46 protein-coding genes and 1 tRNA gene (2 of these 47 only partly in view) are annotated in these 57,671 nt (G+C 53.8%); 25 read left to right on the top strand and 22 right to left on the bottom strand.

Features of this window, described 5'->3' with window-relative positions; translation table 11 throughout:
- Positions 1-606, top strand: the 3' portion of a protein-coding gene (gene setB / locus O1723_RS07080; protein ID WP_023337548.1) for a sugar efflux transporter SetB. 576 nt of this gene lie to the left of the window's left edge; only the last 606 of its 1,182 coding nucleotides appear in the window; the start codon falls outside the window, past its left edge; it ends in the stop codon at positions 604-606.
- Here setB and O1723_RS07075 read toward each other — a convergent pair.
- Positions 603-857 carry a YkgJ family cysteine cluster protein gene (locus O1723_RS07075; RefSeq protein ID WP_023330932.1) on the bottom strand — a complete coding sequence of 85 codons (255 nt, stop codon included), beginning with the start codon at positions 855-857 and terminating at the stop codon, positions 603-605. The genes setB and O1723_RS07075 overlap by 4 nt on opposite strands.
- Before the next feature lie 161 nt (positions 858-1,018).
- Here O1723_RS07075 and yeiP point away from each other — a divergent pair, with 161 nt between their 5' ends.
- The gene (gene yeiP / locus O1723_RS07070) at positions 1,019-1,591 is read left to right on the top strand and encodes an elongation factor P-like protein YeiP (protein WP_014884579.1); all 573 of its coding nucleotides are present in this window, start codon (positions 1,019-1,021) and stop codon (positions 1,589-1,591) included.
- 117 nt (positions 1,592-1,708) lie between these two features.
- On the opposite strand, the gene uxuA is transcribed toward yeiP, so the two are convergent.
- On the bottom strand, positions 1,709-2,899 hold the full coding sequence (uxuA, locus tag O1723_RS07065; RefSeq protein WP_014884580.1) for a mannonate dehydratase: 1,191 nt from the start codon (positions 2,897-2,899) through the stop codon (positions 1,709-1,711).
- A 205-nt stretch (positions 2,900-3,104) separates the two neighbouring features.
- On the opposite strand from uxuA, the gene O1723_RS07060 reads away from it, so the two are divergent.
- From O1723_RS07060 to yejF, 9 genes are all read left to right on the top strand, one after another.
- A complete protein-coding gene (locus tag O1723_RS07060) occupies positions 3,105-4,571 on the top strand; it encodes a mannitol dehydrogenase family protein (RefSeq protein WP_032665798.1) in 1,467 nt (488 codons plus the stop codon).
- A 123-nt stretch (positions 4,572-4,694) separates the two neighbouring features.
- A complete protein-coding gene (locus tag O1723_RS07055) occupies positions 4,695-5,681 on the top strand; it encodes a CobW family GTP-binding protein (RefSeq protein ID WP_023337550.1) in 987 nt (328 codons plus the stop codon).
- 33 nt (positions 5,682-5,714) lie between these two features.
- Positions 5,715-6,428, top strand: coding sequence for a phosphatase PAP2 family protein (locus O1723_RS07050; protein WP_014884583.1), 714 nt, complete (start codon positions 5,715-5,717; stop codon positions 6,426-6,428).
- Positions 6,429-6,843: 415 nt separating this feature from the next.
- Positions 6,844-7,413 carry a bifunctional murein DD-endopeptidase/murein LD-carboxypeptidase gene (mepS, locus tag O1723_RS07045; RefSeq protein WP_014884584.1) on the top strand — a complete coding sequence of 190 codons (570 nt, stop codon included), beginning with the start codon at positions 6,844-6,846 and terminating at the stop codon, positions 7,411-7,413.
- 127 nt (positions 7,414-7,540) lie between these two features.
- The gene (locus O1723_RS07040; protein ID WP_248190848.1) at positions 7,541-9,097 is read left to right on the top strand and encodes a cyclic di-GMP phosphodiesterase; all 1,557 of its coding nucleotides are present in this window, start codon (positions 7,541-7,543) and stop codon (positions 9,095-9,097) included.
- A gap of 74 nt (positions 9,098-9,171) precedes the next feature.
- Entirely contained in the window at positions 9,172-10,977 is a 1,806-nt protein-coding gene (locus O1723_RS07035; protein WP_023337554.1) for an extracellular solute-binding protein, read from the top strand.
- Positions 10,978-10,986: 9 nt separating this feature from the next.
- The gene (locus O1723_RS07030) at positions 10,987-12,081 is read left to right on the top strand and encodes a microcin C ABC transporter permease YejB (RefSeq protein WP_014884587.1); all 1,095 of its coding nucleotides are present in this window, start codon (positions 10,987-10,989) and stop codon (positions 12,079-12,081) included.
- Positions 12,081-13,106, top strand: coding sequence for an ABC transporter permease (locus O1723_RS07025; protein WP_014884588.1), 1,026 nt, complete (start codon positions 12,081-12,083; stop codon positions 13,104-13,106). The genes O1723_RS07030 and O1723_RS07025 overlap by 1 nt, the downstream gene beginning before the upstream one ends.
- A gap of 1 nt (position 13,107) precedes the next feature.
- Complete coding sequence (gene yejF, locus O1723_RS07020) at positions 13,108-14,697, top strand: microcin C ABC transporter ATP-binding protein YejF (RefSeq protein ID WP_014884589.1); 1,590 nt, start codon at positions 13,108-13,110, stop codon at positions 14,695-14,697.
- Between the two features lie 3 nt (positions 14,698-14,700).
- Here the strand turns inward: yejF and O1723_RS07015 are convergent, their stop codons facing one another.
- The 3 genes from O1723_RS07015 to rsuA all read right to left on the bottom strand — a co-directional run bounded on the left by O1723_RS07015 (position 14,701) and on the right by rsuA (position 17,244).
- Entirely contained in the window at positions 14,701-15,045 is a 345-nt protein-coding gene (locus O1723_RS07015; RefSeq protein ID WP_014884590.1) for a YejG family protein, read from the bottom strand.
- Positions 15,046-15,324: 279 nt separating this feature from the next.
- A complete protein-coding gene (locus O1723_RS07010; protein WP_014884591.1) occupies positions 15,325-16,521 on the bottom strand; it encodes a Bcr/CflA family multidrug efflux MFS transporter in 1,197 nt (398 codons plus the stop codon).
- A gap of 15 nt (positions 16,522-16,536) precedes the next feature.
- Positions 16,537-17,244, bottom strand: coding sequence for a 16S rRNA pseudouridine(516) synthase RsuA (gene rsuA, locus O1723_RS07005; protein WP_014884592.1), 708 nt, complete (start codon positions 17,242-17,244; stop codon positions 16,537-16,539).
- Positions 17,245-17,395: 151 nt separating this feature from the next.
- Between rsuA and radD the strand changes: the two genes are divergently transcribed.
- Positions 17,396-19,156 (top strand): DNA repair helicase RadD, encoded by a 1,761-nt coding sequence (radD, locus tag O1723_RS07000; protein ID WP_014884593.1) that lies wholly within the window; start codon positions 17,396-17,398, stop codon positions 19,154-19,156.
- 125 nt (positions 19,157-19,281) lie between these two features.
- Positions 19,282-19,566 carry a 50S ribosomal protein L25 gene (gene rplY, locus O1723_RS06995; RefSeq protein ID WP_014884594.1) on the top strand — a complete coding sequence of 95 codons (285 nt, stop codon included), beginning with the start codon at positions 19,282-19,284 and terminating at the stop codon, positions 19,564-19,566.
- A gap of 50 nt (positions 19,567-19,616) precedes the next feature.
- Here rplY and yejK read toward each other — a convergent pair whose 3' ends face one another.
- Positions 19,617-20,624, bottom strand: coding sequence for a nucleoid-associated protein YejK (gene yejK, locus O1723_RS06990; protein ID WP_014884595.1), 1,008 nt, complete (start codon positions 20,622-20,624; stop codon positions 19,617-19,619).
- A gap of 134 nt (positions 20,625-20,758) precedes the next feature.
- Between yejK and O1723_RS06985 the strand changes: the two genes are divergently transcribed.
- The 3 genes from O1723_RS06985 (at position 20,759) to O1723_RS06975 (ending at position 22,914) form a co-directional block, all read left to right on the top strand.
- On the top strand, positions 20,759-20,986 hold the full coding sequence (locus O1723_RS06985) for a YejL family protein (protein WP_014884596.1): 228 nt from the start codon (positions 20,759-20,761) through the stop codon (positions 20,984-20,986).
- Between the two features lie 19 nt (positions 20,987-21,005).
- Positions 21,006-22,766, top strand: a complete 1,761-nt coding sequence (yejM, locus tag O1723_RS06980; protein ID WP_014884597.1) for an LPS biosynthesis-modulating metalloenzyme YejM — start codon at positions 21,006-21,008, stop codon at positions 22,764-22,766.
- 71 nt (positions 22,767-22,837) lie between these two features.
- Positions 22,838-22,914 (top strand) — tRNA-Pro (locus O1723_RS06975).
- Positions 22,915-23,347: 433 nt separating this feature from the next.
- Here the strand turns inward: O1723_RS06975 and O1723_RS06970 are convergent.
- The 5 genes from O1723_RS06970 to O1723_RS06950 form a co-directional block, all read right to left on the bottom strand.
- Complete coding sequence (locus O1723_RS06970) at positions 23,348-24,274, bottom strand: RNA-guided endonuclease InsQ/TnpB family protein (protein WP_023337454.1); 927 nt, start codon at positions 24,272-24,274, stop codon at positions 23,348-23,350.
- Between the two features lie 143 nt (positions 24,275-24,417).
- Positions 24,418-25,530, bottom strand: a complete 1,113-nt coding sequence (locus tag O1723_RS06965; RefSeq protein WP_063161425.1) for a FliC/FljB family flagellin — start codon at positions 25,528-25,530, stop codon at positions 24,418-24,420.
- Positions 25,531-25,888: 358 nt separating this feature from the next.
- Positions 25,889-27,009, bottom strand: a protein-coding gene (locus O1723_RS06960) for an IS3-like element ISKpn34 family transposase (protein ID WP_100245182.1) whose coding sequence is annotated in 2 segments (ribosomal slippage) — positions 25,889-26,751 and positions 26,751-27,009 — 1,122 coding nt in all. Because the reading frame shifts where the segments join, the coding sequence is not laid out codon by codon here.
- A gap of 247 nt (positions 27,010-27,256) precedes the next feature.
- The gene (locus O1723_RS06955; protein ID WP_248190592.1) at positions 27,257-28,213 is read right to left on the bottom strand and encodes a DUF2971 domain-containing protein; all 957 of its coding nucleotides are present in this window, start codon (positions 28,211-28,213) and stop codon (positions 27,257-27,259) included.
- Between the two features lie 356 nt (positions 28,214-28,569).
- The gene (locus O1723_RS06950) at positions 28,570-28,830 is read right to left on the bottom strand and encodes a DUF2534 family protein (RefSeq protein WP_008500962.1); all 261 of its coding nucleotides are present in this window, start codon (positions 28,828-28,830) and stop codon (positions 28,570-28,572) included.
- 208 nt (positions 28,831-29,038) lie between these two features.
- Here O1723_RS06950 and eco point away from each other — a divergent pair, with 208 nt between their 5' ends.
- The gene (gene eco / locus O1723_RS06945; protein WP_014884598.1) at positions 29,039-29,539 is read left to right on the top strand and encodes a serine protease inhibitor ecotin; all 501 of its coding nucleotides are present in this window, start codon (positions 29,039-29,041) and stop codon (positions 29,537-29,539) included.
- Between the two features lie 80 nt (positions 29,540-29,619).
- Here the strand turns inward: eco and mqo are convergent, their stop codons facing one another.
- Entirely contained in the window at positions 29,620-31,269 is a 1,650-nt protein-coding gene (mqo, locus tag O1723_RS06940) for a malate dehydrogenase (quinone) (RefSeq protein ID WP_014884599.1), read from the bottom strand.
- 187 nt (positions 31,270-31,456) lie between these two features.
- On the opposite strand from mqo, the gene O1723_RS06935 reads away from it, so the two are divergent.
- Positions 31,457-32,746: a SulP family inorganic anion transporter gene (locus O1723_RS06935; protein ID WP_023337555.1), complete on the top strand. Its 1,290-nt coding sequence runs from the start codon at positions 31,457-31,459 to the stop codon at positions 32,744-32,746.
- On the opposite strand, the gene mgtE is transcribed toward O1723_RS06935, so the two are convergent.
- The 6 genes from mgtE to O1723_RS06905 form a co-directional block, all read right to left on the bottom strand.
- A complete protein-coding gene (gene mgtE / locus O1723_RS06930; RefSeq protein WP_014884601.1) occupies positions 32,709-34,145 on the bottom strand; it encodes a magnesium transporter in 1,437 nt (478 codons plus the stop codon). The two genes, O1723_RS06935 and mgtE, sit on opposite strands and share 38 nt — an antisense overlap.
- Before the next feature lie 148 nt (positions 34,146-34,293).
- Positions 34,294-35,937 carry a multidrug ABC transporter permease/ATP-binding protein gene (locus tag O1723_RS06925; RefSeq protein WP_014884602.1) on the bottom strand — a complete coding sequence of 548 codons (1,644 nt, stop codon included), beginning with the start codon at positions 35,935-35,937 and terminating at the stop codon, positions 34,294-34,296.
- 69 nt (positions 35,938-36,006) lie between these two features.
- Entirely contained in the window at positions 36,007-36,663 is a 657-nt protein-coding gene (gene alkB, locus O1723_RS06920) for a DNA oxidative demethylase AlkB (protein ID WP_014884603.1), read from the bottom strand.
- Positions 36,663-37,721, bottom strand: coding sequence for a bifunctional DNA-binding transcriptional regulator/O6-methylguanine-DNA methyltransferase Ada (ada, locus tag O1723_RS06915; RefSeq protein ID WP_023330946.1), 1,059 nt, complete (start codon positions 37,719-37,721; stop codon positions 36,663-36,665). The genes alkB and ada overlap by 1 nt, the downstream gene beginning before the upstream one ends.
- A gap of 72 nt (positions 37,722-37,793) precedes the next feature.
- A complete protein-coding gene (gene apbE, locus O1723_RS06910) occupies positions 37,794-38,813 on the bottom strand; it encodes an FAD:protein FMN transferase ApbE (RefSeq protein ID WP_416241521.1) in 1,020 nt (339 codons plus the stop codon).
- A 151-nt stretch (positions 38,814-38,964) separates the two neighbouring features.
- Positions 38,965-40,080: a porin OmpC gene (locus tag O1723_RS06905; protein WP_014884606.1), complete on the bottom strand. Its 1,116-nt coding sequence runs from the start codon at positions 40,078-40,080 to the stop codon at positions 38,965-38,967.
- A 743-nt stretch (positions 40,081-40,823) separates the two neighbouring features.
- On the opposite strand from O1723_RS06905, the gene rcsD reads away from it, so the two are divergent.
- Both rcsD and rcsB read left to right on the top strand, forming a co-directional pair.
- Positions 40,824-43,496 carry a phosphotransferase RcsD gene (gene rcsD / locus O1723_RS06900; RefSeq protein WP_014884607.1) on the top strand — a complete coding sequence of 891 codons (2,673 nt, stop codon included), beginning with the start codon at positions 40,824-40,826 and terminating at the stop codon, positions 43,494-43,496.
- A gap of 16 nt (positions 43,497-43,512) precedes the next feature.
- Positions 43,513-44,163 (top strand): response regulator transcription factor RcsB, encoded by a 651-nt coding sequence (gene rcsB / locus O1723_RS06895; protein WP_003859405.1) that lies wholly within the window; start codon positions 43,513-43,515, stop codon positions 44,161-44,163.
- A gap of 79 nt (positions 44,164-44,242) precedes the next feature.
- On the opposite strand, the gene rcsC is transcribed toward rcsB, so the two are convergent.
- On the bottom strand, positions 44,243-47,089 hold the full coding sequence (gene rcsC / locus O1723_RS06890) for a two-component system sensor histidine kinase RcsC (RefSeq protein WP_023330948.1): 2,847 nt from the start codon (positions 47,087-47,089) through the stop codon (positions 44,243-44,245).
- Between the two features lie 134 nt (positions 47,090-47,223).
- Positions 47,224-49,860: a DNA topoisomerase (ATP-hydrolyzing) subunit A gene (gene gyrA, locus O1723_RS06885; RefSeq protein ID WP_038421081.1), complete on the bottom strand. Its 2,637-nt coding sequence runs from the start codon at positions 49,858-49,860 to the stop codon at positions 47,224-47,226.
- A gap of 146 nt (positions 49,861-50,006) precedes the next feature.
- Here gyrA and ubiG point away from each other — a divergent pair, with 146 nt between their 5' ends.
- The 4 genes from ubiG (at position 50,007) to yfaE (ending at position 54,853) form a co-directional block, all read left to right on the top strand.
- Entirely contained in the window at positions 50,007-50,735 is a 729-nt protein-coding gene (gene ubiG / locus O1723_RS06880; protein ID WP_014884609.1) for a bifunctional 2-polyprenyl-6-hydroxyphenol methylase/3-demethylubiquinol 3-O-methyltransferase UbiG, read from the top strand.
- A gap of 347 nt (positions 50,736-51,082) precedes the next feature.
- Positions 51,083-53,368 (top strand): class 1a ribonucleoside-diphosphate reductase subunit alpha, encoded by a 2,286-nt coding sequence (gene nrdA, locus O1723_RS06875; protein ID WP_014884610.1) that lies wholly within the window; start codon positions 51,083-51,085, stop codon positions 53,366-53,368.
- 100 nt (positions 53,369-53,468) lie between these two features.
- Entirely contained in the window at positions 53,469-54,599 is a 1,131-nt protein-coding gene (gene nrdB, locus O1723_RS06870; RefSeq protein WP_014884611.1) for a class Ia ribonucleoside-diphosphate reductase subunit beta, read from the top strand.
- Positions 54,599-54,853 (top strand): class I ribonucleotide reductase maintenance protein YfaE, encoded by a 255-nt coding sequence (gene yfaE, locus O1723_RS06865; RefSeq protein WP_008500234.1) that lies wholly within the window; start codon positions 54,599-54,601, stop codon positions 54,851-54,853. The genes nrdB and yfaE overlap by 1 nt, the downstream gene beginning before the upstream one ends.
- 81 nt (positions 54,854-54,934) lie before the next feature.
- On the opposite strand, the gene glpQ is transcribed toward yfaE, so the two are convergent.
- A complete protein-coding gene (glpQ, locus tag O1723_RS06860) occupies positions 54,935-55,990 on the bottom strand; it encodes a glycerophosphodiester phosphodiesterase (protein ID WP_023337558.1) in 1,056 nt (351 codons plus the stop codon).
- An 11-nt stretch (positions 55,991-56,001) separates the two neighbouring features.
- Positions 56,002-57,354 carry a glycerol-3-phosphate transporter gene (gene glpT, locus O1723_RS06855; protein WP_014884613.1) on the bottom strand — a complete coding sequence of 451 codons (1,353 nt, stop codon included), beginning with the start codon at positions 57,352-57,354 and terminating at the stop codon, positions 56,002-56,004.
- A gap of 252 nt (positions 57,355-57,606) precedes the next feature.
- Here glpT and glpA point away from each other — a divergent pair, with 252 nt between their 5' ends.
- A protein-coding gene (glpA, locus tag O1723_RS06850) for an anaerobic glycerol-3-phosphate dehydrogenase subunit A (RefSeq protein WP_014884614.1) crosses the window boundary here: on the top strand, positions 57,607-57,671 show its beginning. It continues 1,564 nt past the right edge of the window; the window shows 65 of its 1,629 coding nt (coding positions 1-65); the start codon lies at positions 57,607-57,609; its stop codon lies off the right edge, out of view.

Here is a 57,671-nt window from a genome sequence, read left to right as displayed (position 1 = left end):
TTCCTGCCGTCAATGCGCAAAGAGCCCAAAGTGGCGACAGGCGTCCTGGAGGCCCCGCGCCGTAATCGTCGCGATGCCCTGCTGCTGTTTATTATCTGCACGCTGATGTGGGGCACCAACAGCCTGTATATCATTAACATGCCGCTGTTTATTATTGATGAACTGCATCTGCCGGAGAAACTGGCCGGCATAATGATGGGCACCGCTGCTGGTCTGGAGATCCCAACCATGCTGATAGCGGGCTATTACGCGAAGCGTTTCGGAAAACGTTTTTTGATGCGCATCGCGGCCGTCGCCGGGCTGCTGTTCTACATTGGTATGCTGACGGTCCATACACCGGAGTTGCTGCTGGCTTTACAGCTGCTGAACGCCATCTATATCGGGATTCTGGCGGGGATTGGCATGCTCTACTTCCAGGATCTGATGCCGGGCCAGGCAGGCTCAGCGACCACCCTTTATACTAATACCACGCGCGTGGGCTGGATTATTGCAGGCTCCATGGCCGGGGTCGTTGCTGAGATCTGGAACTACCACACGGTGTTCTGGATTGCGCTGGTGATGTGTACGCTGACCATTGGCTGTCTGGCGAGAATCAAAGACGTTTAAGGCGCGGTGAGCGCTTCCAGCTCAAGCAGATAGAGCATCGCCTGCGCGCGCGAACTGCCGCACATCTCGACCCCAGGCTGTAGCCCGGAGCAGACCTTCGGGCGCAGGGGCGAACCAAAGATCATACACAGGTTGGATTCAGAGAGCTGAACACAGCGGGTATTGGCGGGCTTGCCCTCCGGCATTCCGGGTATCGGGCTTGAAATGGACGGAGCGGTACAGCACGCGCCGCAATCTGGACGACAATCCATACATGCTCTCTCAGTGACGAAGCCCGTGCAGTCGGGCATCGGGCGCACAGTAACACCTTTTGTGCGTTGATAGCAAAAGCCACGAATTCCGCTTGCCTGAAAGGCCGCGCACGAGTAATTTGGCGCGATATTTTTTACCTCCCGTAAACAGGATTATTGCAATGCCAAGAGCGAACGAAATTAAGAAAGGTATGGTACTGAATTACAACGGCAAACTGCTGATTGTGAAAGACATCGACATTCAGGCTCCCAGCGCCCGTGGTGCTGCCACGCTGTACAAAATGCGTTTTGCCGATGTGCGTACCGGCCTGAAAGTGGAAGAGCGCTTTAAAGGTGACGATATTGTCGATACCGTGACCCTGACCCGTCGCTATGTTGATTTCTCTTACGTCGACGGCAACGAGTACGTGTTCATGGATAAAGAAGATTACACCCCGTATATCTTCACCAAAGATCAGATTGAAGAAGAGCTGCTGTTCATCCCTGAAGGCGGTATGCCTGACATGCAGGTTCTGACCTGGGATGGCGTGCTGCTGGCGCTGGAACTGCCTCAGACCGTCGATCTGGAAATCGTTGAGACGGCACCTGGCATCAAGGGCGCATCCGCAAGTGCCCGCAACAAACCTGCCACTCTGACCACCGGTCTGGTTGTGCAGGTGCCGGAATACCTCTCCGCAGGCGAGAAAATCCGCATCCATATCGAAGAAAAACGCTATATGGGTCGCGCTGACTGATCGCGGCGTTTGTCGGGTGGCGGCTTCGCCTTACCCGACCTACAAAAACACAAAAACCGGCTCTCAGGCCGGTTTTTGTGTAGGCCCGGTAAGCGTAGCGCCACCGGGCAACAGAACTTAAAGAAGCTCCGGGTATTTCGTCATCTTCAGCGCCAGCTCAACGCCGCGCACTTCCGCCATCCCTTTCAGTCGGCCTATCGCCGAATAGCCTGGGTTGGTTTTCTTGCGCAGATCGTCCAGCATCTGGTGCCCGTGGTCCGGGCGGAACGGAATAGGACGGACATCGCCAGCCTGCTTACGACGCGCCTCTTCTGCCAGGATGGCATCGACCACCGCGACCATATTGACGTCTCCGCCCAGGTGCGCGGCCTCGTGGAAGGTCTTAGGATTATCCTCCCGGCAGGTTGCGCGCAAATGCGTGAAGTGAATGCGATCGCCAAAGGCTTCAATCATCTGCACCAGGTCGTTATCCGCGCGAACACCGTAGGAACCCGTACACATGGTAAAGCCGTTATAGATGCTGTTGACCGTCTCTTTCAGCCACTGCATATCTTCGATAGTGGAAACGATGCGCGGCAGACCGAGGATAGGACGCGGTGGATCGTCCGGATGCACGGCCAGACGCACGCCGACTTCTTCCGCAACCGGTACGATAGCGCGCAGGAAATAAGCCATGTTTTCACGCAGCTGGTTCTTATCAATATCGCCGTATTCCGCCAGACGCGCGCGGAACTGGTCCAGCGTGTATCCCTCTTCTGCGCCCGGCAGGCCCGCAATGATGTTGCGGGTCAGCTTTTCAATATCCGCTGCACTCGCGTCATTAAACCATTGAAGCGCCTGCTGCTGCTCTTCAGCGGTGTAATCCGCGTCGGCGCCAGGGCGTTTCAGGATGTGCAGCTCAAATGCAGCAAAGGCAATCTGGTCGAAACGCAGCGCTTTTGAGCCGTCCGGCATCGGGTATTCCAGATCGGTCCGCGTCCAGTCCAGAATAGGCATGAAGTTATAGCAAACCGTATCAATGCCGCAGGCCGCCAGGTTGCGAATGCTCTGCTGGTAGTTCGCAATCCAGGTCTGGTAATCCCCGGAATGGGTTTTGATATCTTCGTGGACCGGAATGCTCTCCACGACAGACCAGGTTAATCCCTTCTCCGCCAGCAGCGCCTGGCGCTGTTGAATTTCCTCAACCGGCCAGACCTGGCCGTTAGGAATGTGATGCAGCGCCGTCACGACACCCGTTGCGCCAGCCTGACGCACATCATCAAGAGAAACCGGATCGTTCGGCCCGTACCAACGCCAGGTTTGTTCCATTGCCTCACCCTCTAAAGTTGTTATACCAATATGTGTTACTGCAATGACGACTACCATACATGTTTAGCGTACAGGGTCAACATACCGCCACACGTTGATTGATCTAACTCACAGAACGGGGATATTTACGGCTCACCAATTTTATTTGCTGTCATATAACTTTACACTGGCATTGTTAATTAATGGTTAATCAGGTGTGTATTTCATGAAGACAATTGCCTCCACCTCGCTTCCTGCCCATGTTCAGCAACCTCGCTACGATCGCAAGCAATTACGCTCCCGGATCGTCCATTTTGGCTTTGGCGCATTTCACCGCGCGCACCAGGCGCTGTTAACAAACCGGGTGCTGAATGAAAAAGGCGGCGACTGGGGGATTTGTGAGATTAGCCTCTTTAGCGGCGATGTGCTGATGGGCCAGCTGCGCGGGCAGGATCATCTGTTTACCGTGCTGGAGAAAGGTGCTGAAGGAAATCAGCCAATCATTGTCGGCGCCGTTCATGAATGCCTGAATGCAAAGCTTGACTCGCTGTCCGCCATTATTGAGAAATTTTGTGAGCCCCAGGTGGCGATTGTATCGCTCACCATCACTGAGAAAGGCTACTGCATCGATCCCGCGACCGGTAAGCTGGATCGACAAAACGCGCGGATACAGCACGACCTGGACAACCCCGCCGAACCGCATTCTGCGCCTGGGATCCTGGTCGAGGCGCTACATCGCCGCCGCGAGCGAGGTTTGCCAGCGTTTACCGTGCTTTCCTGTGACAATATTCCTGACAATGGCCACGTGGTGAAAAATGCCGTGCTTGGCATGGCGCAGAAACGTTCCCCGGCGCTGGCGGAGTGGATCGAAGGCCACGTGAGTTTTCCGGGCACGATGGTCGACAGAATTGTTCCCGCGGCGACGGAGGCCTCGCTTGCAGAAATCGCCGATGCGCTCGGCGTCGACGATCCGTGTGCCATCAGCTGCGAGCCGTTTATTCAGTGGGTGGTGGAAGATAATTTTGTTGCCGGGCGTCCGGAGTGGGAAGTGGCAGGTGTCCAGATGGTGCAGGACGTTCTGCCGTGGGAACAGATGAAATTACGCATGCTCAACGGCAGCCACTCTTTCCTGGCGTATCTGGGATACCTGGCAGGGTACGCGCATATTAATGAATGTATGGAGGATGCCGCCTTCCGTGAAGCCGCTCGGCGGTTAATGCTGGAGGAGCAGGCGCCTACGCTGCGTATAAAGGATGTGGACCTGACCGCCTATGCCGACAGCCTGATTGCGCGCTTCGCCAACCCGGCGCTGCAACACCGGACCTGGCAGATTGCGATGGACGGCAGCCAGAAACTGCCGCAACGGATGCTGGATGGCATCCGCATCCACCTTGAGCGAAACACCGACTGGCCTCTTCTGGCACTGGGCGTTGCCGGCTGGATACGCTACGTCAGCGGTATCGACGAACGCGGCAACGAGATTGATGTTCGCGATCCCCTCAGCGATAAAATTCGCGCGATTGTCGGGGCCAGCCGCGACGCTGACCGCGTTAACGCGCTGCTGGAGCTGAGCGAGGTCTTTGGCCACGATCTCCCCCAGAATAGCGTATTTGTTGAGGCGGTAAGCGAGGCATACGCGCGCATCACCCGCCACGGCGCCCGTCAGGCTGTTATAGAAACGTTAAATATTTAACGATTATTGCGCTTAACGCGAACGGACGTCGCCTCCGTTCGCCCTTCCCCTTCTCATTGGGTACGTTTTTCGCCAGGATAAGAGAATAGTGTTATAGCATCACAATTCTCGACTGGAGTGCATGTGACCAAAACGAACCTCATCACCGGTTTTCTCGGCAGCGGTAAAACCACCTCAATTCTCCATCTGCTGGCGAATAAAGATCCGGCAGAGAAATGGGCCGTACTGGTCAATGAATTTGGCGAAGTGGGCATTGATGGTGCGCTGCTGTCAGAGAGTGGCGCAATGATTAAAGAGATCCCCGGCGGGTGCATGTGCTGCGTCAATGGCCTGCCGATGCAGGTCGGGCTCAATACGCTGCTGCGTCAGGGTAAACCGGACCGCCTGCTGATTGAGCCTACCGGTCTGGGCCATCCGAAGCAGATCCTCGATTTGCTGACCGCACCGGTCTACGAGCCGTGGATCGATCTGCGCGCCACCCTGTGCCTGCTCGACCCGCGTCTGCTGCTTGATGAAAAAGCGGTGGCCAATGAGAACTTCCGCGATCAGCTCGCCTCGGCGGACGTTATTGTCGCTAATAAAGAAGATCGCGCAACGGCGGAAAGCCAGGCCGCGCTTGAGGCGTGGTGGCAACATTTCGGCGGCAATCGTACCCGCGTGCAGACCACCCAGGGAAAAATCGATAGCGCCCTGCTCGACCTGCCTCGCCAGAATCTGGCGGAACTCCCGGCCAGCGCGGAGCATGCTCATCACCATCCCGTTAAACAGGGATTGGCGGCGCTTAGCCTGCCAGAGCACCAGCGCTGGCGGCGTAATCTGAATAGCGGCCAGGGATATCAGGCCTGCGGATGGATTTTCGATGCCGATACGGTTTTCGACACCATAGGCACCCTTGAGTGGGCCAGACTTGCGCCGGTTGATCGCGTAAAAGGCATTATGCGCACGCCAGACGGGCTGGTGCGGATCAACCGCCAGGGCGAGGATTTCTTTATCGAAACGCAAAACGTCGCGCCGCCGGATAGCCGAATAGAGTTAATTAGTGCGGTTAACGCCGACTGGAATGCCCTGCAGTCCAGCCTGTTGAAGCTTCGTTTAAGTTCAGGCGGCTAACGTTGCCCCAGTTTTCACTCTATGCTGAACGTTATGACAACTCGATTTCCCCTGATATTACTGCTTAATGTCGCCGGTCTGGCGCTCTTTTTCTCCTGGTATATCCCGGCGAATCACGGTTTCTGGTTCCCGCTGGATTCAGGCCTGTTTCATTTCTTCAACCAGGCGCTGGTGAAGAGCGATGCGTTCCTGTGGCTGGTGGCAATCACCAACAACCGCGCCTTCGACGGCATTTCCTTGCTGGCGATGGGCGGTCTGATGCTCTCTTTCTGGCTCAAAGAGGATGGCACAGGGCGTCGCCGTATCCTGATCATCGGTCTGGTGATGCTTCTGGCTGCGGTGGTTATTAATCAGCTGGCGCAACATCTGATGCCGGTAAAACGCGCCAGCCCGTCGCTCTCTTTCCCGAATATTTACCGCGTCAGCGAATTGCTGCATATTCCAACGAAAGATGCGTCGAAAGACAGTTTTCCGGGCGATCACGGCATGATGTTGCTTATTTTTTCAGGTTTCATGCTGCGCTATTTCGGCAAGAAGGCATTCACTATTGCCCTGCTTATTGTGGTGATATTTGCCTTCCCGCGCGTGATGATTGGCGCTCACTGGCTGACGGATATTGTCGTGGGTTCTCTTTCAGCAGTGCTGATTGGTCTGCCGTGGGTGCTGATGACCCCCTTGAGCGATCGCCTGATTGCCGTTTTTGATCGCTATCTCCCGCGCAGAAAGCAACAAGTATTAAACAAATAACTACCGTTTTTTAACGTTAACCGTCAGGGATCATTGCGATCCCTGATAGATCACGTCCCCCGATCCTTTCACGCTGTCATATTCTCGTCATCGTATTCATGATAAAAATGAAGCAATTGCGCGATAACGCTGCGGATCTGCCGCTATTTTGAGCAATTGCCCATTTTTACTTTCTGTATCACAATTTCTTATAAAAAAAACGGTTTTTTTACTCGCAATACCCCAGGCAATCGGTTAATCTCGAACTCGTTTTGCCCCATAGGGATAATTATTTCGATGGTGAATAATTTTGTGCGCTGTGCCACAAATGTCATCAGAAACAATTGTCTCATTGTGTACAGATAATTAGTCTCGTCACGTTTGGCATTTTTATAACGATATTTGTCGTTAAGGACTTCAAGGGAAAATAAACAAAATGGTCAAATCTCAACCGTTTCTGAGATATATCTTACGGGGGATCCCGGCGATAGCAGTCGCGGTACTGTTATCTGCATGTAGTACATCGAACACCGCAAAGAATATGCATCCTGAGACGCGTGTTGTGGGAACGGAAGATTCCTCTTCACTGCAAGCTTCTCAGGATGAATTTGAAAATATGGTACGTAATCTGGACGTGAAGTCTCGTATTATGGACCAGTATGCTGACTGGAAAGGCGTGCGTTATCGTCTTGGCGGCAATACTAAAAAAGGTATTGACTGTTCCAGTTTTGTACAACGTACGTTCCGTGAGCAATTTGGATTAGATCTTCCGCGTTCGACCTACGAACAGCAGGAGATGGGCAAGTCAATTTCCCGCACCAAACTGCGCACCGGTGACTTAGTTCTGTTCCGTGCTGGTTCAACAGGTCGACACGTTGGCATCTACATTGGTAATGACCAGTTTGTACATGCCTCCACCAGCAGCGGCGTCACCATCTCCAGCATGAACGAACCGTACTGGAAGAAGCGCTACAACGAAGCGCGCCGCGTACTGACACGCAGTTAATATCATGATTGTATCGCTGGTTATCCCTTGGCTGGCGATATAATAAAAAAAAGCACTGCTTAGGCGGTGCTTTTTTTTGCCCGTTACACTGAATATAATCAGCGGCAATTCAGGAATCACGACGTTTATGCTCACCCGCTACTTCGCCAGTCATCGCAAGATACTGTTTTTCAGCATTATTACCGGCCTGATCGCGGCTATCCTACTGGGCTCATTGCAATTTTTCTGGAGCTACCATAAGCGGGAAATCCGATTCGATACGCTAATTAAGGATGTGAGCATCTACATGGAGAACTATTTCGAGGAGCTGAAAACCTCGATCGACGTACTCCAGCCGCTCACGCTGAATAATTGCCAGGACGTTAACGCGGAGATTACCTCGCGCGCGGCCTTCAGCATCAACGTGCGCGCCTTTCTGCTGGTCAGAAACAAAATGGCGTTCTGCTCGTCAGCCACAGGGCCGATGAATGCGCCGATGGAGGAGCTGATACCCGAACTGCACATCAACAAGCAGATTGATATCGCGCTGCTGCCCGGCACGCCCATGCTGCCCAACAGACCCGCCATTGCCATCTGGTATCGTAATCCGTTAGTGAAGGACGGCGGCGTATTCACCTCGGTGAATCTCAACCTGACGCCGTACCTGCTTTATACCGCGCGCCAGGAAGAGTTTGCCGGCATCGCGATTATCATCGGCGACAATGCATTATCCACCGCCTCAAGCACCCTCGTCAGGGCGAGCGATTTACATCAAACGCCTGCGCGCACCGCGACGCTCACAGAGGTCCCTCTGACCATCAAACTGTACGCCAGGGAGTGGACAAGCGATGAGATTCTTTTCGCTCTGTTCTTCGGACTGTTATGCGGGATTGCGGCAGGGTCGCTTAACTTCTACATCCTCACCCTGCGTCTCAACCCGGGCAAAGAAATTCTGAGCGCCATCAAGCGCGGTCAGTTTTATGTGGTTTATCAGCCAGTGGTGGATACGGATGCACTGCAGATGCGGGGCGTTGAAGTGCTGATGCGCTGGAAACACCCGACCATGGGTGAGATCCCACCGGACGCCTTTATCAATTTTGCCGAAGCGCAAAAGCTGATTGTCCCGCTGACGCTGCATCTGTTTGACCTCATCATTCGCGATGCACCGGTGTTACAAACCGTGCTGCCGCCGGGCGCAAAACTGGGGATCAATATCGCGCCGGGGCATCTGCATGCGGAAAGCTTCAAAGATGATATGCGCACCTTCAAAAGCTTACTGCCGCCAGATTACTTCCAGATCGTGCTGGAGATCACCGAGCGCGACATGCTTAACCATCGGGAAGCCAGCAGCCTCTTCGAATGGCTACATAACGAAGGATTCGAAATCGCCATTGATGATTTCGGTACCGGCCACAGTGCGCTGATCTATCTTGAACATTTCACCATGGACTACCTGAAAATCGACCGTGGGTTTGTCAACGCAATTGGCACCGAAACCGTCACCTCTCCGGTGCTGGATGCTGTGCTGACGCTGGCAAGAAAGCTGAATATGTTAACCGTTGCGGAAGGGGTGGAAACGCCGGAACAGGCAGCCTGGCTGCGCGAGCATGGCGTCCACTTCCTGCAGGGATACTGGATTAGTCGTCCTATGCCACTGGAACAGTTCCGCACCTGGCAAAATAAGGTGTCGTCTCAGGCCGAATAATTTCACATTGCCTGTGACGTCACTTATTATTCAGCTTAACTGAGCCGGTCTGTAAAAAAGGGAGCCGCCGCGAGATGTTTATGCGCTTCATGTTGCTTTTGTTGGTATTAGCAAGCCTGTCGAGCCAGGCGCAAACCATCAAAGAAAACATCGCGTTCGCCGTGATTGGCGAGCCAAAGTACGCGGTCAATTTTACGCACTTCGATTACGTCAATCCTGCCGCCCCCAAAGGCGGAAAGGTCACGCTCTCCGCCACGGGAACATTTGACAACTTTAACCGCTTCGCCCTGCGTGGCGTCGCCGCGGCGCGAACGGAATCCCTTTACGATACGCTTTTTGTGACCTCCGATGATGAACCCGGCAGCTACTATCCGCTGATTGCTGATAATGTCCGCTATGCAGATAACTTCGCCTGGGCCGAAATTTCGCTCAACCCTCGGGCCCGTTTTCACGATGGCTCGCCGGTTAAGGCCAGCGACGTGGCCTTTACGTTTCATAAATTTATGACCGAAGGCGTACCCCAGTTCCGCATTGTGTATAAAGGCGCAACGGTGCGCGCCATTGCCCCCCTGACCGTGCGCATCGAGCTGAGCGAGCCGAATAAAGAGAATATGCTCAGCCTGTTTTCGCTGCCGGTTATGCCTGAATCGTTCTGGAAAAAGCATAAGCTCAGCGACCCGCTCTCCACGCCGCCGCTGGCCGGCGGCCCCTACCGCATCACCGACTGGCGCATGGGGCAGTACGTGGTCTATTCCCGGGTGAAAGATTACTGGGCGGCAAACCTGCCGGTAAACCGTGGGCGCTGGAATTTCGACACCCTTCGCTATGATTACTACCTTGACGATAATGTCGCATTTGAAGCGTTCAAAGCGGGCGCCTTCGATTTACGCGTGGAGAGCAGCGCGAAAAACTGGGCGACCCGTTATATCGGCAAGAATTTCGCGAAAGGCTATATCGTCAAAGACGAGCATAAAAACGAATCCGCCCAGGACACGCGCTGGCTGGCGTTTAATATTCAGCGTCCGGTATTCGCTGACCGCCGCGTTCGGGAAGCGATTTCCCTGGCCTTTGATTTTGAATGGATGAACAAAGCGCTGTTTTACGGGGCTTACAGCCGTGCGAACAGCTATTTCCAGAATACGGAATATGCCGCGCGTGATTATCCGAAAGCCGACGAACTGGTTCTGCTGGCCCCGCTGAAGGCGGAAGTGCCGCCGGAGGTGTTTACCACGGTCTTTCAGCCCCCGGCCTCAAACGGTGACGGCTACGACCGCGACAACCTGCTTAAGGCCAGCAAGCTGCTGGATGAGGCGGGCTGGCACCTTAAAAATCAAAAGCGCGTGGATGCCAAAACGGGTAAGCCTCTCAGCTTTGAGCTGCTGCTCTCATCCGGGGGCAACGATCAGTGGGTACTGCCGTTTAAGCACAACCTGGAGCGACTGGGGATTACCATGAACATTCGCCAGGTCGATAACGCGCAGATCACCAACCGCATGCGCAACCGTGATTACGACATGATGCAGCGTCTATGGCCGGCTCAGCCGTGGCCGAGCTCGGACCTGCAAATTTCCTGGGCTTCCAGCTACATCGACTCCTCATACAATGCGCCAGGCGTAAAAAGCCCGGCGATTGATGCGCTGATTGCGAAAATTGTGGCGGCACAGGGCGATAAAGAAAAACTCCTGCCGCTCGGCCGTGCCCTCGACAGGGTCTTAACCTGGAACTACTACATGCTGCCCATGTGGTATATGGGCGAAGACCGTCTGGCTCGCTGGGATAAATTCTCCGTACCTGCCGTGCGCCCTGTCTACTCGCTGGGCTTTAACACCTGGTGGTATGACGTTAATAAAGCCGCCAGACTGCCCGCTGAGCGGCGATAAGGAATCATCATGGGTGCCTATCTGATTCGCCGTCTGCTGCTGGTCATTCCCACGCTGTGGGCCATCATCACCATTAACTTTTTTATCGTGCAAATCGCCCCCGGCGGCCCGGTGGATCAGGCGATTGCTGCTATTGAGTTTGGTAACAACGGCGGCATACCCGGCGGCGGCGGAGAAGGCATGGGCGCGAGCCATGCGCGTACCGGCGTGGGGAATATCAGTGAAAGCCACTATCGCGGCGGGCGCGGGCTTGATCCTGAGGTGATCGCCGAGATCACCCACCGCTACGGCTTCGATAAGCCCATTCACGAGCGCTATTTCAAGATGCTCTGGGATTATATCCGCTTTGATTTTGGCGATAGCCTGTTTCGCAGTGCGTCAGTGTTAACGTTGATCAAGCAAAGCCTGCCGGTTTCGGTCACGCTGGGGCTGTGGGGAACGCTGATTATCTACCTGGTCTCTATCCCGCTCGGGATCCGCAAAGCGGTTTACAACGGCAGCCGCTTCGATATCTGGAGCAGCACCTTCATCATCATCGGCTATGCCATCCCGGCGTTCCTGTTTGCCGTCCTGCTGATCGTCTTCTTTGCCGGGGGTAGCTATTTCGACATCTTCCCGCTACGAGGTTTAGTCTCCGCCGATTTCAGCACGCTGCCGTGGTATCAGAAAATCACCGACTATCTCTGGCATATCACGCTGCCGGTTCTGGCAACGGTGATCGGTGGGTTTGCCGCTCTGACCATGCTGACCAAAAACGCGTTTCTCGATGAAATCCGCAAGCAGTATGTTGTCACGGCCCGCGCCAAAGGGGTCAGCGAGAAGCAGATTATGTGGAAACACGTCTTCCGCAACGCCATGCTGCTGGTGATTGCCGGATTTCCCGCCACGTTCATCAGTATGTTTTTTACCGGCTCACTGTTGATAGAGGTGATGTTTTCGCTCAACGGTCTGGGGCTGCTGGGCTATGAGGCCACCGTGTCGCGTGATTATCCAGTGATGTTTGGCACACTCTATATTTTCACCCTGATTGGCCTGCTGCTGAATATCGTCAGCGATATCAGCTATACGCTGGTCGATCCCCGAATTGATTTTGAGGGCCGCTGATGCCGCGTTTAAGCCCCGTCAACCAGGCCCGCTGGGCCCGTTTTCGCCACAACCGTCGCGGCTACTGGTCGCTGTGGATTTTTGCCGTCCTGTTTGTCCTGAGCATGTGTTCGGAGCTTATCGCCAACGACAAACCGCTGCTGGTGCATTTTAACGACCGCTGGTATGTGCCGGTGCTGGCTAACTACAGTGAAAGCGACTTTGGTGGCCCGTTTGCAACACCGGCGGAGTATCAGGATCCGTGGCTGCGCCAGCAGATTGAGCAGCACGGCTGGGCCCTCTGGGCGCCGGTGCGTTTTGGTGCGAACAGCATAAACTTTGCCACCACGACCCCCTTCCCTTCCCCACCCTCGACGCAAAACTGGCTGGGGACGGACGCTAACGGTGGTGATGTGCTGGCACGCATCCTCTATGGCACACGGATTTCAATTCTCTTTGGGCTGATGCTGACACTCTTCTCCAGCGTGATGGGCGTGGTGGCGGGTGCCGTTCAGGGCTACTACGGCGGGAAAATCGACCTGTGGGGCCAGCGTATCATCGAAGTCTGGTCCGGTATGCCAACGCTATTTTTGATCATCCTGCTGTCCAGCGTGGTACAGCCGAACTTCTGGTGGCTGCTCGGCATCACCGTTCTGTTCGGCTGGATGGCGCTGGTGGGTGTCGTGCGGGCGGAGTTCCTGCGCACCCGTAATTTCGACTATATTCGCGCCGCGCAGGCGCTTGGGGTGAGCGACCGGGGGATCATCTTCCGCCATATGCTGCCTAATGCCGTCGTGGCCACGCTCACCTTCCTGCCGTTTATTCTGTGCAGCTCCATTACCACCCTCACCTCGCTGGATTTTCTGGGCTTTGGCCTGCCGTTGGGCTCACCGTCGCTCGGCGAACTGCTGCTGCAGGGCAAGAATAACCTTCAGGCACCGTGGTTAGGCATCACCGCCTTTCTTTCCGTGGCCGTGCTGCTTTCGCTGCTGATTTTTATTGGCGAAGCCGTGCGCGATGCCTTTGACCCCAATAAGGCGGTATAAGATGACCCAGCCTCTTCTCAGTATTGATAACCTGTCGATTGCTTTCTCGAAACAGGGTGAGACGCGCACCGTGGTCACCGATTTGTCGCTGCAGATCCAGCGAGGTGAAACGCTGGCCCTGGTGGGGGAATCCGGTTCAGGTAAGAGTGTTTCAGCGCTCTCTATCCTGCGGCTGCTGCCTTCACCACCGGCGAGCTATCCGCAGGGGGATATTCTTTTTCACGGCAGTTCACTGCTTCATGCCGACGAACATACCCTGCGCGGTATTCGCGGCAATAAAATTGCCATGATCTTCCAGGAGCCCATGGTCTCTCTCAACCCCCTGCATACCCTGGAGAAACAGCTCTATGAAGTCTTGTCTCTGCACCGGGGCATGCGCAAAGAGGCTGCGCGGGGGGAAATACTGGATTGTCTTGAACGGACGGGCATACGCAATGCGGCCAAACGGCTGAATGATTTTCCGCATCAGCTCTCCGGCGGTGAACGCCAGCGAGTGATGATTGCCATGGCTCTGCTCACCCGGCCCGAACTGTTAATTGCCGACGAGCCGACGACGGCGCTGGACGTGACGGTGCAGGCGCAAATATTGACGCTGCTGCGGGAGCTGCGCGACGAGCTGAACATGAGCCTGCTGTTTATCACGCACAACCTGAGTATTGTGAAAAAGCTGGCGGACAGCGTCGCGGTCATGCAAAACGGCCGATGCGTTGAACAGAATAGCGCATCCACGCTGCTGAACGCGCCACAGCACCCTTATACGCAGCGTCTGCTCAACAGCGAACCTTCCGGCGACCCGGTTCCGCTCACGGCGGACAGCACTCCGCTGCTGCGCGTTGAGGATTTGTCCGTCTCCTTCCCGATCCGCAAAGGCATTCTGCGGCGTATCGTCGACCCAAACCCGGTCCTGAAAAATATCCGCTTCTCGCTGCGTCCCGGTGAATCCCTGGGGCTGGTGGGCGAATCCGGTTCGGGTAAAAGCACCACCGGTCTGGCACTGCTGCGCTTAATTGCCTCTCAGGGCGAGATCCTTTTTGACGACATGCCGCTGCACCGCTGGAACCGCCGCCAGATGCTGCCGGTGCGCCCGCGTATGCAGGTGGTGTTTCAGGATCCCAACTCCTCGCTTAACCCGCGCCTCAGCGTGTTGCAGATTGTCGAAGAGGGTTTGCGCGTTCACCAGCCCGGCCTGAACGCGCAGCAGCGTGAGCAGGAGGTCATCCAGGCGATGGCCGAAGTGGGCTTAGATCCCGATACCCGTCACCGTTATCCGGCGGAATTTTCCGGCGGGCAGCGCCAGCGTATCGCCATCGCCCGTGCGCTGATCCTGAAACCGGAGCTGATTATTCTGGATGAACCCACCTCCTCTCTGGACAGAACTGTCCAGGCGCAGATTCTGGCATTGCTGAAAGGGCTACAGGAAAAGCATCGGCTGGCCTATATCTTCATCAGCCACGATCTGCAGGTGGTGCGGGCGCTATGCCATCAGGTGATTGTTTTGCGACAGGGTGAGGTGGTCGAACAGGGGGAATGCCAGCGCGTATTTACTGCGCCAACGCAGAGCTACACGCGCCAGCTGCTGGCAGCAGACTAGCGCTCAGAACGGGTACTGGCCGGAAAAAGGCTCAGCAATCGCAACACCAAAGTTTTTCAGACGGCAGGTGGCGGCAAATTCATCCTGGCTTTTAACAAACAGGCACGGCTCGCCTTCGCACTCCAGTACGGAGCTGTCCACTTCGATATCCGTCAGGGCCTGACTGAGACGCTCCATCACCCGCCACGCATTTTCGTCGCTTGGGCTCAACAGTTTGAGCGCCACGAGGCAATTGTCACTGCCCGCGCCGTTTTGCGGAATCGGTTCAACTTTCGAACCTGCAAAACCCGCCGACCAGCGATAGCTCTGGGGCAAGCGATGGACAATGGAGAGTTGTAATGTATTCACGTTCGTTCCCCGGAAGCAAAATTTACTTCACAATTTATTTACATTTATAGTAACACATCATCGCTAACCTGCACTATTCAGCGCTTTTTTATCGGTATAGAGGTTCGCGTCGGCGCTATATGTACCCGTTTCTGCGATCTAACTCAACCTTTTTGAATACAATGATGTGACTTTTTACATAAATAGATTTTACATAAAATAAACAAACACGGGATAAACGAACGCGGGTTTGGTTGATATGTATCAACAAAAAAGGCCCTGTCGGGCCTTATCTGCTCATCAATGAGCCGCTTTCCGTGGCCGGCTGGCATAAAGACAGAAGAGGACGGAGCTGGTTGCGCAAAACGCCATCGCCCATAGCATAGGCCAGGCCGTGGTGAAGGTCGCCATAGACAGTAATGCCCCGACGATGGCGCCAATGCCGAAGCGGAACGTCCCCGCCAGTGACGATGCAGTTCCCGCCATATGCGGGAATTCATCGAGGATCACCGCCATCGCATTTGAGGATATCATCGACACGCAGCCCACAAAGGCCGCCACGCCAATCACCAGCGCCCAGAAGCCCACGCCCAGGAATGCACTGACCACCAGCCAGACAGCCATCACAAACTGGATCCACAGCCCGGCGCGGAACATGTTCAGCGCGCCGACCCGCCGGACAAAGCGGCTGTTAATAATAGTCAGTACAAACAGGAAGACGATATTGAGCGCAAAATAATAGCCGAAGTGCTGCGGAGAAACATGGTTCAGCTCGATATAAACAAACGGCCCGGCGCTCAGGAAGGAGAACATCCCGGCGAAGCTGAACCCGCTTGCCAGCATATAGCTCAGCACGCGCTTGTGGCGAAACAGCGAGGCAAAGTTACCTATTGTGGTGCGAATGTGGAATTTCTGACGGTGCTCGGCAGGAAGCGTTTCATCAATAAAGAAGAAAATCATTGCAGAGGCCAGCAGTGCAGCCAGCGCCAGGATCCAGAAAATCGCATGCCAGCTAAACCACACCAGAACCGCCCCACCGGCCATCGGAGCCACCAGCGGCGCAATCGTCGTCACCAGCATGACAAACGACATCATGCGGGAGAACTCTTCTTTCGGGTAGATATCACGCATCAGGGCGTTGATCACCACACTCGCTGCAGCAGCGGCCAGACCGTGCAAAAATCGCATGAAAATCAGATGATCGATGGTTTGCGCCAGCGCGCAGGCCACCGCCGCCCCGGCAAAGACCAGCGTTCCGCCCAGAATAACCGGTTTGCGCCCCAGGCTGTCGGCCATCGGGCCGTACAATAACTGGCCGAGAGCAAAGCCGAGAATATAGGTGCTGAGCGTCATCTGTGCGCTGCCTGCCGGTACCCCAAACTGCGCGGAAATGACCGGCAGCGCGGGCAGATACATATCAATAGACAGCGGCATCAACATGGCCAGCAGGCCAAGAATGAAGACAATTTTGAACGACGAGTGTGGCCTGGTGGTCACAGAAATCTCCTGAAATTAGTGCGAAGGCAGACCGACGCTGGCGATCTCTTCTTCCGTCAGCGGGCGATATTCGCCAGGCGCCAGGTCGGGATCGAGCGCGATTGCGCCAATACGTTCGCGATGCAGACCGACAACGCGGTTACCCACTGCGGCAAACATGCGTTTAACCTGATGGTAACGCCCTTCGCTGATGGTAAGACGGACTTCCGTCGGCGTGATCACGTCCAGCACCGCCGGTTTAGTCAGGTCTTTTTCATTATGCAGCTGAACGCCTTTCGCGAATTGCTCTGCAGTGTCATCCGCAACCGGCGACTCCAGCGTGACCAGATAGGTTTTCTCGCAGTGGTGACGTGGGGAAGTAATACGGTGTGACCACTGCCCGTCGTCGGTCATCAGCACCAGCCCGGTGGTGTCGATGTCGAGGCGGCCCGCGGCATGCAGCTTATGCGCCACCGGTTCGTCGAGGAAATAGAGTACCGTCGGGTGATCGGGATCGTCCGTTGAGCAGACGTAGCCTTCCGGCTTGTGGAGCATGAAGTAGCGCGGGCCGTTCTGCTGGGTCAGCGGATTGCCGTCGTATTCAACCTGATGCTCAGGTTGAAGTTTGAAAGCGCTGTCTCTCACAATGTCGCCATCCACGGTAACGCGGCTGGCGCGAATTTCGCGCCCGGCAATAGCGCGGCTTACGCCGAGTTGCTGAGCGATAAACTTATCAAGTCGCATGAAATCTTTTTAGCCTTAATGGTGCTGGAAGTCGGACCGTGAGTCCGAAAAAGAAGCAGTCAGGAACGGTTCAGTATAATGGTCTGGTTGCGCCACTCAAGGGAAAAAGTTTCGTGGCATACTATATGCGGATTAACGAAACTGAGACACCATGACTTTTACACTTCGTCCCTATCAGCAGGAAGCCGTTGACGCCACCCTCGCCTGGTTCCGCAAACACCGGGAACCGGCAGCGATTGTCCTCCCGACCGGCGCAGGCAAAAGCCTGGTCATTGCCGAACTGGCCCGCCTGGCGCGTGGCCGCGTGCTGGTGCTAGCGCACGTCAAAGAGCTGGTCGCGCAAAACCACGCCAAGTATTGCGCGCTGGGGCTGGAGGCCGATATTTTCGCCGCCGGGCTCAAGCGTAAAGAGAGCCACGGTAAGGTTGTCTTTGGCAGCGTGCAGTCGGTCGCTCGCAACCTGGATCTGTTTCGCAGCGAATTTTCGCTGCTGATTGTCGACGAGTGTCACCGCATCAGCGATGACGACGACAGCCAGTATCAGCAAATCCTCACGCACCTGAAAGAGGTGAACCCTCACTTACGCCTGCTGGGCCTGACGGCAACTCCGTTTCGCCTGGGCAAAGGCTGGATTTACCGCTTTCATTATCACGGCATGGTGCGTGGCGATGAAAAAGCGCTGTTCAGCGACTGTATCTACGAACTTCCGCTGCGCTACATGATTAAACACGGCTACCTGACGCCGCCCGAGCGGCTGGATATGCCGGTGGTACAGTACGACTTCAGCCGGTTACAGGCGCAGAGCAACGGCTTATTCAGCGAAGCGGATCTCAACCAGGAGTTGAATAAGCAAAAGCGCATAACGCCGCATATCATCAGCCAGATTGAGGAGTTTGCCGCGACGCGCAAAGGGGTGATGATCTTTGCCGCGACAGTCGAGCACGCGCGAGAAATTACCGGACTGCTCCCCGCTGACGACGCCGCGTTAATTACCGGCGAAACGCCCGGCCCTGAGCGTGACAGGTTGATTGAGGCGTTTAAAGCCCAGCAGTTCCGCTATCTGGTGAATGTTTCCGTGTTAACCACCGGTTTTGACGCCCCGCACGTCGACCTGATTGCGATTTTGCGCCCGACGGAATCCGTCAGCCTGTATCAGCAGATTGTCGGTCGTGGTCTGCGCCTGGCACCGGGCAAAACTGACTGTCTGATCCTCGATTACGCCGGTAACCCGCACGATCTTTACTCTCCCGAAGTGGGCACGCCAAAAGGCAAAAGTGACAACGTGCCGGTACAGGTGTTTTGTCCAGCCTGCGGGTTTGCCAACACCTTCTGGGGGAAAACCACCGCCGACGGCACGCTGATCGAACACTTTGGCCGCCGCTGTCAGGGCTGGTTTGAAGATGATGAAGGGCATCGCGAGCAGTGCGATTTCCGTTTTCGTTTCAAAAACTGTCCACAGTGCAACGCCGAAAATGACATTGCCGCCCGCCGCTGCCGTGAGTGCGACACGGTGCTGGTCGACCCGGACGACATGCTGAAAGCGGCGCTGAAGCTGAAAGATGCGCTGGTGCTGCGCTGTTCCGGCATGGCCTTACAGCCGGGCGCGGATGAAAAAGGCGAGTGGCTAAAAATTACCTATTACGACGAGGACGGCGCTGACGTCAGCGAGCGGTTCCGGGTACAGACGCCAGCCCAGCGCACGGCATTTGAGCAACTGTTTATCCGCCCACATACCCGCACGCCTGGCGTGCCGCTGCGCTGGATCACCGTGGCGGATATCGTGCATCAGCAGGCGCTGCTGCGCCATCCGGATTTTGTTGTCGCCCGCAAAAAAGGCCAGTTCTGGCAGGTACGTGAGAAGGTCTTTGACTATGAAGGTCGCTATCGTCGGGCAAATGAATTGCGTGGTTAGCAGGACTTTTCATTGATGTGGACAGCGTTTGAGTATAAAATGCCGCCCGCTTCACATCCGTGGGGCAGAACACTCACCTGCTGCTGGGTCGCCTGTAGTAGGGTTTTAAATACAGAGAGAAATCAATGTTCACTATCGAAGCAGAAGTACGTAACGTGCAGGGTAAGGGTGCGAGCCGCCGCCTGCGTACCGCTAACAAGTTCCCGGCTATCGTTTACGGTGGCGAAGCTGCTCCAGTTGCAATCGAACTGGATCACGACAAAGTATGGAACCTGCAGACCAAAGCTGAATTCTACAGCGAAGTTCTGACCATCGTTGTTGGCGGTAAAGAAGAAAAAGTGAAAGTTCAGGCTGTTCAGCGTCACGCGTTCAAGCCAAAACTGACTCACATCGACTTCGTTCGCGCGTAATCGCAAACCTGTCGAGAAAAACCCCGCTTCGGCGGGGTTTTTTATGGTGGTTATTTACCGCCCGAGGTGCGACGCTGAAGCTGATCGCGCAGGTTTGGCGGCGTGCCTTTGATGGTCAGCGTATCGGTGGCAGGATCCCAGAAGATACGTTCCCCCAGCAGCATGGCATCGAAGTTGATGGTTAACCCACCGCCGCTCCCGGCAAATTTGGTTAACTGACGCAGCGTACTGCGATCCGCTGGGAAGCTCTCTTCAAGCTCATAGCCTTTCTCTGCGGTGAACGCCTGGAAGCTGACTTCGCTGACGCCCGCCAGCTCTTTTGAGAGCGACTCCAGCTCAATCTCTTCCCCCGCCTGCAGCTGTTCGTTGCAGTAGCTGTAAACCTGCTGACGCACGTTCTGGCGTTCAGATTTATCGAGCTGCGCCTCAGCCGTAAAGTCATCTACCGCCTGCAACAACCCTTTGTTCTGCGCTTTGGCGTTAAGTCCTTCGCTGGCGCCGAGGAAATCCATAAAGAAATCGGCCACTTTGCGGCCCACACGCCCTTTCAGGAAGGTCAGGTAGCGGGTCGATTCCGGGTTGGTTTCCCACTCGGTCAAATCAATCCGCGCCACAATATCCGCATGGTTGATATCCAGATAATGCGTCGAGCTGATATCCAGTTGCTCATTCACGCGCATACTGCTCAAGTTGTTCAGTACGGTAACCAGCAGATACTCTACCGCCAGGTAGCGATAGTGGCAGAACAGGACGATGCCGCCGTCGGCGAAGGGATATTTTGCCAGCTCGTCGCGCAGACGCCCGGTGGCCGCGCGGCTAAACGCCAGGAAATCCTCTTCCCCCTGACGCTGCAGGCGCAGGCTATCAGCCAGTTCACTCTCTTCGCTGAACAGACCATAGGCTTTATTTTTGGCGCTGTAGACGCGATGCAACTCAGCCATCATTTCCACAACGGTCGCCGTGGGTTCCAGTAACGAATCGCGTAGCACCACTTCAAGGGTTTGCTCATCACGCTTGATAAGCTGGTGCAAGGCAATCTGGTTGATTTCCAGACTCATGATAAACTCTCCTTTTAGACCGGGCGGTATTCAACCACCACCAGGACATGTGTGCAACAACAGATAAAAAAGGGGAAAAAAAGCTGTTGCTACGGTAATATGTTGCCCTTTCATCAACAAACTGATTTTGATTTATGCCACAACATTCCCGCTACAGTGATGAACACGTTGAACAACTGCTCAGTGAGCTGGTCAACGTACTGGAAAAACATAAAACGCCGACCGATCTCTCCCTGATGGTTTTGGGAAATATGGTCACCAACCTTATCAACACCAGCGTTGCTCCGGCTCAGCGTCAGGCGATCGCAAAATCTTTCGCCCAGGCGTTACAGTCATCCGTCAGCAACGACCAGGCCCATTAAGGGAAACGAACAACAGTTTATGGTGACGAATCGTCAGCGCTACCGTGAAAAAGTCTCCCAGATGGTCAGCTGGGGACACTGGTTTGCCCTGTTTAACATTCTGTTAGCGGCGGTGATTGGCTGTCGTTATCTGTTTGTCGCAGACTGGCCAACCACGCTAACCGGGCGTATCTACTCCTGGATAAGCGTTGTCGGTCATTTTAGCTTTTTGGTATTCGCCACCTATCTGCTGATCCTGTTTCCTCTGACGTTTATCGTCATGTCGCAGCGTCTGATGCGGTTCTTATCCGCAATCCTTGCCACAGCAGGGATGACGCTGCTGCTTATCGACAGTGAAGTGTTCACCCGTTTCCACCTGCATCTTAACCCTATCGTCTGGGAACTGGTGATCAACCCTGACCAGAACGAAACGGCCCGTGACTGGCAACTGATGTTTATTAGCGTCCCGGTGATCCTGCTGATTGAGATGTTGTTCGCCACCTGGAGCTGGCAAAAGCTCCGCAGCCTGACCCGACGCCGCCACTACGCGAAGCCCGTCGCCGCACTCTTTTTCATCTCATTTATCAGTTCGCACATCATGTACATCTGGGCGGATGCGAACTTCTATCGCCCTATTACGATGCAGCGTGCCAACCTGCCGCTCTCGTACCCAATGACGGCCCGTCGCTTCCTTGAGAAACACGGCCTGTTAGATGCCCAGGAGTATCAGCGTCGTCTGGTCGAACAGGGTAATCCGGAAGCGGTCAGCGTTCAGTATCCGCTGAGTGAACTGCGCTATCGCGATATGGGCCGCGGACAAAACGTCCTGCTGATTACCGTCGATGGTCTGAACTATTCCCGTTACGAGAAGCAGATGCCTGCGCTGGCCGATTTCGCGAGTCAAAACGTCTCGTTCACCCAGCATATGAGTTCCGGGAACACTACCGATGCGGGCATCTTTGGCCTGTTCTATGGCATTTCTGCCGGATATATGGATGGCGTTCTGGCTGCACGCATTCCTGCGGCGCTAATTACCGGACTGAATCAGCAAGGCTATCAGTTAGGGTTGTTCTCATCCGATGGCTTTAACAGCCCACTCTACCGCCAGGCGCTGTTGTCTGATTTCTCGCTGCCTGCTGCGCAGAGCCAGTCTGATACCCAGACCGCAAACCAGTGGATAAACTGGCTGCAGCGCTACGCCCAGGAAGATAACCGCTGGTTCTCGTGGGTGGCCTTTAACGGCACCACGCTTGACGACAGCAACCAGACTGGCTTTGCCCGCCGATACAGCCGTGCGGCCAGCAATGTTGACGCGCAGATCGGCCGCGTTCTTGACGCGCTACGCGAATCAGGCAAGCTCGATAACACTGTCGTGATTGTGACCGCAGGCCATGGTGTACCGCTCGGCGACGATACGAAGAGCATGAGCTGGTCACGCCCGAACCTGCATGTACCGCTGGTGATCCACTGGCCGGGAACGCCGGCGCAGCGCATCAATATGCTCACTGAACATAAAGATGTTATGACGACCCTGATGCAACGCCTGCTGCACGTCAGTACGCCAGCAAACGAGTATTCGCAGGGGCAGGATCTTTTCAGCGCCGCGCGCCGCCATAATTGGGTGACATCAGCAGACGGTAACACGCTGGCGGTGACCACACCGACGCTGACGCTGGTGCTGAACAGTAACGGAAATTACCAGACGTATAATCTACAGGGTGAACGGTTGAAGGACCAGAAACCGCAGCTGAGCCTGTTGCTGCAGGTCCTGACGGATGAGAAGCGCTTTATCGCTAACTGATTAATTATAAACCAGTTAGCGACAGATTCTCTTGCATTCGAAACGGAATCGAGTAGTATCTTTTTATGCGTCGGCACGTAGCGCAGCCTGGTAGCGCACCGTCATGGGGTGTCGGGGGTCGGAGGTTCAAATCCTCTCGTGCCGACCAAAAACACACTGAAAACCAGCCTCTTACGGCTGGTTTTTCTTTACTGTTTTTTGTGCGGGGAATAACTGGGGAAAAACCGGGGAAATAATGCCTAAGTATAGCGGCTCTGCCTGTTACTGGGCTAAGGCTTTGAGCCTAACCTTAAGCCCCCTCTGAGGAACAGTTTCATTGAAGATATCCGGTTGTTCGCAATTACCTTGTGTAAGGGGTCAGTTCTTAATTTTCACAAATAAAAAACTCGCAAATTAACTCCATCACTACTTGGATACTTCTATTTTAAACATATTGGACCAGACGTTGACACTCTCAGATGCAATCATGAGATTCTTGCTTCAACGGAAGTTTAAGTAACCTTCCTCGACAAGCAGAAACGACATGCCCTGCCGCATAAATTTCATCATTTAGTACTACATCATCTCGAAAACAGGCGTTACTAGGCTAACTCTCGGCGAATAACTTCACCACCCAGCCACTCTTGTTTGTAAATTAGCTGTCTGACAAATTCGTATCTCATGCTCAGAGTGATATCATTTTTATCCGATACTGAATCCATCAAGCTCAAAACCTCAACAACTGCGTGTTTTTTACAAATTGCTGTAGTTACTTTATGGATGTTATCTAGCCTGCACCTAGCTAACCTTGCCTTTATCCTGTCAATTTTCCCTTTAGTTTTCAACCAATTACTGCTGTACTTAATTCTTCTGATTAATATTCTATTAAGTCGGGCTAATTTTTTTACTTCATCAAGCTGATGAGAACTATCCATGCTGCTATCCAACCGGATAGGAAACTCACACTGATCACTAAGTACAATTTTTGTTTTGATATCAGAAGGATGCATTGGGTCAGGGACCATACTCTCTGTATTAAAACTGATGTACCACTTATCTTGCTTCATGGAAATGGTTACGTTTTTTAACTCTCCAATGATTTCACGACTTTTTCGATATTTTACCCAACCGACTTTGGGGAGAGACACCATTTTCTTATCTTGATCTACTCTAACCCTTTGACATGGAATACGGAAGGAATCATGCCGCCCTTTCTTTTTAAACTTTGGATATTGTGCTTTTCCGGAGAAAAAATTCCGGAAAGCTCTATCTAAATCTCTTAGAGATTGCTGCAAGCACTGGGAAGGAGAAGCTTTCAACCAGGAAAGGCTTTCTTCACTTTTCCACTCAACTAACTCTGTAGCTAGTTGATTGTAACCCATGAATTTCTTGCCAGAATGGTAATTATCGTTGAGAAGAGCAAGGGCTTTGTTATAAACAAAACGACAGGAACCAGCAAACATAAAAAAGTCAGACGACTGGCTTTTATTAGGTTCAAGCCGGAATTTGAACGCCTGTTTTTTAATCACAAATGGACCTGCACGAATGGAATGAAAGTGCTCAAATACTAAATCATATTATGAACTTTGATTGAGGGATTTGACTAGTTATAACCCCTATATTCCACAATTTAAAAAGCCCCAAATATGGGGCTTTAAAGCTTAATATGAAATTAGCCTTGCAGCAGAGAAAGAACCTGCTGAGGAACCTGATTAGCTTTCGACAGTACGGAGTTACCGGCCTGCTGGATGATCTGCGCTTTAGACATATTTGACACTTCGGTCGCATAGTCGGCGTCCTGAATACGGGACTGCGCTTCTGACAGGTTAGTTGTGGTATTGTTCAGGTTGGTTACCGCAGAGCTCAGACGGTTCTGCACCGCACCAAGAGAAGAACGGAATTTATCAACAGATGCGATCGCATCGTCGAGTGCTCCCAGAGGACTGGCTGTTTTAGTGACCGAATTATCATTCACAGCATCTGTAGAAGTAGTTACTACAGCCTTAGCCGCAGCCGCTTCAACAGGAGGAGTAGCTGTTGGGTTTGCTGCCACAGCTGCTGTAAATGCAACTTGTGCTTTGGTGTAGTTACCATCAGCATCTTTGGTAGCAAATTGAGTATCACCGGCGGTATCTTTATAAGTATAAAGCTTGACAGCTTCCCCAGCAGTATCCTTCACGTCAGCGCTAGCAACTGTTACATCTTTATTAGAACCATCTTTACCTGTTAACGAAGAACCAACTGCAGTAAAGCCACTTGCAACATTAAATTTATCAAGACCCAGAGAAGTTGAGTCTATTTGGCTGAGATTAATGGAGATGGTCTGGTTGTCATTCGCTCCTACCTGAATTTTCATTTCGCCATTTTTAGACAGCACGCTCACGCCGTTGAACTGAGTTTGCTGAGAAACTCGATCAATTTCGTCCAGACGGGATTTGATTTCGTCCTGGATTGAAGACAGGTCAGAATCAGAGTTAGTACCGGTGGTCGCCTGAACGGTCAGTTCACGAACACGCTGCAGGTTGTTGTTGATTTCAGACAGCGCGCCTTCAGTGGTCTGCGCCAGAGAGATACCGTCGTTTGCGTTACGTGCAGCCTGAGTCAGACCTTTGATGTTAGAGGTGAAGCGGTTAGCGATAGCCTGGCCCGCAGCGTCATCTTTAGCGCTGTTGATACGCAGACCGGAAGACAGACGCTCGATAGAAGAAGACAGAGCAGACTGGTTCTTGTTGATGTTGTTCTGAGTGATCAGCGAGAGGCTGTTGGTATTGATGACTTGTGCCATGATAGTTGTTCCTGTTTGACTGGTCGTAATTTAAGTTTACGGCTTCCACCACTAGGCTCTTGCGCCGCTAAATTTACTATCGGCAACCATTGCAGATCCTTTAGAAAAAAAATAAAAAAACAATATCCTGCTGTTTTATAACTTGTTTATCCTGAATCGTACATACCTAGATGCACGACATTTTCTTCACTCGGTAGTCGTCATCACTCCCAAAAGACTATCAGATGTTCAACATAGTCAGTAGCTGGCGAAACTAACCCCATCAGAATACCCTTCCCATGTTACGCAGGATCCAGTATCAGTTCTCACTTCCGTTTGTTGTCCTATCGTGACCTGCCCCCAGAGTTAGATACAACCTTCAGTTAGTAATGTCGGTTGGTTTTTCTTCATATTTCCCGTTTCGCCAGCCCGCTGCAAATTCAGCCGGCGTCAGGTAATTCAGTGATGAATGTGGTCGACACTCGTTATAATCCAGTCGCCAGTCATTAATGATCTTCCTGGCGTGAACAATATCGCTGAACCAGTGCTCATTCAGGCATTCATCACGAAAGCGTCCGTTAAAACTCTCAATAAATCCGTTCTGCGTTGGCTTGCCGGGCTGGATAAGTCGCAGCTCCACACCATGCTCAAAAGCCCACTGATCGAGTGCGCGGCAGGTAAACTCCGGGCCCTGATCGGTTCTTATCGTAGCCGGATAGCCGCGAAACAGCGCAATGCTGTCCAGAATACGCGTGACCTGCACGCCTGAAATCCCGAAGGCAACAGTGACCGTCAGGCATTCCTTTGTGAAATCATCCACGCAGGTCAGGCACTTGATCCTGCGACCTGTGGCCAGTGCGTCCATGACGAAATCCATTGACCAGGTCAGATTGGGCGCCATCGGGCGGAGCAGCGGCAGACGTTCTGTTGCCAGCCCTTTACGACGTCGTCTGCGTTTTACACTCAGGCCATTAAGTTGATAGATGCGGTAAACCCGCTTGTGGTTAACGCAAAGACCTTCACGTCGCAGAAGCTGCCAGATACGCCGGTAACCAAAACGGCGGCGTTCAAGTGCCAGCTCTGTGATGCGTAGAGACAGCTGCGCGTCAGCAGCCGGACGCTGAGCCGAATATCGGCAGGTTGACAGGGACAGACCTGCCAGCCCGCAGGCACGACGTTGCGACAGACCCTTAGCCTCGCACATGACTTCCACGGCTTCCCGCTTCTGGTCTGTCGTCAGTACTTTCGCCCAAGAGCCACCTGAAGCGCCTCCTTATCCAGCATGGCTTCAGCAAGCAGCTTCTTGAGTCTGGCGTTCTCTTCCTCAAGCGACTTCAGGCGCTTAACCTCAGGCACCTCCATACCGCCATACTTCTTACGCCATGTGTAAAAGGTGGCGTCGGAAATGGCGTGCTTACGGCAGAGCTCACGGGCAGAAACGCCGGCTTCGGCCTCGCGGAGAATACATATGATCTGTTCGTCGGAAAAACGCTTCTTCATGGGGATGTCCTCATGTGGCTTATGAAGACATTACTAACATCACGGTGTATTAATCAACGGGGAGCAGGTCAGAAGATTTATACTCGTAATCATATCGATTGGGTTATTGTTCCTCATGGGGAAATAAAAACCGGATGACTATAAAACCTTTCTACTTCATTAGTTTTTAACTTAGATAAGTTATTCATAAGGTATAGGGCTGAGATTAATTGAGTTAAAGCCCTATACCAAAAAATATAATCGTGAACTACTTTTTCCCATGAAATTTATCAGTAATAGCGTTCATTGCGGAAATGTATCTTTCCAACCCTCCATAGCTATCTATCATTCTAAAAGAATTTCGATGTGCAGCCATTTTTACATCTTGCTGAGTAATCCCACACCAACCACAAACCTTACTATCGAAATCTAATGGCTCATGACATTTTTTACATTGACGAGAAACAGCTTCTATCTTCCCATCAACAAACTGGTGTGATTTAAGATTCTTAGACAAAAGAAATGGTGCGGTAGTTGTTTTACCTATTACCATCTCAAAATACCTGCACTTAGCCTTTTTAGCTAAATCCTGAATTTTTTGCTTCAACGCATCATTTGATTTGTGCCCAACTATGACGCCCGTTATACAAGTAATTGGTACAGGAAGTAGCATTAGCCAGTCGTTTGGTTTGGTAAGCGCTTTCTCATCAATTATCACTCGTCTTTCTTGCTCATAACTCCAGCAAGTTTGCTTAGTCAAGTATGCTGCTCTTCTAACATATGAAATGAGCAAATAAATATAACGAGGCTTACAGATATGAAATGCTCTTGCCAGAACATCTTCAATGCCTTCATCTGGAGAGTCCATATACTCAACATCTGCTATTGCGCAAAGTTCTTTGAAGCCGATTTCATTCAAGAAGTTTTTAAACTTCTCTTCGTTAATTTCTATCACAAATCCAGATGAATTGCCTGCATAATGCGCCCACATTGGGGATATTACAGGACTTTTTGTAAAGCAAGTGGCCGGTTGCTTTGTAAGCATGCTGATCATTTCATTGTAAAAAGCCAATTCATCAGGACCGCGGTTAAAATCAATTGTGAGGAAAAACTCATATGGGTCATTGTATTCATGCAAGTGAGAAAATTTTATACCAATATGATTTTCATCTATCATTAATTTATCGGCTATATCAGCACCCATGAACTTATACAAATTGGTCATATACTCTTCCTTATTAAGTAGACAAATTATGTAAATCCTATACTCGTGTCCACCTAAAATCTAGTAGGGTTGTTTGACCAAACTAGATGGGGAAAATCCACTCCTAACTCATTGATGTTTAAGGCGCGGATTTTGCAGAAAAAGCACTGTTTGTTTATACATACGCAACCGAGATAACATCAGTAACGACGCGGCTTTCAGCGATTTAACAACGGTGTCATGGGGTGTCGGGGGTCGGAGGTTCAAATCCTCTCGTGCCGACCAAAAACACATTGAAAACCAGCCTCTTATGGCTGGTTTTTTTTATGCATAAAAAAGCCACCCCGCAGGATGGCTTCCTTATCGCACGTCGGCGCTTAGTGCTTCTCACGTCCACCCAGGAAGAAAATGCCCAGCGGGATGGCAAGCAGAACGGTGAAGACAAGGCTGTAAACGAAGATCATCGCCGATTGCAGAACATACATGCTGGTGGTCCAGGCGGAGAGAGGAATGTTGTACTGTTCGATAACGCCAACAATGGTTGCCCGCCCCACGCACGCGGCCGCAATCATAAACACAACCAGTAGCGCCAGGAGGAACTTGCGGCCTTCAGGTGTTTTCAGTTTTGCACGAACCATCTCTCTTCCCTTTACAGATGAATAACATTATGTGGCGTTCAAAATAACACGATCTGCCGCCAGATACCATTTCAGCACAAAAAACTGGATTTATAGTTCAAGTCAGGTTCATTACACTACTTATATTGAAAATGTAAGTAAATGACGCTAATCATTCATAAGTGTTATGCTAATCTGATTCGGCTCGTTTTGACATAAAGGAATGACAATGAAAAACGCACCTAAATTTGCCATCGCCCTGATTGCCGCGTGCATCAGCACCGGCGCTTTCGCCAGTGAAACCCAAAAAGAGCAGCCGCTGGAAAAAGTTGCCCCCTATCCGAAAGCGGACAAAGGGATGAAACGTCAGGTGATTCAGCTACCGGTTCTGCAGGACGAAGCGAACTACAAAGTGGAGCTGTTGATTGGTAAAACGCTGGAAGTGGATTGTAACCAGCACCGACTGGGCGGCCAGCTGGAGAGCAAAACGCTGGAAGGTTGGGGCTACGATTACTACATCTTCGACAAAGTGACCTCCCCCGTCTCCACCATGATGGCGTGCCCGGACGGCAAGAAAGAGAAGAAATTTGTAACGGCATATCTGGGTGATAACAGTCTGCTGCGCTATAACAGCAAGTTGCCTGTCGTGGTGTATACGCCTGAAAACGTAGAAGTGAAATACCGCGTATGGAAAGCGGATGAGAATGTCGGACAAGCGGTAGTACGTTGAAATTAAGTCGGGTGGCGGCTTCGCCTTACCCGACCTACAACACTAAAAACGGTAACGAATGTTACCGTTTTGCTTTTACCTTACAGGGCGATATCCGCAACCGGTTTGTTTTCAGCCTGAGGCTTCAGTTCCGCCTTTGGCGCAGCATCCGCTGCCTGCGGCTTCACATATTGCAACTGCAATACGCGGCTGGTGTATTCCAGCTCCTGCTCCGTCGCGTCGACATTCCCGTTCAGCTTCGTACCGTAGGATGGAATAATCGTTTTCAGCTTCGCCTGCCATTCCGGGCTGGCAACTTTATCTTTAAACACTTTTTCCATCAGGTGCAGCATGATTGGCGCAGCAGTAGATGCACCCGGTGACGCGCCCAGCAGCGCGGCAATCGTGCCATCCTTATCGCTCACCACTTCCGTACCCAGACGCAGCACGCCGCCCTCTTTCGGGTCACGCTTGATGATCTGAACGCGCTGTCCCGCCTGCCACAGACGCCAGTCTTCTTTCTTCGCCTGCGGATAGTACTCTTTCAGCGCCTCGAAGCGTTCCTCGTCAGAGAGCATCACCTGGCTGATGAGATATTTCACCAGATCGAAGTTATCCAGACCCACGTCCATCATCGGCTTGACGTTAGAGGTGGTCGTGGCGCTGAGCAGATCCCACAGGGAGCCATTTTTCAGGAACTTGGTAGAGAAGGTCGCGAACGGTCCGAACAGCACCACGCGCTTACCGTCAAGCATACGGGTGTCGATGTGCGGAACAGACATCGGCGGTGCACCGACGGAAGCCTGACCGTACACTTTTGCCAGATGACGATTCACCACTTCCGGGTTCTCGGATACCAGGAACTGACCGCCAACCGGGAAGCCCGCATAGTCGTCAGCTTCAGGAATACCGGACTCCTGCAGCAGTTTCAGCGCCGCCCCACCGGCACCAATAAAGACAAACTTCGCCTTGATGACGTGCTCGGCTTCGTTGTTTTTCAGATCGGCAACGGTCACGCTCCAGCTGTTATCCGCGTTGCGCTTAAAACCACGCACTTCGGTGCTGAGCTGCAGGTTGAAGTTCTCTTTCTTCTTCAGAGACGTCACCAGCTGACGGGTAATTTCGCCATAGTTAACGTCGGTACCAATTTCGGTCCGGGTCGCGGCCACTTTCTGGTTCGGGTCACGACCTTCCATCACCAGCGGCGCCCACTCTTTGATCTGAGCGTGGTCTTCAGAGTATTTCATCCCACGGAAGAGCGTGCTCTGCTGCAGCGCAGCGTAACGCGCGCGCAGGAAGTTGACGTTCTGCTCGCCCCACACAAAGCTCATGTGCGGTACGGTGTTAATGAAGGAGTGCGGGTCATGCATCACGCCGCTGTTGACCTGGTGAGACCAGAACTGGCGTGAGATCTGAAACGCTTCGTTGATCTCTACCGCCTTCTCGATACTAATGGAACCGTCCTTTTTCTGCGGCGTATAGTTCAGTTCCATGAGTGCCGAATGTCCGGTACCGGCGTTGTTCCAGCCGTTCGAACTTTCCTGCGCCACGCCATCAAGGCGCTCGACCATGGTCATGGACCAGTCCGGCTGAAGTTCTTGCAGATAGGTTCCCAGCGTGGCGCTCATGATACCGCCACCAATTAAAAGGACGTCCGTTTCCTGCTCTTTAGGGGTGTCAGCTTTCGCCGCCATAGAGACGGTGTTAAGCCCCACGGCCAGAGAAAAGAGCATGGCAGTCATTTTTTTCATAATTTATGCCTTAGTGTAAAAGTGCTTGATGCGTGGAAATTGCAGGTGAAAAAAGCTGCGGAGGCACGGTAACAACTTTTAAATATTGTTTAAAGGTTACGAAATTATTGTAATTGTGAAATTTAATGGTGGGTTGTTTGTAAGGAATTATCGATGTGGCTGGTAAATCGTGGGTTTACTGGCTAGTATGTGGCGTTTTGTGATCGCGCGCACGGAAGCCTGCCCTAATCTGCGAAGAGTTATGTCCTTACCCCATTCTGCTGTACCCGGCGAAGACCGCGTCACCACGGTCCTTAGCTCGCCAAAACTTCTGGTGCGTGAAACGCTGGCGGGCGTCATTACCGCCCTGGCCCTGGTCCCTGAAGTGATCTCATTTTCGGTGGTTGCAGGCGTTGATCCCAAAGTCAGCCTGATCGCCTCCGTGGTGTTGTGTTTTGCTTTGTCTGTGCTGGGCGGTCGTCCGGCGATGGTCACGGCGGCGGCCGGTTCCGTGGCGCTGGTTATTGGCCCGATGGTGCACCAGCACGGCGTGCAGTACATTCTTCCGGCGGTTCTCATGGCGGGGGTGATCCAAATACTGTTTGGCGCACTGGGCATGGCAAGGCTGATGCGCTTTATCCCTCAGTCGGTGATGACCGGGTTTGTTAACGCCCTCGGCATCTTAATTTTCTTTGCTCAGGTTCCGCACTTCTGGAGCCGAAGCCCGTTAATCGTCGGCCTGTTCGTGCTCACGCTGCTTATCGTGCTGTGGGTGCCGCGCTATATCAAAAGCATCCCTTCCCCGCTGATTGCGATAGTGGTGCTCACGTTGTTCACCGTTACCAGCGGGCAAATTCTGCCGACGGTGGGTGATGAAGGCTCGATGAGTGGCGGGTTACCGGGACTGACGCAACTGCTGGTCCCCCTGAACATAGAAACGTTAAGCATTATCTGGCCGTGCGCGTTAAGCATTGCGTTCGTCGGGCTGCTGGAGTCACTGCTGACGGCGAAGCTGGTGGATGAACTGACCGTCACCCCGTCCAGTAAACGCCGTGAAAGCATCGGGTTGGGCGTGGGCAATATCCTGGCCGGGCTCTATGGCGGGATCGCAGGCTGCGCGATGATTGGACAAACCATCGTCAACGTGGAGATGGGGAAAGGCCGAAGCCGTATTTCAACGTTAGCGGCTGGTATCGTTTTACTGGTGCTGGTGACGGCGCTGAGCGACGTGATGGCTAAAATTCCGATGGCGGTGCTGGCAGGCATTATGGTGATAGTCGCCATCAAAACCTTCAGCTGGCACAGCATTCAGCCCGCAACGGTAAAAAATGCACCGGTTGCGGAAACCGTCGTGATGCTGGTGACGGTCGCCGCAACGGTATCAACCGGTAACCTGGCGATTGGCGTGCTGGGGGGGATTATCCTCATGGCACTGCTTCCCGCCCGCATTAAACGTCGTCTTAAAGCAGAAAAAGCGTTGCAAGCCCAAGAAAAATAAAGAAACCACCGGTATCGGTGATGGCAGTGATCATCACGCTCGACCCCACCGCGGGGTCGCGCCCCAGTTTGGTCATGGTCAGTGGAATAATGACCCCCATCATCGATGCCACCAGTAAATTCAGCACCATCGCCAGCATCATCACCCCGCCTAAGGCCATATCGTCATACAGCCACCAGGTGATGCCCCCCATAATGCCGCCCCACACCAGGCCGTTGATCAGCGCCACCCCCATCTCCCTGAAGATCAGAAAGGCGAAATTGCCGGGCTGAATATTTTCCAGCGCCAGCGCGCGGACGATCATCGTGATGGTCTGGTTTCCGGTATTGCCGCCAATCCCGGCCACAATCGGCATCAATGACGCAAGAGCCACCAGCTGTGAAATGGTGTGTTCAAAGCCATCAATTACGCGGGAGGCGATAAAGGCGGTACACAAATTAATGGCAAGCCACGCCCAGCGCGTTTTCACCGCCTTACCGACGGAGGCGTGGACGTCATCTTCGGCGCTGATCCCGCCGAGCGCGCGCAGGTCGTTATCGGTCTCTTCGTAGACCACGTCAACGATCTCATCAACCGTCAGACGGCCCATCAGCTTGCCGACGGAATCCACGACGGCCGCACTCACGAGGTCGTCACGTTCGAAGGTACGTGCCGCTTTTTCAGCATCGTCTTCCGGAGAGAAGACCATCGGCTCGTTTTCCATCACCTCACTGACTCGCCGCTGGGTGCTGTTAAGCAGGATCGTTTTCAGCTCCAGCTCGCCCAGCAGGGTTTTATCCCGCGAGGTAACGAACAGTTTATCGGTGTTATCCGGCATCTTGCCCAGGCGACGCAGGTAGCGCTGCACGGTACCGAGCGTGACGTCCGGACGCACCGTGATAACGCCAAACTCCATGATCGCGCCGACGCTATTTTTCTCGTAGTGCATCACCTGACGGACACGGGCGCGCTCATCGGCAGGCAGGGAGGCCAGCAGGCGACCGGTCAGGTTACGCGGCAGGTGTTGTACAAGGTAAATCTGTTCGTCGATATCCAGCGTTTGCAGCGCATCGAGGATGTCCCGGTCGCTCATCTCGTCGATCAGGTCATCCCAGACGTTTTCCGAAGCTTCAAGCAGTACCTGCCCGCGCTCGTGATCCTGCACCAGACGCCACAGGGCGTGACGCTCTTCGGAGGGAAGTGCTTCGAGCGTATCCGCCAGATCCGGCGGGGGTAAATGAGCAACCAGCGCACCTACCTCAGCAATATCGTCGGCTAAAGTGCCGACATCATATTGCTCAGCCAGGGTCAGTTTGCCTAATAACGTAGAAGTGACCGCTTTATCGGTCGTGAGAAGCCAGATGAGTCGCGCACGCTCCTGATCGCGCTGCCTGGCGCTGTTTTTCTTTAATACCGACATCAATCATAAATCCATTAAATGAGTTGGCGTTAAGCATAGCGCAAGGATATGTAAATAAGAATAAACAACGGGACGGGATGAAGAAAAAAACGGCATTACGGCCACGATCTATCCCCTCTCCCTGTGGGAGAGGGTTAAGGTGAGGGCATCAGGCCGTGCGCGCCACCGCATCACGCGAGGCCGCCGCACGCTCGTCACCGGTCAATTCGCTCAGCTTGCCATCGCGCATCTCCAGCAGACGGTCGGCGTGAATGAAGTAGTGATCGTCGTGGCTAATGGCGAAAATGGTTTTGCCCATCTCCTGCATCAGCGGCAGCAGCACCTGATAGAACTCACGGCGGAAGTGAGGATCCTGATCCGCCGCCCATTCGTCCAGCAGAATGATATCGCGCTCTTCCGCCAGCGCCAGCAGCAGCGCCACGCGCTTCTTCTGCCCTTTAGAGAGCTTCAGGTTGAGAATTTTACCGTCCTGAAGCTCCAGCTTGTGCGACATCTGCAGCTGTGCCAGCCATTTTTCCACCAGCACAGGATTGGCCTGCTGCCCTTCAGGGCCGAGCAGCCGATCGAACAGCCAGACGTCGGTAAATACCGCCGAAAAGAGCTTGCGGTAGTCCTCAGGTTTCCCGGCACTCAGCGCCTTACCGTCCAGCAAAATCTCGCCCGACTGCGGCTGGTAGAGTCCGGTGAGCAACATCGCCAGCGTGGATTTACCGCTGCCGTTACCGCCGATGAGGAACAGCAGTTCACCGCGGTGAATCGTCAGGTTGACCGGCCCCACGGAGAAGGCGTTGTCCTGATAGCGGAACGTCACGTCGCGCAGCTCCAGCGTATGCCAGTCCGGGAAGGCTTGCGGGCGCGGGAATTCCGGCTTAAATGGCGCGAGGTCGAATTTTTTGAGCTTGTTAAACGCCACCTGTGCACTCAGCAAGGTGGGCAATGCGCCGACCGCCGAGAGCAGCGGCGTGCGTAAAAACAGCAGCGTCAGTGAGTAGGTTGCCGCCACGTTGGTGTCCGCCCAGCCCAGGCTGTTCGCCATCCAGAATACCAGGCCAATGGCACCCAGCATCATGATATTTGACCAGTTCACCGCGCTCAGGTGGAAAGTATCGGCGCGGATGATGTGATGCCGATATTCGCGCGCGTCCGGGATATAGAGGTGATTGAAGATATACTCGGCGCGCTCGCGGTTCAGGGTCAGCTCCTTGCGCCCTTCCAGCACCGTCTGGTAATCGTTATACAGTTTATCTTCCGTTTCGCGCAGCACCGCCATGTGTTTATAGACGCGTGACACCAGCACAAAGCCGCCCCAGATGGTAATGGCAATCCACAGAGCGGTCACCGCCAGCATTTTACTGGAGAGCCAGGCAAGATAAGCCGCCGAGCCAAAGGTCAGAATGATCCCCTGCACCAGCTCCGGCAGACGAACAAACGCGATGGTGATAGCCCGCACGTCACTGGTCAGCCCCGCCAGCAGGGAGGCGCTGCCAAGTTGCTCCACCCGTTCAACCTGAGTGTCCAGGATCCGCTTGATAAATTCGCTGCGCAAACGGAAAACGAAATGGTGGCCGAGCGCGGTTAGCGCCAGCTGAGAGCCAAGCGTAACCGCCATCAACAGCAGCAGCAGGCCGAGAAACTCTGGCAAAACAGAGAGTGAGGTATCGACCATTTCAATCAACCGCACGTTAATAAACGCGATCAGGCCAATACCCAATGCGGCGCTGGCAAGGCTTAACGCCATGACGGCAATGAAGGGCCAGCGATACTGACGCCAGACAAGGAGAAGTAGTTGCATGCAGGCAATCCGGACAATAAAAATCAGCCAGCAGTGTAAACTGCCCGGCGTGTACATCAAGAATAATTCTTATTTTTGTTTACTAAACCCTGCCTGGCGAAACGTCAGGTTAAAACGGTACTCGCCCGTGAGGGGATGCACCCCGGGTTTCAGAGGCTGAATGCCGTGATAATACAGCCGCGATTCCCTGCCCCACACCACCACGTCGCCATGCTCCAGCATAATGCGTTTGAGCGGATCGTTACGGCGTAATCCGCCAAACTGGAAGACGGCAGGAAGCCCTAACGATACCGAGACGATGGGCGCGCGGAGATCGGGTTCATCTTTATCCTGATGCAGGGAGAGTTTCGCGCCAACGGCGTAGCGGTTAATCAGGCAGGCATCCGGTCGGAAGTCAGGATAATCAGCGGCAACGGCAGCCTCGTGGCAGAGAGCCTGAAAAACCGCAGGCATCGGGGGCCACGGCTGGCCGGTCGCGGGATCGTTCGGCGCATACAGGTAGCCTCGTTCATTCGTCGCCCACCCTAATTCGCCACAGTTCGCCATGGCCACCGACATCGTGTAACCCCCCGGCGTGACCATATGGCGAAACGGGGAAACCGCCGTCACCTCTTCTATACCCGCAAGCAGCGTCGCCGCACGGGAGAGCGCGAAGCGACGCAAAATAACCGCCCCCGGTGCCAGTGGTTCCTGCCAGGGTTCCGCATCTGCAAAAAGATCGAGCATTATCCCTCCTGGCGTTTCGCCTCACGTTTTAGCAATAGCGCTTTTCGCGCCGTCCCCCATCGGTAACCCGACAGTGCGCCATCGTTACGGACAACGCGGTGACAGGGGATCACAATCGCCAGCCTGTTTGCCGCACAGGCTCCCGCGACGGCACGTACCGCGTTGGGTTGTCCAATCGCCTGCGCCACCTGCTGATAACTTGCCGTTTCACCGCAGGGAATTTCACGAAGGGCCTGCCAGACTCGCTGCTGGAACGCGGTTCCGCGTATATCCAGCGGCAGTTCAAGCGGCGCTGCGCGGTTATCAATACTGGCAATCACCTGGCGGATACGCTGCGCGAAGGCATCTTCCTGCGGCGCGGGCTCAGCTTTTGGAAACAGCGTCGCCAGCTCCCCGGCTAATTCGGCATCGTCGTCACCGAGCAATATTGCGCAAATCCCCCGCTCGCTTTCAGCGACCAGACAGCGTCCTAATGAGCAGTCATCGATGGCGTATTGCACCGCCACGTCGCCTTTGCGGTACTGTTTCGCCGTCATACCCAGCGCATCCGTGGCTTTACGATAATAGCTGCTGCTGTCGGGAAAGCCTGCGGCCAGCACGGCATCGGTAACGGTATCCCCCTGGGCAAGCGCCGTGCGCAGACGTTGACCGCGCGCCGCCTGCTGCCAGGCTTTTGGCGTCATTCCGGTGACGGACTTAAACAGCCGGTGGAAGTGAAAAGGACTCATGGCCACCTGCTGCGCCAGACCGTCCAGCGTTAACGCAGGATCCTGCTCCAGAAGGCGACAGGCGTGCTCCACTTTCGCCAGCTTCTGCTGCTGCGGATCGCGTTTATCCGGCATACAGCGCTTGCACGGGCGAAACCCTGCCTCAATGGCATGGTGAACATCAGGATAGAAGTGGACGTTTTTACGCAGGGCGTGACGTGCCCGGCAGGACGGACGACAGACAATCCCCGTCGTTTGCACGGCAAAGACAAACTGATCGTCAGCACGCGGATCGCGAGCCAGTACAGCCTGCCAGCGATCCTCATCGGTCATATAGGTTGGATTTTTCATCATCAGCTCCTCTTACAAGCATACCTGTAGCGTGCCTGAGTGCCACTGATAAAAAACCCGCAACCTTGCTTTTTAATTTTTGTCGCTCACCAGGAAACTCTTGAACTGCGGCGAGCTCCAGGTTTTAAACTCGTCGCCCTCTTTGGTGATCATATACACCGCCAGCCCTTCCTGACGAACCACCTCTTTCGCTTTTTCCGGGCCGAGGACCATTAAGCCGGTATCCCAGGCATCGGCTTCCAGCGCCGTCGGCGCAATCACCGTCACAGAGACCAGATTATGCGCGATCGGCCGCCCGGTCTGCGGATCAATAACATGCGAGATGCGCTTCCCGTCAAGCTCGTAATAGTTACGGTAACTCCCGGAGGTGCTGATGCCATGTCCGTTGATATCGACTATCGCCTGCACGGCATTTTGCCGATCGGTCGGTTTTTGAATCGCTACGCGCCACGGTTTATCGCTGGCGTTCATGCCCCGGCTGACTAACGCGCCGCCCACGGAGACCAGATAGCGCGAAATGCCTTCCTGCGTCATCAGCGCGGCAAGGTGATCCGCCGCGTAGCCTTCCCCTACCGTCGACAGATCGACAAACAGATCGGGGATATCTTTTTGCAGGTACTGTTGGCCGTACTGATTGATCACCGTCAGATGCTGCAGCCCTGTCCGGGCACGGGCATCATCAATAGCCGCCTGATCGGGCGTCGCCACCGGCTGTTTATTCGGGCCAAATCCCCAGAGGTTCACCAGCGGCCCGACGGTCACGTCCATCGCACCGTTGGTTTTATATCCCACGCGAATGGACTCGGTGACGATATCAGCCATCGCTTCACTCACCGGCCACAGAGACGTACTGGTGGAGAGGTTAAAGCGCATCAGCGCCGAGTCATTTTTGTAGGTCGACAGCAGCTGATCGTCGGCGTCCAGCTGAGCCTGGATTTTGCCGCGAAGCTCTTCCGTGCGCGTTTTATCGAGATTCATCACGCTGACGCGCCAGAAGGTGCCCATCGTTTTGCCTTCGAGCACCGTGGCAGCGGGTGCGTCGGTTTTCGCCACGGGGGCGGGATCGTTACATGCGGTCAGGAAAAAAAGCATAGCCAGAAAGCTGGCGCGTAAAAAAGTCATATCCATTCATTATTATCCTCATGCCAGGGCGGCAAGAGTACACCAAAACGGGTCAATTGTGAGATCCAAAAACACGCACAAAAAAGGGGCCATCAGGCCCCTGAGTCATACTACGACGCGATTAGAACTGGTAAACCAGACCCAGCGCGACGATATCATCAGTACCGATACCGGCCTGACGGGTGAACTCATTTTCATCAACCAGGTTGATTTTGTAATCCACGTAGGTAGACATGTTTTTGTTGAAGTAGTAAGTCGCACCCACATCAACATATTTCAGCAGATCCTGGTCGCCATACCCTTCGATGTCCTTACCTTTAGACTGCAGGTAAGCCACGGATGGACGCAGGCCGAAGTCGAACTGGTACTGAGCAACCACTTCGAAGTTCTGCGCTTTGTTAGCGAAACCGTAGATATCGCTGCTGCTCTGAGAGTTGCCGAAACGTGTTGCGTTATAAGTCTGAGAGTACTGCGCGGCCAGATAGATGTTGTTGGCATCGTATTTCAGGCCACCCGTATAGACTTCGGCATGATCGCCTTCGCCTTTCAGGGCTGGGTTAGCCGTGTTGTTCTGATCGGCGGTACGTTTGGAAGAAGACATTGCACCACCGATGCTGAAGCCTTCGCCCAGGTTATAGGTCAGGGACGCACCGTAACCGTCGCCGTTCTGTTTCAGGGTGCTACGACCGGTGTCGTTTTCACCGCTTACGCTACCGTTTTTACCCTGATACTGCAGAGCAAAGTTCAGGCCATCCACCAGACCAAAGAAGTCCTGGTTACGGTAGGTTGCCACGCCGTTAGCACGAGATTGCAGGAAGTTGTCTGCACCGTAGGTATCACCACCAAATTCTGGCAGCACGTCAGTCCAGGATGTTACGTCGTAGATCACACCGTAGTTACGACCGTAATCGAAAGAACCCGCTTCAGCGAATTTCAGACCAGCAAACGCCACACGGGTCCAGGCCTGGTTGTCGCTTTCTGTTGTGTTGCCCTGGATCTGGTATTCCCACTGGCCGTAACCGGTCAGCTGATCGTTAACCTGAGTTTCACCTTTGAAGCCAAGACGCATGTAGGTCTGGTCACCGTCAGCACTCTTGTCGTCAGAGAAATAGTGCAGACCATCAACTTTGCCGTACAGATCTAATTTGTTGCCATCTTTGTTATAAATTTCAGCCGCATTTGCTGCGCCTGCTACCAGCAGTGCTGGTACCAGGAGGGACAGTACTTTAACTTTCATTTTATTAACCCTCTGTTATATGCCTTATAATTGCCACTGCTTACTGGCTAACCCTCATTAACCAGTCGGCAATTTCATTCTCCGCAAAATTACAGAATAATCCAATGCGAATATGATACGAAAACTTTGAAGATGTTTCATTCATCTATCAACATGTTTCAGAATGTTAATATCAAGGAACTTTTACAAAGCACAAATAGCTTAGAAAATTAGCATTTATTATCAAAATTAATATTATTCCATTAAATTTCAATGATTTGGGATATAAATCGTTACAGCACTGAATGACAAAACAAGATCGCTCCTAATCTCTAAAATAGCTCTCGCTATCATCATTAACTTTATTTATTACCGTCATTCAGTTTTGAATGTCTGTTTATCCCTAATTGAGCCGAATGCATCGCATTCGGTTTTTTTTTACCCTTCTTTACGTAACTTTTCTTTTTATGTGCTACCAGCACGAAATTGTAAAGACTATTAACTAATCCCGTTACGATGGTCAACCAACGTGAAAAAATTCAGCAGAAACTTAATTTCTTGTTAATTCGTGCTATTTACTGGCGAGAAGTTTCTTTTATTTGTACACGCATCGTGAACTTGTACACTTTTAACGCACATCGCCTCTTCCTCAGTGTTCCCTGAAAAAGTCGCCTGTTCCAGGCCAGTGGCGCTGGAAATTCAGGTATTACCCTTTATACTGCCCTATCGCCACAGAGCACGACCATTACGGGTTAAAGATATCAATGAGTCAGACTGAAACTACCGCCCCGAGCAAATTCTCCCTTCTTCCCGGGAGCATCACCCGTTTCTTTCTTCTTTTGATCGTTGTGTTATTAGTCACCCTGGGCGTGATGGTGCAGAGCGCGGTAAACGCCTGGCTGAAGGACAAGAGCTACCAGGTGGTTGATATCACTCATGCCGTCCACAAGCGCATTGATACCTGGCGCTACGCCACCTGGCAGATTTACGACAATATTGCCGCAGCGCCTGCAAGCGCATCGGGGGATGGGCTTCAGGAGACCCGGCTTAAGCAGGATGTCTACTATCTCGAAAAACCGCAGCGTAAGACTGAGGCGCTTATCTTTGGCTCTCACGACAGCGCAACGCTTGAGATGACGCAGCGTATTTCAACCTATCTGGATACCCTCTGGGGTGCCGAGACGGTGCCGTGGTCGATGTACTATCTGAATGGTCAGGACAACAGCATGATCCTGATCTCGACGCTGCCATTGAAAGATCTCTCTTCTGGTTTTAAAGAGACGACCGTTGGCGGCATCGTCGATTCCCGCCGTGCAGAAATGCTGCAGCAGGCGAATGCCCTTGATGAGCGTGAAAGTTTCTCATCGCTGCGCCGCCTGGCCTGGCAAAATGGTCACTATTTTACCCTGCGTACCACGTTCAACCAGCCGGGACATCTGGCGACGGTCGTGGCGTTTGATTTGCCTATTAATGATTTGATCCCGCCGGATATGCCACTCGACAGCTTCCGTATGGAGCCAGACAGCAGTACCCAGAACATGCGCGCGGCGTCGGACAAAGAGGCCGCAGAGAGCGTCACCATCTCCTTTAACGGCTCGAAAATTGAAATTGCCTCGTCACTGAACTCAACCGGCATGCGCCTGGTGTGGCAGGTACCGTTTGGCACCCTGCTGCTCGATACCCTGCAAAATATTTTGCTGCCGTTGCTGCTGAATATCGGCCTGCTGGCGCTGGCCCTGTTTGGCTACAGCACCTTCCGCTTCCAGCCAGGACGTCAGAGCGACGCCTCTGCGGTCACCGCGGGCAACACGAATGAACTTCGCGTGTTACGCGCGCTCAATGAAGAGATTGTTTCCGTGCTGCCGCTGGGCGTATTAGTCCACGATCAGGAAGCGAACCGCACGGTGATGAGCAATAAAATTGCAGACCATCTGCTGCCGCATCTTAACCTGCAGAACATCACCACCATGGCGGATCAGCACCAGGGGGTTATTCAGGCCACCATCAATAATGAACTGTACGAGATCCGTCAGTTCCGCAGTCAGGTGGCCCCACGCACGCAAATCTTCATTATCCGCGACCAGGATCGCGAAGTGCTGGTGAATAAGAAACTCAAGCAGGCGCAAAGGCTGTATGAGAAGAACCAGCAGGGGCGCGCCGCCTTTATGCAGAATATTGGCGACGCCTTCAAACAGCCATTAAAAACGCTGGCAACCCAGGCGGCTGCGTTAAACACCTCTGAAAGCCACCAGCTTGCCTGCCAGGCCGACTCGCTGGTTCGTATGGTGGATGAGATCCAGTTAGCGAACATGCTGGAGAATGATTTCTGGAAAGGTACGCCTTCCCTCTTCTCCATTCAGGATCTGATCGATGAAGTGGTTCCGGAAGTCCTGCCGGTGATCAAGCGTAAAGGTCTGCAGCTGCTGATCAACAACCATTTACCGGCAAATGACGAACGCCATGGCGATCGCGAAGCGCTACGTCGCATTCTGCTGATGATTATTCAGTATGCCGTGACCACCACGCAGATCGGCAAGATCACCCTCGAAGTGAGCACCGACGAGTCGGCAGAAGATCGCCTGACGTTCCGCATTCTGGACACCGGGGAAGGCGTCACGACGAGTGAAATTGATAATCTGCACTTCCCGTTCCTGAATGACACACAAAGCGATCATTACGGTAAGGCTAACGCCCTGACCTTCTGGCTGTGCGATCAGCTGGCGCGTAAGCTCGGCGGCCACCTGAATATCAAAGCACGTGAATCGCTCGGCACCCGCTACTCTCTGCACGTGAAAATGGCCGTCAATCCGCAGGAAGAAGATGAAGAGCGCCTGCTGGATGACGTGGTGGCGATGGTGGATGTGACCTCAAACGAGATCCGCAACATCGTGGTGCGTCAGTTAGAAAACTGGGGCGCGGCCTGCATCACGCCGGATGAACGACTGGCAAGTCAAGAATTTGATCTGTTTTTAACGGATAATCCGTCTAATCTTACTGCCTCGGGCTTGCTTTTAAGCGATGATGAGTCAGGCGTGCGGAAAATCGGCCCTGGCCAGCTGCGCGTCAACTTTAATATAAGCAATGCGATGCAGGAAGCTGTACTACAACTAATAGAAGAGCAGCTGGCGCAGGATGAGATAACGGAATCCCCGTTAGGCGGCAATGAAAACGCCGAGCTTCACGCCAGCGGATACTATTCACTCTTTGTTGATACAGTACCAGATGATGTTAAGCGGTTGTATACTGAGTCCGCTGCGAATGATTTTGCAGCGCTGGCGCAGACAGCACACCGGCTTAAAGGGGTGTTTGCCATGCTTAATCTGGTTCCCGGCAAGCAGTTATGTGAAACGCTGGAACATCTAATTCGTGAGAAAGATGCCTCTGGCATTGAAAAATACATCAGCGACATTGACGACTACGTCAAAAGCTTGCTGTAGCAAGGTAGCCTTATACATGAACAATATGAACGTAATTATTGCCGATGACCATCCGATTGTACTGTTCGGTATTCGCAAATCGCTTGAACAGATCGAGTGGGTGAATGTAGTCGGTGAATTTGAAGACTCTACAGCACTGATCAATAACCTCCCAAAGCTTGATGCGCACGTGCTCATTACCGATCTCTCCATGCCTGGAGATAAGTACGGTGATGGGATTACGCTCATCAAATATATCAAACGTCACTTCCCGGACATCTCGATCATTGTTCTGACCATGAACAACAACCCGGCGATCCTGAGCGCCGTGCTGGATCTGGACATCGAAGGGATTGTGCTGAAACAAGGCGCACCGACCGATCTGCCAAAAGCGCTCGCTGCGCTGCAGAAAGGCAAGAAGTTCACGCCTGAGAGCGTCTCTCGTCTGCTGGAAAAAATCAGCGCGGGTGGCTACGGTGACAAACGTCTGTCACCGAAAGAGAGCGAAGTTCTGCGCCTGTTCGCTGAAGGTTTCCTGGTGACCGAGATTGCCAAGAAGCTGAACCGCAGTATTAAAACCATCAGCAGCCAGAAGAAATCCGCAATGATGAAGCTGGGTGTGGACAACGATATTGCCCTGCTGAACTATCTCTCCTCCGTGACGCTGAGCGCAACGGACAAGGATTGATCACCGCAGTAAATGCCGGGTGGTGTTCGCGCAAGCGAAGCGCCGCCGGGCAAATAAAAAAGGCCCGAAAGGGCCTTTTTTATATCCTCGTTTTCCTGACGCGTTCCGCATAGACCGACAAGGTCTGCTTCAGCACGTCCAGCGTGACCGGTTTCGACAGACAGCTGTCCATGCCTGACTCCAGGCATCGCTGTTTCTCTTCCGCCAGCGCGTTCGCCGTGACGCCCACCACCGGCAACGTCAGGCCAAGCTGGCGGATACGTTGCGTCAGACGGTAGCCGTCCATGTTAGGCATGTTGACGTCACTGAGAACGATATCAATATGATTTTTACTCAGCACATTCAGCGCGTCCACACCGTCATTGGCCGTTTTGCACTGGTAGCCAAGCGACCCGAGCTGGTCTGCCAGCAGTCGGCGGTTAATCGGATGGTCATCCACGACCAGAATCATCATATCGTCATTCACTGACGCCAGACCTTCCGGTGACGGCAATTCACCGGCTCCGTCGTTCTCTTCCAGCTGCACTTTGTAGATGCGTGCCAGCAGGCTCAACAGCTCATGCGGCGTGGCGACACTGTGCACCCACTCTCCCGGCGCACGTTCAACCGGTATGCCAATGTGGCGACGACAGAAGAGTACGGTTCCTCTCCCCTGCCACGCCTGTTCCGGCATCTCGTCGGCGATCAGCACGTCATCCGCGTCCGGCGTCTGGTCTTCATAGCGGCACACCCTCACGCCGCTATGGGTAAGCAGCGCCGTCAGGTAATCATTCAGCGAAGCGTTATTCACCGCCAGCCAGCAGCGCTTATCGCTCAGCCCGTCAACCGTCGCTTTTGCCGGATACTGCGCCGAATAGAGCGGAATACGGATGGTAAACTGGCTGCCCATGCCGGGCTCGGTATCCACCGAGATATCACCGTCCATCATGCTGACGAGCTTCTCACAAATCGCCAGCCCCAGACCGGTGCCCTGGAAGTTACGCTGCACGCCGGTGCCGACCTGGAAGAACGGGTCGAACAGGCGAACCACTTCTTTCGCCGGGATGCCCACCCCCGTGTCACGGACGCGAATGCTCAGATAATCCCCCGCTCGGCATACGTGTAACACGATACAGCCAATATCGGTGAATTTGATGGCGTTGCTGAGCAGGTTAGAGATGACCTGCTGCAGGCGCATCGGATCGCCGTGCAGCGTCAGCGGCACATCCGGTTCAATAAAGCAGTAGAGACCCAGCTGTTTACGCACCACCAGCGGCAGATAGTTGGCGCTGATGTGGTTCATCACCTCACGCGGCGAAAACTCCCGCGGTTCGATTTTCAACTGCTCAGACTCAATTTTAGAGAAATCGAGAATATCGCTGATGATTTTCAGCAGCAGACTGGAGGAGTTGTTCATCGCCGTCACCAGCCTGTCGACCCCTTTCGGCAGCTCTTTCGTCTGCAACAGGTCGAGGTTACCGATAATCCCGTACAGTGGCGTACGCAGCTCGTGGCTGACGGTGGCAAGGAACATAGATTTCGACTGGCTGGCCTGCTCCGCCGCCTGCGCCATCTCCTGCAATGACTCCTCCATCTTCACGCGTGCGGAGACATCCACCAGCACGCAAATCGCCACGTTTTCATTACGATAGCGGGAGTGAACAAAGCTGATCTGCAGGTTGGTATGGGTGCTGGTGAGCACGTCGACAAAGTTTACCTGCTGACCGCAGATGATTTGCGTCAGCCTTTGACGATCCTCATGCGTCAGCATGTTCAGATAGTTGTGCGCCAGCTCGTTACTCAGGATGTTGGTCCCGTCCTGAGTACGCAGAATACAGATCCCCACCGGTGCGGAGGCGACTATCTTACGGTTAAACTGCTCGTGCTCTTCCAGACGCTGGGCGTCGCTTTCGGCGGGAATAAAGATTCTTCGCTCATACATGCGCGCCAGCGTAAACAGCGCCCCTCCCACCAGCAGGTTGAGCAGAATTGCATTCATAATCAGAATGCGTATCCGCTCCAGTACCATATCGACCGGCAGCGAGTAGACGATACTCAGCGACGACGGTGGCAGGCTTTTTTTCAGCACCAGCTCACGAAAGCCGGAGGTGTAACCAAACCACGAGCGTTCCTGCATCCAGTGCGGATCGACGTTCAAACGGTTATCCGGCCCGGCAAGCGAGATCAGCTGATGTCCGTTTTCATCCAGAATGGTCACACCCATCGGCAGGCTGCCTGGGGTGAAGAAGTTTTCCATGCGGATGGTCTGCTCAATGCCCAGCAGCGCCTGCAGGCGGTTACCGAGGTAAACCGGCGTCAGCGCGTAGAAATAGCCCACGCCCATGCGCGGCCCCTGGCTAATCCAGAAGATGTTATTCCCGCGCTCGTCCTGCGGCGCATTGCGATATTTCACAATACGCTCATGCAGGCTTTTCAGCGCATCATCACGCTCGACGGGCACGTCGCGCAGGCCGAAGTCAGCCATGCAGAGATTTTCGCTGCCAATCAGGAAGACGCGATTGAGATCGTAGGCGGCGGAAAAATTGTCGCGCCAGTAGCGCATAAACCAGGCGAGGGATTCCAGCGACCCGCGCCAGGTGTTGCTCATGGTGGAGCAGTCGGAGTCCGGGAACAGCGGCTGGAAGTCCGGCACTTCGGTTTTGTCATTACGCCCGCGAAGCGCCAGGATGCCGTTTTCCGCCGTCAGTCGGTTTTCGGCAATATACTTCAGCTCCTTCATCACATCAGATGTTCGCTGAATGTAACGCTGGGCCTGATCGGAGCTTAAATTAAACTCCTGGCGGATCTCCGCTTCTTTCTTGTGCAGCGCGTTGACGATGTAGAACACCGACAGCAGGACCACCAGCAACCAAAGCAGGAGCGCCAGCGCCCGGAACAGATAGCGAGAAACTTTCAGCGTGGTACGAAAGGAGACGAGGTATTTCAAAGGGGCGAGGCTCCGCCGTCGGGGTCAAAAGAATGTGGTTAAGGTAGCGGTAAACGCGGCTTGCCGCAACGTTCACTTGTCTGCTTACGTAAAAGAAAAGGGCCGGAATCCGGCCCTTTTTGCGTCAGGAGACATTACTCGTCAGCGTCATCCGCTGCATCATCGTCGGTGTCCGCTTCCGGCGCGATTTCATCGTCACCTTCCGCAACGCTACCGTCGATGGAATCGAGCTCTTCGTCATCCACCGGCTCAGCCACGCGCTGCAGACCCACCACGTTTTCATCTTCCGCAGTACGGATGAGGATAACGCCCTGGGTGTTACGACCCACCACGCTGATCTCAGATACGCGTGTACGCACCAGCGTACCGGCATCGGTGATCATCATGATCTGGTCGGCATCATCGACCTGTACCGCACCCACAACGGAACCGTTGCGCTCGGTAACCTTAATAGAGATAACGCCCTGCGTGCCACGTGATTTGGTCGGGTATTCGCTTTCCGCGGTACGTTTACCGTAACCGTTCTGGGTAACGGTCAGGATTGCACCTTCGCCGCGAGGAACGATCAGGGAAACAACGGAATCTTCACCCGCCAGTTTGATACCGCGTACACCGGTCGCTGTACGACCCATTGCGCGCACGGCGTTCTCTTTGAAGCGCACCACTTTACCGGCCGCAGAGAACAGCATGACTTCATCAGAACCGGAGGTCAGATCCACACCGATCAGCTCGTCGCCTTCATTCAGGTTCACCGCGATGATCCCGGCGGAACGTGGACGGCTGAACTCGGTCAGCGCGGTTTTCTTCACGGTACCGCTGGCGGTCGCCATAAAGACGCTCACGCCCTCTTCGTACTCGCGTACCGGCAGAATGGCGGTGATACGTTCGTTCGCTTCCAGCGGCAGCAGGTTGACGATTGGACGACCACGCGCGCCACGGCTCGCTTCAGGCAGCTGATAGACTTTCATCCAGTACAGACGGCCACGGCTGGAGAAGCAGAGGATCGTGTCGTGGGTGTTGGCCACCAGCAGACGGTCAATAAAGTCTTCTTCTTTAATACGTGCCGCAGACTTGCCCTTGCCGCCACGACGCTGTGCTTCATAGTCGGTCAACGGCTGATACTTCACATAGCCCTGGTGAGACAGGGTGACCACCACATCTTCGCGGTTGATCAGATCTTCAATGTTGATATCAGAGCTGTTCGCGGTGATTTCGGTGCGGCGCTCGTCGCCAAACTGGTCGCGGACCAGCTCCAGCTCTTCGCGGATCACTTCCATCAGGCGCTCTGCGCTGCCCAGAATGTGCAGCAGCTCAGCAATTTGCTCCAGCAGCTCTTTGTATTCGTCGAGCAGTTTTTCATGCTCAAGGCCGGTCAGTTTCTGCAGACGCAGATCCAGAATCGCCTGGGCCTGCTGTTCAGTCAGGTAGTACTGACCGTCACGTACGCCGAACTCAGGTTCCAGCCACTCAGGACGCGCCGCGTCATCACCCGCACGCTCCAGCATCGCCGCCACGTTACCCAGATCCCACGGACGGGATACCAGTCCGGCTTTTGCTTCTGCCGGGGTTGGCGCGCGACGGATCAGTTCAATGATCGGGTCGATGTTGGCCAGCGCAACCGCCAGCGCTTCAAGGATGTGCGCACGGTCGCGCGCTTTGCGCAGTTCAAAGATGGTACGGCGGGTCACCACTTCGCGGCGGTGACGCACGAACGCGCTCAGGATCTCTTTCAGGTTCATGATCTTCGGCTGACCATGGTGCAGTGCCACCATGTTGATACCGAAGGAGACCTGAAGCTGAGTCTGGGAGTACAGATTGTTCAGTACAACCTCACCCACCGCGTCGCGTTTGATCTCAATCACGATGCGCATACCGTCTTTGTCAGACTCGTCACGCAGCGCGCTGATGCCTTCAACACGTTTTTCTTTTACCAGCTCGGCGATTTTTTCAATCAGACGGGCTTTGTTCACCTGATACGGGATCTCGTGAACAATAATGGTTTCACGGCCGGTTTTAGCGTCCGCTTCCACTTCGGCGCGTGCACGGATGTAAATCTTGCCGCGACCGGTGCGGTACGCTTCTTCAATACCGCGACGACCGTTGATGATCGCCGCCGTCGGGAAGTCCGGGCCCGGGATGTGCTCCATCAGCCCTTCAATGCTGATGTCTTCATCTTCGATATAGGCCAGGCAGCCGTTGATCACTTCCGTGATGTTGTGCGGCGGAATGTTAGTTGCCATACCCACGGCGATACCGGACGAGCCGTTCACCAGCAGGTTAGGGATTTTCGTCGGCATGACGTCAGGGATTTTTTCCGTGCCGTCGTAGTTATCAACGAAATCAACCGTCTCTTTTTCCAGGTCGGCCATCAGCTCATGGGCAATCTTCGCCAGACGGATTTCCGTATAACGCATTGCCGCGGCGGAGTCGCCGTCGATAGAACCAAAGTTACCCTGACCATCTACCAGCATGTAACGCAGCGAGAATGGCTGCGCCATACGGACGATAGTGTCGTACACCGCGGAATCACCATGGGGATGGTATTTACCGATTACGTCACCAACGACACGGGCAGATTTTTTGTAGGCTTTATTCCAGTCATTGCCCAATACGTTCATGGCGTATAGTACGCGACGGTGTACCGGCTTCAGGCCATCGCGGACGTCCGGCAGCGCACGGCCAACAATGACCGACATCGCATAGTCCAGATAGGAGCTCTTCAGCTCTTCCTCGATGTTAACCGGTGTAATTTCTCTCGCAAGGTCGCTCATCTAACCGCTATCCCTCTACTGTATCCCGGATTCAAAGGTCGCAAATTATAACACAGCCGCGGTGATTGAGGTAAACCTATACGCTTTATTCATGGGGATTGCCTGATATACTCCTTTGTCTTGCTAAATAAGGAGTAAAAGCGCCCATGAATGCCGAAAAATCCCCGGTGGCTCACAACGTTGACCACGAAGAGATTGCCAAATTTGAAGCGGTGGCGTCCCGCTGGTGGGATCTCGAAGGTGAGTTCAAACCGCTGCATCGCATTAACCCGCTGCGTCTGGGCTATATCGCGGAGCGTTCCGGCGGCCTGTTCGGTAAGAAGGTGCTTGATGTCGGCTGCGGCGGCGGCATCCTGGCGGAGAGCATGGCGCGCGAAGGCGCGACGGTCACCGGTCTGGATATGGGCTTTGAACCCTTGCAGGTGGCCCGTCTCCATGCGCTGGAGTCAGGGATCCAGGTTGAATACGTGCAGGAAACCGTGGAAGAACACGCGGCAAAACATGCCCACCAGTATGATGTGGTGACCTGCATGGAGATGCTGGAACACGTTCCCGATCCGCAATCCGTGGTGAACGCCTGCGCAAAACTGGTGAAACCGGGCGGTCAGGTCTTCTTCTCAACCATCAACCGTAACGGTAAAGCCTGGCTGATGGCCGTCGTCGGCGCGGAATATGTGCTGCGCATGGTGCCAAAAGGCACGCACGACGTGAAGAAATTCATTAAGCCTGCTGAATTACTGAGCTGGGTTGATCGGACGTGGCTTAAAGAGCAGCACATTACCGGCCTGCACTACAATCCATTGACCGATAAATTCAAACTCGCCCCGGGCGTGGATGTTAACTATATGTTGCATACAACCGCCAAAAACGACTAACGTCATTCGTTATTCTTATAAAGATTGCGCGACATCATGTTGCGCAATTCTGCCCTCCCGTTGAAGAAATCAGCACTCGATCAAATTTTGAATTTTTTTTCTTAATTATTGACATGTCGTCCAGGCCTTACGGTACGAGGACTTAGCCTTTTTTACCCTTTCACAACCTCAATTTAACGTCAAAATCAACCCTTGTGCTGAAAAGATTCGATACTAGAATACTCACCATATAGCGTTTTTCTTATCGCAAACCCCCTATATGTAGTATTTATCCACAGACTTAGTCACAAGACGATTCTGTGGATAAGCGGGGGATATTTTTTATTTCACGGACAGGTAAAACCCACATGAATCAGAGTCTGCTGGTGACAAAGCGCGACGGGACGACCGAGCGTATCAATCTGGACAAAATCCATCGAGTTCTCGACTGGGCAGCAGAAGGACTGAACAACGTATCTATCTCCCAGGTTGAACTGCGTTCCCACATTCAGTTCTACGACGGCATCAAAACGTCTGATATCCACGAAACGATTATCAAAGCAGCGGCAGATCTGATCTCCCGCGACGCACCGGATTATCAGTACCTTGCTGCACGTCTGGCGATTTTCCACCTGCGTAAAAAAGCCTACGGCCAGTTTGAGCCGCCTGCGCTTTACGATCACGTGGTGAAAATGGTTGAGCTGGGCAAATACGACACGCATCTGCTGGAAGACTATACGGAAGAAGAGTTCGAGCAGATGAACGGGTTTATCGATCACTGGCGCGATATGAATTTCTCCTATGCGGCGGTGAAGCAGCTCGAAGGCAAATACCTGGTTCAGAACCGCGTTACCGGTGAGATCTACGAAAGCGCCCAGTTCCTCTATATTCTGGTGGCCGCCTGCCTGTTCTCAAACTACCCGCGTGACACCCGTCTGGATTACGTGAAGCGTTTCTACGATGCGGTATCGACGTTCAAGATTTCTCTGCCAACGCCAATCATGTCTGGCGTGCGTACCCCTACCCGTCAGTTCAGCTCCTGCGTACTGATCGAGTGTGGCGACAGCCTGGATTCCATCAATGCGACCTCCAGCGCCATTGTGAAATACGTCTCCCAGCGCGCCGGTATCGGCATCAACGCCGGTCGCATCCGTGCACTGGGCAGCCCGATTCGCGGCGGTGAAGCGTTCCACACCGGCTGTATCCCGTTCTACAAGCACTTCCAGACGGCAGTGAAATCCTGCTCTCAGGGCGGCGTGCGCGGCGGTGCTGCGACCCTGTTCTACCCGATGTGGCACCTGGAAGTGGAAAGCCTGCTGGTGCTGAAAAACAACCGTGGCGTGGAAGGCAACCGCGTGCGTCACATGGACTACGGCGTACAGATCAACAAACTGATGTACACCCGTCTGCTGAAAGGGGAAGACATTACCCTGTTCAGCCCGTCCGACGTCCCTGGCCTGTACGACGCGTTCTTCGCCGATCAGGACGAGTTCGAGCGTCTGTACACCAAATATGAAAAAGACGACAGCATCCGTAAGCAGCGCGTGAAGGCGGTCGATCTGTTCTCCCTGATGATGCAGGAGCGTGCCTCTACCGGCCGTATCTACATCCAGAACGTTGACCACTGCAACACCCATAGCCCGTTTGATCCGGTGGTTGCGCCAGTACGCCAGTCTAACCTGTGCCTTGAGATCGCCCTGCCGACCAAGCCGCTGGAAGACGTGAACGACGAAAATGGCGAAATTGCGCTGTGTACGCTGTCTGCGTTCAACCTGGGTGCAATTAAAAGCCTGGACGAGCTGGAAGAGCTGGCCGTGTTGGCGGTTCGCGCGCTCGACGCCCTGCTGGACTACCAGGATTACCCAATTCCGGCCGCTAAACGTGGCGCGATGGGTCGTCGTACCCTGGGTATCGGCGTGATTAACTTCGCCTACTGGCTGGCGAAAAACGGTAAGCGTTACTCCGACGGCAGCGCCAATAACCTGACGCACCAGACGTTCGAAGCCATTCAGTATTACCTGATGAAAGCGTCTAACGAGCTGGCGAAAGAGCAAGGCGCATGCCCGTGGTTCAACGAAACCACCTATGCAAAAGGCATTCTGCCGATCGACACCTACAAGAAAGACCTGGATGCGATCGTCAGCGAGCCGCTGCACCTTGACTGGGAAGGCCTGCGCGAGTCCATCAAGACTCACGGTCTGCGCAACTCCACGCTCTCTGCCCTGATGCCGTCTGAGACCTCTTCGCAGATCTCCAACGCCACTAACGGTATTGAGCCGCCGCGCGGCCACGTCAGCATTAAAGCGTCGAAAGACGGCGTGCTGCGTCAGGTGGTACCGGACTACGAAACACTCGGGAACAACTACGAGCTGCTGTGGGAAATGCCAAACAACGACGGCTACCTGCAGCTGGTGGGTATCATGCAGAAGTTTATCGACCAGTCGATCTCTGCCAATACCAACTATGACCCGACGCGTTTCCCGTCTGGCAAGGTACCGATGCAGCAGCTGTTGAAAGACCTGCTGACCGCCTACAAATTTGGCGTGAAAACGCTGTACTATCACAACACCCGTGACGGTGCAGAAGACGCGCAGGACGACATGGTACCGTCAATTCAGGACGATGGCTGCGAAAGCGGCGCATGTAAGATCTAAGCACTTCGCCGGGTGGCACTAAGCTTACCCGGCCTACGGTTTTGTAGGCCCGGCAAACGCAGTGTTGCCGGGCAATAAAATCTCAACAGGACTCACCGCAATGGCATACACCACATTTTCACAGACGAAAAACGACCAGCTCAAAGAGCCGATGTTCTTTGGCCAGCCGGTCAACGTGGCACGCTACGATCAGCAAAAATATGACATCTTCGAAAAGCTGATTGAAAAGCAACTCTCCTTCTTCTGGCGTCCGGAAGAAGTAGACGTCTCCCGCGATCGCATTGATTACCAGTCGCTGCCGGATCACGAAAAGCATATCTTCATCAGCAACCTGAAGTACCAGACGCTGCTGGATTCCATTCAGGGCCGTAGCCCGAACGTGGCACTGCTGCCGCTGATTTCCATTCCCGAGCTGGAAACCTGGGTGGAAACCTGGGCATTCTCCGAGACGATTCACTCCCGCTCTTATACACACATCATCCGCAACATCGTGAACGATCCGGCGGTGGTGTTTGACGATATCGTCACCAACGAGCAGATCCAGAAGCGTGCGGAAGGCATTGCGCACTATTACGACGAACTGATTGAGATGACCAGCTACTGGCACCTGCTGGGTGAAGGTACGCATAACGTGAACGGTAAAACCGTTACCGTGAACCTGCGCGCGCTGAAAAAACAGCTGTACCTGTGCCTGATGAGCGTCAACGCGCTGGAAGCGATCCGCTTCTACGTGAGCTTCGCCTGCTCCTTCGCCTTTGCCGAGCGCAAGCTGATGGAAGGCAACGCCAAAATCATCCGTTTGATCGCCCGTGACGAAGCCCTGCACCTGACCGGCACCCAGCACATGCTGAACCTGCTGCGCAGCGGTACGGATGACCCTGAAATGGCGGAAATCGCCGAAGAGTGCAAGCAGGAGTGCTATGACCTGTTCGTGCTGGCGGCTCAGCAGGAGAAAGAGTGGGCAGACTACCTGTTCCGCGACGGTTCCATGATTGGCCTGAACAAAGACATTCTCTGCCAGTACGTTGAGTACATCACCAACATCCGTATGCAGGCTGTCGGTCTCGACCTGCCGTTCCAGACGCGTTCTAACCCAATCCCGTGGATCAACACCTGGCTGGTGTCCGATAACGTGCAGGTTGCGCCTCAGGAAGTGGAGGTGAGTTCTTACCTGGTCGGTCAGATTGATTCTGAAGTCAACACTGACGACCTGAGCGACTTCCAGCTCTGATGTCACGCGTCACGTTAAGTCTTTCCGGCACTGAGGTGCTGTGTCGGGAGGAGCACCCTTCTCTGCTGGTGGCGCTTGAGGCGCATCAGGTAGAAGTAGAGTACCAGTGTCGTTCCGGCTATTGCGGCTCCTGCCGCTGCCGTCTGGTCGCCGGCCAGGTGGACTGGCTGACTGAACCGCTGGCCTTTATCAACGAAGGGGAAATTTTGCCCTGCTGCTGCCGGGCAAAAGGCGATATTGAGATCGAGATGTAATTGCCCTGGTTCCCTCTCCCTGTGGGAGAGGGTTAGTTCGTAGGCCGGGTAAGGCGCAGCCGCCACCCGGCAATTCCAGTGTTAATCCTTCAAAAAACTCACTGCTTTATCCGGGAAATCCGTAAACAACCCGTCCACGCCCGCCTGGTTATACAACACCTCATAAAGCTGATTCACGTCCGTGGCATACGGCGGCAGCTGGTCTGCGCGCACGGTATACGGATGAACCTGCATCTTGCTGGCATGCGCCTCTTTCACCATCGCCGTCAGCTTCACGTGACCCGGCGTGGAGCCTTCTGCCACCAGCATGTGGTAATCCGGTCCGATGCCGTCAGCGTACTGAGCAATCTGCTTCATCGCGCCCGGCTTAAACATCCAGTCGTAGTTGTAGTTCACCCACTTCCCGTCCGGCTGTTTCTCCTGGGTTTCATTCCAGTCGGTGTAGGCAATCAACTGCACCAGATTGAGCTCCATCCCCATCTTCGGCTCCAGCTCGGTTTTAATGCGCTTCAGCTCGGCGGCGTCAAAACACTGCAGGTAAACTTTGTCCTTCTTGCTGGTGTAGCCGTACTGTTTCAGGACCTCCAGGGTTTTCGCGGCAATATCCTTCCCTTCCTGATGATGGAACCACGGCGCTTTGATTTCCGGGTAGATACCGATATTTTTACCGGTCGAGTGGTTCAGCCCCTGAACAAACTCTATCTCCTCCTGGAAGGTGTGAATACGGAAGTCAGATTTGCCCATCGGGAAACGTCCCGGATAGACCTGTACCTTCTTGCCGTTTTCAATCTCGAACCCTTCGGTAAACTTCAGGGAGCGGATCTCCGCCAGGGTGAAATCAATGGCGTAGAAACGACCATCTTTACGCGCGCGGTCCGGGAAACGCTCCGCTACGTCCGTTACGCGGTCAAGATAGTGGTCATGCAGGACGACCAGCTGGTCGTCCTTCGTCATTACCAGATCCTGCTCCAGATAATCCGCGCCCTGCGCATAGGCCATCGCTTTCGCCGGCAACGTATGCTCCGGCAGATAGCCGCTCGCGCCGCGGTGGGCAATCACGATTTTATCCGCCGCCAGCGCGGAGCCTGTCATCAGGCCCGCCAGCAGCAGACCGGTGGTTAAATGAGATAATTTCATGGGCATGTTCCTTATTGACGACGCGCCAGCACTTCAGCGTGGTGACGTTTCTCACCGATCATTACGACAATCAACAGCAGTACCGCCAGCACGCTACCGCCAATCATCACCATAAAGCCGCCGTCCCAACCGAAGAAGTCCACGGTGTAGCCCACGATGGCGCTCGCCGCGACTGAACCGCCCAGGTAGCCGAACAGGCCGGTAAAGCCTGCCGCCGTGCCCGCCGCTTTTTTCGGTGCCAGTTCCAGGGCATGCAGGCCAATCAGCATGACCGGGCCATAAATCAGGAAGCCGATGACGATCATACAGGCCATGTCTACGCCCGGGTTGCCCGGCGGGTTGAGCCAGTACACCACGGTGGCGATGGTCACCAGGGTCATGAAGAACACGCCTGTTGCACCACGGTTACCTTTAAACACTTTGTCCGACATCCAGCCGCAGATCAGCGTGCCCGGGATCCCCGCGTATTCATACAGGAAGTAGGCCCAGGAGGATTTATCCAGCGCGAAGTGCTTCACCTCTTTCAGGTAGGTCGGTGACCAGTCCAGAATGCCGTAACGCAGCAGATAAACGAACACGTTGGCCACCGCGATGTACCACAGCAGTTTGTTAGGCAGCACGTACTTCATGAAGATCTGCTTCGCGGTCAGCTCTTCTTCGTGCTTCTCGCTGTAATCATCCGGATAGTCGTCTTTATACTCTTCAATCGGCGGCAGGCCGCAGGATTGCGGCGTATCGCGCATCAGCGCGAAGGCAATAATCGCCACCAGAATGGCGCCAAACGCAGGCATGTAGAGCGCAGCGTGCCAGTCGTTGAACCAGGCCATCCCCAGCAGGAACAGCAGCGGCGGAATACCGCCACCCACGTTATGCGCGCAGTTCCACACCGACACAATGCCGCCGCGCTCTTTCTGCGACCACCAGTGCACCATGGTACGTCCGCATGGCGGCCATCCCATCCCCTGGAACCAGCCACAGAGGAACAGCAGCACGAACATAACGGCAATGCTGGAGGTTGCCCACGGCACAAAACCCATGAACAACATCACCGCAGCCGCCAGAATCAGACCGGCGGGCAGAAACACGCGCGGATTCGAGCGATCTGACACGGACCCCATAATGAACTTGGAAAAACCATACGCGATAGAGATCCCCGACAGCGCGAACCCCAGATCGCCGCGTGAAAAGCCCTGCTCCACCAGATACGGCATGGCGAGCGCAAAGTTTTTACGCACAAGATAGTACGCCGCGTACCCGAAGAAGATCCCCAGGAAAATTTGCCAACGCAGACGACGGTATAGCGGATCAATCTCTGCCTCTGGCAGACGCGCCCGATGCGGCGCGGGTTTGAAAATACTGAGCATGACAGCCTCCGTGGCCTTGAATTGAATGAGCAGGTGGCTCGCACCTGAATTCCAGAGCCGGGGATGTTAAGAAATCATGGTGATTGTTACTGTGAATCAACGCACAGATTGTTACAGAAATATGACAGAATGCGCAAAAAAGCGCATGAAATCACGTTTCACTTTCGAATTTCGCGCGTTTATGTTCGAAATCAAACAAACCACAGTTTTCATGTGGCTAAATGATAAAAAAACGAACATTAAGGGAAGACAATGACAATTCACGATCCTCGCTACAGCGATGTGATTATCATTGGCGGTGGTGCCACCGGCGCCGG

The sequence above is a fragment of the Enterobacter cloacae complex sp. HYC080_NIDB genome (genome assembly GCF_056673325.1).
Note: the sequence above shows the minus strand (reverse complement) of the source record. Positions and strands in the feature narration are given on the sequence as shown.

Bases quoted from the DNA above. Each gene is read 5' to 3' on its own strand.
- rcsB (WP_003859405.1), top strand. From the start codon at position 43,513: ATGAACAATATGAACGTAATTATTGCCGATGACCATCCGATTGTACTG.
- mepS (WP_014884584.1), top strand. From the start codon at position 6,844: ATGGTCAAATCTCAACCGTTTCTGAGATATATCTTACGGGGGATCCCG.
- rplY (WP_014884594.1), top strand. From the start codon at position 19,282: ATGTTCACTATCGAAGCAGAAGTACGTAACGTGCAGGGTAAGGGTGCG.
- mgtE (WP_014884601.1), bottom strand. From the start codon at position 34,145: ATGTCGGTATTAAAGAAAAACAGCGCCAGGCAGCGCGATCAGGAGCGT.
- O1723_RS07060 (WP_032665798.1), top strand. From the start codon at position 3,105: ATGAAGACAATTGCCTCCACCTCGCTTCCTGCCCATGTTCAGCAACCT.
- yejK (WP_014884595.1), bottom strand. From the start codon at position 20,624: ATGAGTCTGGAAATCAACCAGATTGCCTTGCACCAGCTTATCAAGCGT.
- apbE (WP_416241521.1), bottom strand. From the start codon at position 38,813: ATGCTTTTTTTCCTGACCGCATGTAACGATCCCGCCCCCGTGGCGAAA.
- O1723_RS06905 (WP_014884606.1), bottom strand. From the start codon at position 40,080: ATGAAAGTTAAAGTACTGTCCCTCCTGGTACCAGCACTGCTGGTAGCA.
- uxuA (WP_014884580.1), bottom strand. From the start codon at position 2,899: ATGGAACAAACCTGGCGTTGGTACGGGCCGAACGATCCGGTTTCTCTT.
- rsuA (WP_014884592.1), bottom strand. From the start codon at position 17,244: ATGCGACTTGATAAGTTTATCGCTCAGCAACTCGGCGTAAGCCGCGCT.
- glpQ (WP_023337558.1), bottom strand. From the start codon at position 55,990: ATGAAATTATCTCATTTAACCACCGGTCTGCTGCTGGCGGGCCTGATG.
- nrdB (WP_014884611.1), top strand. From the start codon at position 53,469: ATGGCATACACCACATTTTCACAGACGAAAAACGACCAGCTCAAAGAG.
- yejM (WP_014884597.1), top strand. From the start codon at position 21,006: ATGGTGACGAATCGTCAGCGCTACCGTGAAAAAGTCTCCCAGATGGTC.
- mqo (WP_014884599.1), bottom strand. From the start codon at position 31,269: ATGAAAAAAATGACTGCCATGCTCTTTTCTCTGGCCGTGGGGCTTAAC.
- O1723_RS07050 (WP_014884583.1), top strand. From the start codon at position 5,715: ATGACAACTCGATTTCCCCTGATATTACTGCTTAATGTCGCCGGTCTG.
- yeiP (WP_014884579.1), top strand. From the start codon at position 1,019: ATGCCAAGAGCGAACGAAATTAAGAAAGGTATGGTACTGAATTACAAC.
- rcsD (WP_014884607.1), top strand. From the start codon at position 40,824: ATGAGTCAGACTGAAACTACCGCCCCGAGCAAATTCTCCCTTCTTCCC.
- yejF (WP_014884589.1), top strand. From the start codon at position 13,108: ATGACCCAGCCTCTTCTCAGTATTGATAACCTGTCGATTGCTTTCTCG.
- O1723_RS06950 (WP_008500962.1), bottom strand. From the start codon at position 28,830: ATGGTTCGTGCAAAACTGAAAACACCTGAAGGCCGCAAGTTCCTCCTG.
- O1723_RS07035 (WP_023337554.1), top strand. From the start codon at position 9,172: ATGTTTATGCGCTTCATGTTGCTTTTGTTGGTATTAGCAAGCCTGTCG.
- O1723_RS06935 (WP_023337555.1), top strand. From the start codon at position 31,457: ATGTGGCGTTTTGTGATCGCGCGCACGGAAGCCTGCCCTAATCTGCGA.
- ubiG (WP_014884609.1), top strand. From the start codon at position 50,007: ATGAATGCCGAAAAATCCCCGGTGGCTCACAACGTTGACCACGAAGAG.
- eco (WP_014884598.1), top strand. From the start codon at position 29,039: ATGAAAAACGCACCTAAATTTGCCATCGCCCTGATTGCCGCGTGCATC.
- O1723_RS06965 (WP_063161425.1), bottom strand. From the start codon at position 25,530: ATGGCACAAGTCATCAATACCAACAGCCTCTCGCTGATCACTCAGAAC.
- O1723_RS06925 (WP_014884602.1), bottom strand. From the start codon at position 35,937: ATGCAACTACTTCTCCTTGTCTGGCGTCAGTATCGCTGGCCCTTCATT.
- O1723_RS06985 (WP_014884596.1), top strand. From the start codon at position 20,759: ATGCCACAACATTCCCGCTACAGTGATGAACACGTTGAACAACTGCTC.
- O1723_RS07075 (WP_023330932.1), bottom strand. From the start codon at position 857: ATGGATTGTCGTCCAGATTGCGGCGCGTGCTGTACCGCTCCGTCCATT.
- nrdA (WP_014884610.1), top strand. From the start codon at position 51,083: ATGAATCAGAGTCTGCTGGTGACAAAGCGCGACGGGACGACCGAGCGT.
- gyrA (WP_038421081.1), bottom strand. From the start codon at position 49,860: ATGAGCGACCTTGCGAGAGAAATTACACCGGTTAACATCGAGGAAGAG.
- O1723_RS07030 (WP_014884587.1), top strand. From the start codon at position 10,987: ATGGGTGCCTATCTGATTCGCCGTCTGCTGCTGGTCATTCCCACGCTG.
- glpT (WP_014884613.1), bottom strand. From the start codon at position 57,354: ATGCTCAGTATTTTCAAACCCGCGCCGCATCGGGCGCGTCTGCCAGAG.
- radD (WP_014884593.1), top strand. From the start codon at position 17,396: ATGACTTTTACACTTCGTCCCTATCAGCAGGAAGCCGTTGACGCCACC.
- O1723_RS06955 (WP_248190592.1), bottom strand. From the start codon at position 28,213: ATGACCAATTTGTATAAGTTCATGGGTGCTGATATAGCCGATAAATTA.
- yfaE (WP_008500234.1), top strand. From the start codon at position 54,599: ATGTCACGCGTCACGTTAAGTCTTTCCGGCACTGAGGTGCTGTGTCGG.
- O1723_RS07025 (WP_014884588.1), top strand. From the start codon at position 12,081: ATGCCGCGTTTAAGCCCCGTCAACCAGGCCCGCTGGGCCCGTTTTCGC.
- alkB (WP_014884603.1), bottom strand. From the start codon at position 36,663: ATGCTCGATCTTTTTGCAGATGCGGAACCCTGGCAGGAACCACTGGCA.
- ada (WP_023330946.1), bottom strand. From the start codon at position 37,721: ATGAAAAATCCAACCTATATGACCGATGAGGATCGCTGGCAGGCTGTA.
- O1723_RS07040 (WP_248190848.1), top strand. From the start codon at position 7,541: ATGCTCACCCGCTACTTCGCCAGTCATCGCAAGATACTGTTTTTCAGC.